The 57671-nt window shown below is 62.5% G+C and carries 41 protein-coding genes (1 of these 41 running past the window's edge); 31 read left to right on the forward strand and 10 right to left on the reverse strand.

Annotated elements, in window-relative coordinates; genetic code table 11:
* On the reverse strand, window positions 1-10191 hold a 10191-nt coding region (locus GQX66_RS03475), incomplete at its 3' end, for a retention module-containing protein (RefSeq protein WP_240866437.1).
* A 359-nt stretch (window positions 10192-10550) separates the two neighbouring features.
* On the opposite strand from GQX66_RS03475, the gene GQX66_RS03480 reads away from it, so the two are divergent.
* The 15 genes from GQX66_RS03480 (at window position 10551) to GQX66_RS03550 (ending at window position 29460) form a co-directional block, all read left to right on the forward strand.
* Window positions 10551-11903, forward strand: coding sequence for a TolC family outer membrane protein (locus GQX66_RS03480; RefSeq protein WP_102688570.1), 1353 nt, complete (start codon window positions 10551-10553; stop codon window positions 11901-11903).
* Between the two features lie 34 nt (window positions 11904-11937).
* Window positions 11938-14094: a type I secretion system permease/ATPase gene (locus GQX66_RS03485; protein ID WP_064382650.1), complete on the forward strand. Its 2157-nt coding sequence runs from the start codon at window positions 11938-11940 to the stop codon at window positions 14092-14094.
* Entirely contained in the window at window positions 14084-15451 is a 1368-nt protein-coding gene (locus GQX66_RS03490) for an HlyD family type I secretion periplasmic adaptor subunit (RefSeq protein ID WP_011331851.1), read from the forward strand. Before GQX66_RS03485 ends, GQX66_RS03490 begins: the two co-directional genes overlap by 11 nt.
* Window positions 15452-15836: 385 nt before the next feature.
* Entirely contained in the window at window positions 15837-16733 is an 897-nt protein-coding gene (locus tag GQX66_RS03495) for a TauD/TfdA family dioxygenase (RefSeq protein WP_085613330.1), read from the forward strand.
* 18 nt (window positions 16734-16751) lie between these two features.
* On the forward strand, window positions 16752-17777 hold the full coding sequence (locus GQX66_RS03500) for an ABC transporter substrate-binding protein (protein ID WP_074689341.1): 1026 nt from the start codon (window positions 16752-16754) through the stop codon (window positions 17775-17777).
* A 5-nt stretch (window positions 17778-17782) separates the two neighbouring features.
* Window positions 17783-18643 carry an ABC transporter ATP-binding protein gene (locus GQX66_RS03505; protein ID WP_085748531.1) on the forward strand — a complete coding sequence of 287 codons (861 nt, stop codon included), beginning with the start codon at window positions 17783-17785 and terminating at the stop codon, window positions 18641-18643.
* 20 nt (window positions 18644-18663) lie between these two features.
* On the forward strand, window positions 18664-19530 hold the full coding sequence (locus GQX66_RS03510) for an ABC transporter permease (protein ID WP_207867049.1): 867 nt from the start codon (window positions 18664-18666) through the stop codon (window positions 19528-19530).
* Window positions 19531-19588: 58 nt separating this feature from the next.
* Window positions 19589-20506 (forward strand): LysR family transcriptional regulator, encoded by a 918-nt coding sequence (locus tag GQX66_RS03515; protein ID WP_039773030.1) that lies wholly within the window; start codon window positions 19589-19591, stop codon window positions 20504-20506.
* Between the two features lie 102 nt (window positions 20507-20608).
* Window positions 20609-22144 carry an MFS transporter gene (locus GQX66_RS03520; protein WP_240866449.1) on the forward strand — a complete coding sequence of 512 codons (1536 nt, stop codon included), beginning with the start codon at window positions 20609-20611 and terminating at the stop codon, window positions 22142-22144.
* An 18-nt stretch (window positions 22145-22162) separates the two neighbouring features.
* Entirely contained in the window at window positions 22163-23233 is a 1071-nt protein-coding gene (locus GQX66_RS03525; RefSeq protein WP_240866452.1) for an HlyD family secretion protein, read from the forward strand.
* Window positions 23230-24681 (forward strand): efflux transporter outer membrane subunit, encoded by a 1452-nt coding sequence (locus GQX66_RS03530; protein WP_240866455.1) that lies wholly within the window; start codon window positions 23230-23232, stop codon window positions 24679-24681. The genes GQX66_RS03525 and GQX66_RS03530 overlap by 4 nt, the downstream gene beginning before the upstream one ends.
* 83 nt (window positions 24682-24764) lie before the next feature.
* Window positions 24765-25544, forward strand: a complete 780-nt coding sequence (locus tag GQX66_RS03535; protein ID WP_085748527.1) for an efflux RND transporter periplasmic adaptor subunit — start codon at window positions 24765-24767, stop codon at window positions 25542-25544.
* A complete protein-coding gene (locus GQX66_RS03540; protein ID WP_240866458.1) occupies window positions 25541-26860 on the forward strand; it encodes an HlyD family efflux transporter periplasmic adaptor subunit in 1320 nt (439 codons plus the stop codon). Before GQX66_RS03535 ends, GQX66_RS03540 begins: the two co-directional genes overlap by 4 nt.
* Window positions 26861-28957 (forward strand): biotin/lipoyl-binding protein, encoded by a 2097-nt coding sequence (locus GQX66_RS03545; RefSeq protein ID WP_240866461.1) that lies wholly within the window; start codon window positions 26861-26863, stop codon window positions 28955-28957. It abuts the gene before it with no gap.
* A gap of 5 nt (window positions 28958-28962) precedes the next feature.
* The gene (locus GQX66_RS03550; protein ID WP_134023755.1) at window positions 28963-29460 is read left to right on the forward strand and encodes a GNAT family N-acetyltransferase; all 498 of its coding nucleotides are present in this window, start codon (window positions 28963-28965) and stop codon (window positions 29458-29460) included.
* Window position 29461: 1 nt separating this feature from the next.
* Here GQX66_RS03550 and GQX66_RS03555 read toward each other — a convergent pair whose 3' ends face one another.
* From GQX66_RS03555 to GQX66_RS03585, 7 genes are all read right to left on the reverse strand, one after another.
* Window positions 29462-31648 carry a lipase family protein gene (locus GQX66_RS03555; RefSeq protein ID WP_240866464.1) on the reverse strand — a complete coding sequence of 729 codons (2187 nt, stop codon included), beginning with the start codon at window positions 31646-31648 and terminating at the stop codon, window positions 29462-29464.
* Between the two features lie 12 nt (window positions 31649-31660).
* Window positions 31661-32488 (reverse strand): hypothetical protein, encoded by an 828-nt coding sequence (locus GQX66_RS03560; RefSeq protein ID WP_240866466.1) that lies wholly within the window; start codon window positions 32486-32488, stop codon window positions 31661-31663.
* Window positions 32489-32500: 12 nt separating this feature from the next.
* Window positions 32501-33274, reverse strand: a complete 774-nt coding sequence (locus GQX66_RS03565; protein WP_240866469.1) for a hypothetical protein — start codon at window positions 33272-33274, stop codon at window positions 32501-32503.
* Window positions 33271-34119: a DUF4123 domain-containing protein gene (locus GQX66_RS03570; protein WP_102717892.1), complete on the reverse strand. Its 849-nt coding sequence runs from the start codon at window positions 34117-34119 to the stop codon at window positions 33271-33273. Before GQX66_RS03570 ends, GQX66_RS03565 begins: the two co-directional genes overlap by 4 nt.
* The gene (locus GQX66_RS03575; RefSeq protein WP_240866472.1) at window positions 34116-36185 is read right to left on the reverse strand and encodes a type VI secretion system tip protein VgrG; all 2070 of its coding nucleotides are present in this window, start codon (window positions 36183-36185) and stop codon (window positions 34116-34118) included. The genes GQX66_RS03570 and GQX66_RS03575 overlap by 4 nt, the downstream gene beginning before the upstream one ends.
* Before the next feature lie 160 nt (window positions 36186-36345).
* Entirely contained in the window at window positions 36346-36657 is a 312-nt protein-coding gene (locus GQX66_RS03580) for a hypothetical protein (RefSeq protein WP_240866474.1), read from the reverse strand.
* Between the two features lie 56 nt (window positions 36658-36713).
* The gene (locus GQX66_RS03585; protein ID WP_129973976.1) at window positions 36714-37301 is read right to left on the reverse strand and encodes a tail fiber protein; all 588 of its coding nucleotides are present in this window, start codon (window positions 37299-37301) and stop codon (window positions 36714-36716) included.
* Window positions 37302-37541: 240 nt separating this feature from the next.
* Between GQX66_RS03585 and GQX66_RS03590 the strand changes: the two genes are divergently transcribed.
* From GQX66_RS03590 to GQX66_RS03620, 7 genes are all read left to right on the forward strand, one after another.
* Entirely contained in the window at window positions 37542-39137 is a 1596-nt protein-coding gene (locus GQX66_RS03590) for a glycosyltransferase family 39 protein (RefSeq protein ID WP_240866486.1), read from the forward strand.
* Between the two features lie 137 nt (window positions 39138-39274).
* Window positions 39275-40120 carry a sulfotransferase gene (locus tag GQX66_RS03595; protein WP_011331872.1) on the forward strand — a complete coding sequence of 282 codons (846 nt, stop codon included), beginning with the start codon at window positions 39275-39277 and terminating at the stop codon, window positions 40118-40120.
* A gap of 54 nt (window positions 40121-40174) precedes the next feature.
* Window positions 40175-46561 (forward strand): Ig-like domain-containing protein, encoded by a 6387-nt coding sequence (locus GQX66_RS03600; RefSeq protein ID WP_240866497.1) that lies wholly within the window; start codon window positions 40175-40177, stop codon window positions 46559-46561.
* 48 nt (window positions 46562-46609) lie between these two features.
* Window positions 46610-48124, forward strand: coding sequence for a TolC family protein (locus GQX66_RS03605; protein WP_102717897.1), 1515 nt, complete (start codon window positions 46610-46612; stop codon window positions 48122-48124).
* Window positions 48108-48713 (forward strand): adenylyl-sulfate kinase, encoded by a 606-nt coding sequence (gene cysC, locus GQX66_RS03610; RefSeq protein WP_240866499.1) that lies wholly within the window; start codon window positions 48108-48110, stop codon window positions 48711-48713. The genes GQX66_RS03605 and cysC overlap by 17 nt, the downstream gene beginning before the upstream one ends.
* Window positions 48710-49495, forward strand: a complete 786-nt coding sequence (locus tag GQX66_RS03615; RefSeq protein WP_240866501.1) for an aspartyl/asparaginyl beta-hydroxylase domain-containing protein — start codon at window positions 48710-48712, stop codon at window positions 49493-49495. The genes cysC and GQX66_RS03615 overlap by 4 nt, the downstream gene beginning before the upstream one ends.
* Window positions 49483-50457, forward strand: a complete 975-nt coding sequence (locus GQX66_RS03620) for a sulfotransferase family protein (RefSeq protein ID WP_240866516.1) — start codon at window positions 49483-49485, stop codon at window positions 50455-50457. Before GQX66_RS03615 ends, GQX66_RS03620 begins: the two co-directional genes overlap by 13 nt.
* Here GQX66_RS03620 and GQX66_RS03625 read toward each other — a convergent pair.
* Both GQX66_RS03625 and GQX66_RS03630 read right to left on the reverse strand, forming a co-directional pair.
* Window positions 50423-51181: a slipin family protein gene (locus GQX66_RS03625; protein WP_007957673.1), complete on the reverse strand. Its 759-nt coding sequence runs from the start codon at window positions 51179-51181 to the stop codon at window positions 50423-50425. The genes GQX66_RS03620 and GQX66_RS03625 overlap by 35 nt on opposite strands.
* A gap of 2 nt (window positions 51182-51183) precedes the next feature.
* Window positions 51184-51711: an NfeD family protein gene (locus tag GQX66_RS03630; protein WP_240866519.1), complete on the reverse strand. Its 528-nt coding sequence runs from the start codon at window positions 51709-51711 to the stop codon at window positions 51184-51186.
* Between the two features lie 196 nt (window positions 51712-51907).
* Here GQX66_RS03630 and GQX66_RS03635 point away from each other — a divergent pair, with 196 nt between their 5' ends.
* From GQX66_RS03635 to GQX66_RS03675, 9 genes are all read left to right on the forward strand, one after another.
* Window positions 51908-52369, forward strand: coding sequence for a YbaK/EbsC family protein (locus GQX66_RS03635; protein WP_007957669.1), 462 nt, complete (start codon window positions 51908-51910; stop codon window positions 52367-52369).
* 126 nt (window positions 52370-52495) lie between these two features.
* Window positions 52496-52738 (forward strand): DUF2789 domain-containing protein, encoded by a 243-nt coding sequence (locus tag GQX66_RS03640; protein WP_039773016.1) that lies wholly within the window; start codon window positions 52496-52498, stop codon window positions 52736-52738.
* Window positions 52739-52833: 95 nt separating this feature from the next.
* Window positions 52834-53079: a type II toxin-antitoxin system Phd/YefM family antitoxin gene (locus GQX66_RS03645; protein ID WP_039773014.1), complete on the forward strand. Its 246-nt coding sequence runs from the start codon at window positions 52834-52836 to the stop codon at window positions 53077-53079.
* Window positions 53069-53350: a type II toxin-antitoxin system RelE/ParE family toxin gene (locus tag GQX66_RS03650; RefSeq protein ID WP_039773012.1), complete on the forward strand. Its 282-nt coding sequence runs from the start codon at window positions 53069-53071 to the stop codon at window positions 53348-53350. The genes GQX66_RS03645 and GQX66_RS03650 overlap by 11 nt, the downstream gene beginning before the upstream one ends.
* A gap of 124 nt (window positions 53351-53474) precedes the next feature.
* On the forward strand, window positions 53475-53903 hold the full coding sequence (locus GQX66_RS03655) for a MarR family transcriptional regulator (RefSeq protein WP_011331882.1): 429 nt from the start codon (window positions 53475-53477) through the stop codon (window positions 53901-53903).
* On the forward strand, window positions 53900-55963 hold the full coding sequence (locus GQX66_RS03660) for an FUSC family protein (protein WP_240866534.1): 2064 nt from the start codon (window positions 53900-53902) through the stop codon (window positions 55961-55963). The genes GQX66_RS03655 and GQX66_RS03660 overlap by 4 nt, the downstream gene beginning before the upstream one ends.
* Window positions 55960-56169, forward strand: coding sequence for a DUF1656 domain-containing protein (locus GQX66_RS03665; RefSeq protein WP_007957657.1), 210 nt, complete (start codon window positions 55960-55962; stop codon window positions 56167-56169). Before GQX66_RS03660 ends, GQX66_RS03665 begins: the two co-directional genes overlap by 4 nt.
* Entirely contained in the window at window positions 56166-57053 is an 888-nt protein-coding gene (locus tag GQX66_RS03670; RefSeq protein WP_085702796.1) for an HlyD family secretion protein, read from the forward strand. Before GQX66_RS03665 ends, GQX66_RS03670 begins: the two co-directional genes overlap by 4 nt.
* Window positions 57050-57671 carry the 5' portion of a TolC family protein gene (locus GQX66_RS03675; RefSeq protein WP_064382679.1) on the forward strand. It continues 821 nt past the right edge of the window, so the window shows 622 of its 1443 coding nt (coding positions 1-622); the start codon lies at window positions 57050-57052; the stop codon falls past the right edge of the window. Before GQX66_RS03670 ends, GQX66_RS03675 begins: the two co-directional genes overlap by 4 nt.

A 57671-nucleotide genomic window follows, 5' to 3' on the forward strand; every position in this document is an offset into this window, starting at 1 on the left:
CAGTGTGGCGGTGTAAGTGATCGAACCGCCCTCGGCAACCGAATTGGTGGCGCTGAGGGTCAGGTTGGTGGTGTCGACCGTGTCAGTGACGGTGGTCGAAACCGGTGTTTTGTCGGCTACGAGGTTCTCGTAGTTGCCGCCCGTCACGCCGGTGATCGCGTTGGTCAACGGCGCGTGGCCGGTCAGCGCATCGTTCGGTGCGGTGGTGGTGACGGTGCCGGTGGTCTTGCCCACCTCGATGGTGATCGACTGACCGTTGGTCAGGGTCACGGTGACTGGCGAGCCGGTCACAGGCGCGCCCACGGTGGCGGTGTAAGTGACAGTGCCGCCTTCAGCCGCCGACTCGGTCGCGGTCAGTTTGACCGTGGTGGTGTCGATGGTGTCGGTGACTTCGGTCACAGCCGGAACGGTGCTCGGCACCAGGTTTTCGAAGTTGCCACCGGTGGCGGTCGAAATGGTTGCTTCGACTTTGCCGGCATCTTTATAGACGTCGTCTTTCGGTGCGTCGACGGTCACGGTGCCGGTGGTTTTGCCGGCTTCGATGGTGATCACGGCGCCGTTGCTCAAGGTCACGGTCACCGGAGTGCCCGCAGCGTTGGTCAGTGTGGCGGTGTAAGTGATCGAACCGCCCTCGGCAACCGAATTGGTGGCGCTGAGGGTCAGATTGGTGGTGTCGACGGTGTCAGTGACGGTGGTCGACACCGGCGTTTTGTCGGCTACGAGGTTTTCGTAGTTGCCGCCAGTCACGCCGGTGATCGCGTTGGTCAGCGGCGTGTGGCCGTTGAGCGCATCGTTCGGCGCGGTGGTGGTGACAGTGCCAGTGGTTTTACCCACTTCGATGGTGATCGACTGACCATTGGCCAGGGTCACGGTCACAGGCGAGCCGGTCACTGGCGCGCCAACAGTCGCGGTGTAAGTGACGGTGCCACCTTCAGCGGCCGTTTCGGAAGCGGTCAGCTTCACGGTCGTCGTATCGACGGTGTCGGTGACTTCCGTTACGGCTGGAACGGTGCTCGGAACCAGGTTCTCGAAGTTGCCACCGGTTGCGTCCTTGATGGTCACTTCAACCTTGCCGGCGTCTTTGTAGACGTCATCGGCAGGCGCAGGAACGGTCACGGTGCCGGTAGTTTTACCGGCCTCGATGGTGATGACGGCGCCGTTCGACAGGGTCACGGTCAGCTGTGTGCCGGCCGGGTTGGTCAGGGTGGCGGTGTAAACGATCGAGCCACCTTCGGCCACGCTGTCGGTCGCGGTCAGCGACAGATTGGTGGTGTCGACGGTGTCGGTCACGGTGGTGCTGACCGGCGTCTTGTCGGCGACGAGGTTTTCGTAGTTGCCACCGCTCACGCCAGTGATCGCGTTGGTCAGCGGCGTGTGGCCGTTAAGCGCATCGTTTGGCGCAGTGGTGGTCACGGTGCCGGTGGTCTTGCCCACTTCGATGGTGATCGACTGACCGTTGGCCAGCGTCACGGTGACTGGCGAACCTGTCACAGGCGCGCCCACGGTGGCGGTGTAAGTGACAGCACCGCCTTCAGCGGCCGACTCGGTCGCGGTGAGTTCCACCGTGGTGGTGTCGATGGTGTCGGTGACTTCGGTCACGGCCGGAACGGTGCTCGGCACCAGGTTCTCGAAGTTGCCACCGGTGGCGGTCGAAATGGTTGCCTCGACTTTGCCAGCATCTTTGTAGACGTCGTCTTTCGGTGCATCGACGGTCACGGTGCCGGAGGTTTTGCCGGCCTCGATGGTGATGACAGCGCCGTTCGACAGGGTCACGGTCACCGGAGTGCCGGCCGGGTTGGTCAGGGTCGCGGTGTAGACGATCGAACCACCCTCGGCCACCGAGCCAGTTGCGCTCAGGGTCAGGTTGGTGGTGTCGACGGTGTCAGTCACGGTGGTGCTGACCGGGGTTTTGTCAGCCACGAGATTTTCGTAGTTGCCGCCAGTCACGCCAGTGATCGCGTTGGTCAGTGGCGCATGGCCGTTGAGCGCATCGTTCGGTGCGGTGGTGGTGACGGTGCCCGTGGTTTTGCCGACTTCGATAGTGATCGACTGTCCGTTGGACAGGGTCACGGTCACAGGCGAACCGGTGACAGGCGCGCCGACAGTCGCGGTGTAAGTAACGGTGCCGCCTTCAGCCGCCGACTCGGTGGCGGTGAGTTTCACCGTGGTGGTGTCGATGGTGTCGGTGACGTTGGTCACGGCCGGAACGGTGCTCGGCACCAGGTTCTCGAAACCACCGCCAGTAGCGGTCGAAATGGTTGCCTCGACTTTGCCGGCGTCTTTGTAGACGTCGTCTTTCGGCGCATCGACGGTCACGGTACCGGTGGTTTTACCGGCCTCGATGGTGATGACAGCGCCGTTCGACAGGGTCACGGTCACCGGCGTACCCGCCGGGTTGGTCAGGGTCGCGGTGTAAGTGATCGAACCACCCTCGGCAACCGAATCGGTGGCCGTCAGGTTCAGGTTGGTCGTGTCGACAGTGTCCGAAACCGAGGTATTTGCCGGTTTGCCGTCGACCGCCAGGTTTTCGTAATTGCCACCGGTGGCCTTGTCGATGGTCACGCTCAGCGAGCTGCCGCCCGCCAACGGGCTGTTCGGCGCGACGAAATTCACGGTGCCGGTGGTTTCGCCGACGGCGATGGTGATGGTCTGTCCGTTGGACAGGGTCACGACGAGCGGCGAACCGGTCACTGGCGCCGTCGCGGTCGCGGTGTAAACCACGGTTTCGCCTTCGGCGACGTTGGCGGTGGCGGTCAGCGACACGGTGGACGTGTCGATGGTGTCATTGACGGTGGTGACCGCCGGGGCGGTGCTGGTGACCAGGTTCTCGAAGTTGCCACCGGTGGTGGTCGAAATGGTCGTCTCGACTTTGCCGGCGTCCTTGTAGACGTCGTCCTTCGGTGCATCGACGGTCACGGTGCCGGAGGTTTTACCGGCCTCGATGGTGATCACTGCGCCGTTGCTCAAGGTCACGGTCACCGGGGTGCCGGCGGCGTTGGTCAGGGTCGCGGTGTAGGTAATCTGGCCACCTTCGTTGACTTCCGGCGTGGCGCTCAGGGTCAGGGTGGTGGTGTCGACGGTGTCGGTCACGGTGGTGCTGACTGGCGTTTTATCGGCCACGAGGTTTTCGTAGTTGCCGCCGCTCACGCCAGTGATCGAGTTGGTCAGCGGCGTATGGCCGTTGAGCGCATCGTTCGGTGCGGTGGTGGTGACGGTGCCGGTGGTCTTGCCGACTTCGATGGTGATCGACTGACCGTTGGCCAGGGTCACGGTCACAGGCGAGCCGGTCACTGGCGCGCCAACGGTGGCGGTGTAGGTAACAGTGCCGCCTTCAGCAGCCGACTCGGTCGCAGTCAGTTTGACGGTCGAGGTGTCGATGGTGTCGGTGACTTCGGTGACGGCTGGAGCGGTGCTTGGCACCAGGTTCTCGAAGTTGCCGCCAGTTGCATCCTTGATGGTCACCTCGACCTTGCCGGCATCCTTGTAGACGTCATCGGCAGGCGCAGGAACGGTCACGGTGCCGGTGGTTTTACCGGCCTCGATGGTGATGACGGCGCCGTTGCTCAACGTCACGGTCACCGGGGTGCCGGCCGGGTTGGTCAGGGTCGCGGTGTAAACGATCGAACCGCCCTCGGCCACCGAGTCAGTGGCGCTGAGGGTCAGGTTGGTGGTGTCGACGGTATCGGTGACGGTGGTCGAAACCGGGGTCTTGTCGGCTACGAGATTCTCGTAATTGCCGCCGGAAACGCCAGTGATCGCGTTGGTCAGCGGGGTGTGACCGTTCAACGCGTCGTTCGGTGCGGTGGTGCTGATGGTGCCGGTGGTCTTGCCGACTTCGATAGTGATCGACTGACCATTGGCCAGGGTTACGGTCACAGGCGAACCCGTCACCGGAGCGCCGACGGTCGCGGTGTAAGTAACGGTACCGCCTTCAGCCGCCGACTCGGTCGCGGTGAGTTTCACCGTGGTGGTGTCGATGGTATCGGTGACTTCGGTAACAGCCGGAACAGTGCTCGGCACCAGGTTCTCGAAGTTGCCGCCGGTTGCATCCTTGATGGTCACTTCGACTTTGCCGGCGTCCTTGTAGACGTCATCTTTCGGCGCATCGACGGTCACGGTGCCGGTGGTTTTACCGGCCTCGATGGTGATGACTGAGCCGTTGCTCAACGTCACGGTCACCGGAGTGCCGGCCGGATTGGTCAGGGTCGCGGTGTAGGTGATCGAGCCGCCCTCGGCCACGGAATCGGTGGCGCTCAGGGTCAGGTTGGTGGTGTCGACGGTGTCAGTGACGGTCGTCGAAACCGGAGTCTTGTCGGCGACCAGATTCTCGTAGTTGCCGCCGCTCACGCCGGTGATCGCGTTGGTCAGCGGAGTGTGACCGTTCAACGCGTCATTCGGCGCAGTGGTGGTCACGGTGCCAGTGGTCTTGCCGACTTCGATGGTGATCGACTGACCGTTGGCCAGGGTCACGGTCACCGGCGAGCCGGTTACCGGAGCGCCAACGGTGGCGGTGTAAGTGACAGTGCCACCTTCAGCCGCCGACTCGGTCGCAGTCAGTTTCACCGTGGTGGTGTCGATGGTGTCAGTGACTTCGGTAACGGCAGGAACAGTGCTCGGTACCAGATTCTCGAAGTTGCCACCGGTTGCATCCTTGATGGTCACTTCGACTTTGCCGGCGTCCTTGTAGACGTCGTCTTTCGGCGCATCGACGGTCACGGTGCCGGTGGTTTTGCCAGCCTCGATAGTGATGACGGAGCCGTTGCTCAACGTCACGGTCACCGGAGTACCGGCCGGGTTGGTCAGGGTCGCTGTGTAGGTGATCTGGCCACCTTCGGCCACGGTGCCGGTCGCGGTCAGCGTCAGATCGGTGGTGTCGACGGTATCGGTCACGGTAGTGCTGACCGGGGTTTTGTCGGCTACGAGGTTTTCGTAGTTGCCGCCGCTCACGCCAGTGATCGAGTTGCTCAGCGGGGTATGACCGTTGAGTGCATCGTTCGGCGCGGTGGTGGTGATGGTGCCGGTGGTCTTGCCGACTTCGATGGTGATGGTCTGACCGTTGGCCAGGGTCACGGTGACCGGCGAGCCAGTCACCGGAGCGCCAACAGTGGCGGTGTAGGTGACGGTGCCGCCCTCAGCCACCGACGTATCGGCGCTCAGCTTCACGGTCGACGTATCGATGGTGTCAGTCACTTCAGTGACGGCCGGAACGGTGCTCGGAACCAGATTCTCGAAGTTGCCGCCGGATGCATCCTTGATGGTCACTTCGACTTTGCCGGCGTCTTTGTAAACGTCATCGGCAGGCGCCGGAACGGTCACGGTGCCGGTGGTTTTACCCGCTTCGATGGTGATCACCGAGCCGTTGCTCAGGGTCACGGTCACTGGCGTGCCAGCCGGATTGGTCAGCGTGGCGGTGTAAACGATCGAACCGCCTTCGGCCACGGAACCTGTAGCGCTCAAGGTCAGGTTGGTGGTGTCGACGGTGTCGGTGACTGACGTCACGGCCGGAGTCTTGTCGGCGACCAGGTTTTCGTAATTGCCGCCGCTGGTGCCGTCGATCTTCACGCTCAGCGTGTTGCCGCCGGCCAGTGCATCGTTCGGTGCGGTGTAGTTGACGCTGGCGCTGCTGGCGCCGACCGGGATGGTGATGGTCTGGCCGTTGGACAGCGTCACGACCACTGGCGAGCCGGTCACCGGTGCGGTGACGGAGGCGGTGTAAACCACCACGCCGCCTTCAACTGTGCTGGCCGTAGCGCTCAGGGAAACGGTGCTGTTGTCGATGGTGTCGGTGACGTCGGTCACCGCCGGGGTCTTGTCGACCACCAGGTTTTCAAAGTTGCCGCCCGTGGTCTTGGTGATGCTGGCGTCGACTTTGCCGGCGTCCTTGTACACGTCGTCGCCCGGTGCGGCGACGGTGATGGTGCCGGTGCTCGCGCCTTTGGCGATGTTGATCACCGCGCCGTTGCTCAGGGTCACGGTCATGGCCGTGCCGGCCGGGTTGGTCAGGGTCGCGGTGTAGACGATCGAACCGCCCTCGGCGACCGAACCGGTGGCGCTCAGGCTGATGTTGGTGGTGTCGACGGTGTCGGTGACCTTGGTCACCACCGCCGAACGGTTGGCATCGACCTGTTCGAAGTTGCCGCCGCTGTGGCTGGCAATCGCGGTCTGCACCTTGCCGCCGTCGATGTAAGGCGTGTTGGCCGGCGCAGGGAAGTTCACCGAACCGCTGGTGGCACCGGCGGCGATGTTGATGACCGCGCCGTTGGCCAGGGTCACGGTCATGGCGGTGCCGGCCGGGTTGCTCAGGGTCGCGGTGTAGGTGATCTGGCCACCTTCGCTGACAGTATCGCTGGCGCTCAGGGTCAGCGTGGTCTTGTCGATGGTGTCGTTGACCGTGGTGCTGACCGGCGTCTTGCTGACGTCGAGCTTCTCGAAGTTGCCGCCGCTGGCATCGGTCATGGTCACGGTGAGCTTGCTGACATCCTTGTAGACGTCATCGCTCGGCGCCGGGATGGTCACCGAACCGCTGGTCTTGCCGGCCTCGATAACGATGGTCTGGCCGTTGCTCAGGTTGACGGTCACCGGCGTCTGCGCGGCGTTGGTCAAGGTCGCGGTGTAAGTGATCGACGTGCCTTCGAGCACATAGCTTTCGGCGCTGAGGGTCAGGTGCGTGGTGTTGATGGTGTCGGCGACGTTGGTCACCGCTGGCGTCGGGTTGGCCACCAGGTTTTCGAAATTGCCGCCGGAAGTGTCCTTGATGGTCACTTCGACTTTGCCGGCATCTTTGTAGACGTCATCGGCAGGAGCCGGAACGGTCACGGTGCCAGTGGTTTTGCCGGCTTCGATGGTGATGACGGAGCCGTTGCTCAACGTCACGGTCACCGGGGTGCCGGCCGGGTTGGTCAGGGTGGCGGTGTAGATGATCTGCCCGCCCTCGTTGACGTTGCCGGTGGCGGTCAGCGATACGGTGGTGGTGTCGACGGTGTCGGTGATGGTGGTGCTGACCGGCGTTTTGTCGGCCACGAGGTTTTCGTAGTTGCCGCCGCTGACGTTGGTGATCGAGTTGGTCAGCGGTGCATGGCCGGCCAGCACGTCATTCGGCGCGGTGGTGGTCACGGTGCCGGTGGTTTTGCCGACTTCGATGGTGATCGCCTGACCATTGGCCAGGGTCACAACCACAGGCGAGCCGGTTACCGGGGCGCCAACCGTCGCGGTATAAGTGACGGTACCGCCTTCAGCGGCCGATTCGGTCGCGGTCAGTTTGACGGTCGACGTGTCGATGGTATCGGTGACCTGGGTCACGGCCGGCACAGTGCTTGGCACCAGGTTTTCGAAGTTGCCGCCGGTTGCGCCGGTGATGGTCGCTTCGACTTTGCCGGCATCCTTGTAGACGTCATCGGCAGGCGCAGGAACAGTCACGGTGCCGGTGGTTTTGCCGGCTTCGATGGTGATGACGGAGCCGTTGCTCAACGTCACGGTCACCGGAGTGCCGGCTGGATTGGTCAGCGTCGCGGTGTAGATGATCGAGCCGCCCTCGGCCACGGAATCGGTGGCGCTGAGGGTCAGGTTGGTGGTGTCGACGGTGTCGGTCACGGTGGTGCTGACCGGCGTCTTGTCGGCGACCAGATTTTCGTAGTTGCCGCCGCTCACGCCGGTGATCGCGTTGGTCAGCGGCGCATTGCCGGCCAATGCGTCGTTCGGTGCGGTGGTGGTGACGGTGCCGGTAGTTTTGCCGACTTCGATGGTGATCGACTGACCGTTAGCCAGGGTCACGGTGACAGGCGAGCCGGTTACCGGGGCGCCAACTGTCGCGGTATAAGTAACGGTACCACCTTCAGCCGCCGACTCGGTCGCGGTCAGTTTGACGGTGGTCGTGTCGACGGTGTCGGTCACGTCGGTGACGGCCGGAACGGTGCTCGGCACCAGGTTCTCGAAATTGCCGCCGGTGGCGTCCTTGATGGTCACTTCGACTTTGCCGGCGTCTTTATAGACGTCATCGGCTGGCGCCGGAACGGTCACGGTGCCGGTGGTTTTGCCAGCTTCGATGGTAATGACGGAGCCGTTGCTCAACGTCACGGTCACCGGGGTACCGGCCGGATTGGTCAGGGTCGCGGTGTAAACAATCGAACCACCCTCGGCGACAGTGCCGGTGGCGCTAAGGGTCAGATTGGTGGTGTCGGCCACGTCTGTCACCGTGGTCGAAACCGGGGTTTTGTCGGCCACCAGATTTTCGTAGTTACCGCCGGAAACGCCGGTGATCGAGTTGGTCAGCGGTGCATTGCCGGTCAACGCATCGTTCGGCGCAGTGGTGGTCACGGTACCGGTGGTTTTGCCCACTTCGATGGTGATCGACTGACCATTGGCCAGCGTCACAGTGACCGGCGAACCGGTCACTGGTGCGCCGACAGTAGCGGTATAAGTGACAGTGCCACCTTCAGCCGCTGATTCGGTCGCTGTGAGTTTTACCGTGGTGGTGTCGATAGTGTCGGTGACTTCGGTAACGGCCGGAACGGTGCTTGGCACCAGGTTCTCGAAGTTGCCGCCGGTTGCGTCCTTGATAGTGACTTCGACTTTGCCGGCGTCTTTATAGACGTCATCGGCTGGCGCAGTGGTGGTCACGGTGCCGGTAGTTTTGCCAGCCTCGATGGTGATGACGGAGCCGTTGCTCAACGTCACGGTCACCGGGGTCCCGGCAGGATTGGTCAGGGTCGCGGTGTAGACGATCGAACCGCCTTCGGCCACGGAACCGGTGGCGCTCAGCGACAGGTTGGTGGTGTCGATGGAATCGGTGACGGTGGTGGTCGCTGGCGTCGTGTTTGGCACCAGATTCTCGAAATTGCCGCCGGTGGCACCGGTAATCGTGGTGCTGACGGTGCCGCCGTTGTTGTAAACGTCATTCGGCGCGGTCGGCACGTTGACGCTGCCGGTGGTCTGGCCGGCGCCGATGGTGATGGTCGAGCCGTTCGACAGGGTGACGGTCACCGGCGTCTGCGCCGGGTTGGTCAGGGTCGCGGTGTAGGTGATCTGGCCACCTTCGACCACGGTGCCGGTAGCGGTCAGGGTCAGGCCGGTGGTGTCTCGCGAATCGACGATCGTGGTAACGGCCGGTGTCGGGTTCGGCACCAGGTTTTCGAAGTTGCCGCCCGTGGCACCGGTGATGGTGGTGGTGACGGTGCTGCCGTTGTTATAGACGTCATTCGGTGCGGTCGGCACGTTGACGGTGCCGGTGGTCTGGCCGGCGCCGATAGTGATGGTCGAGCCGTTGGACAGGGTCACGGTCACCGGCGTCTGCGCCGGGTTGGTCAGGGTCGCGGTGTAGGTGATCTGACCGCCTTCGGTCACGCTCGGGCCCGCCGTCAGGGTGACGGTGGTGGTGTCGATGGTGTCGGTGACCTGGGTCGTGGCCGGGGTGGTCGGCGGGGTCACGGTGATGCCGTTGCCGCCGGTGGTGCCGGTGACGGTCACGTCGATCTGGGTCGGGTCGTTATAAACAGTGTCGTTCGGTGCCAGCGGCACGTTGACGGTGCCGGTGGTGGAACCGGCCGGAATCACGATCACCGCGCCGTTGGACAGGGTGATGGTCAGGTCGGTCAGCGGCGCCTGGGTCAGGGTCGCGGTGTACACCAGAACGCCGCCGGCTTCGGTAATGCTCGGCGTGGCGCTGAGGCTCAGGGTCGATTCGCGCAGGGCATTGGCGTTGGTGTCGGTGGTCTGGCCGCCGGTGATGTTCTGGGCGGCCTGGCCGGCAGCGTTGATGCCTGCGGTCGGGAAACCAATGGTCGGGTCGACACGGCCAGCGGTCGCATCGAGCATCACGAAGCTGTGACCGCCACCGGCGGCACCGCCAGTTCCTGCGGCGCTAGGGCCGGCGGCGGTGGATTCAAGGGCGGTAGTCGGGTCGACACCGGCGGCGATGGCTTGTTGCAGCTCTTCTACCGACGGCGCGGCTTCGGCGGTGGCTTCGGCCAGGTCGGTGCTGGAATCCGGGGCATCGGCGCTCCACTGAGTGTCGCGGCCCAGATCGATCGTGCGGCCATCGGCCAGTTCCAGGGACACGGCGCCGGAAACGCCGGTGTCGACCTGATCGCCGGCAAACAGCCGGTCGCCTTCAACGAGTACGCGACGGACGCCCTCTGGGGACACCACGAAAACCTGACCAACAATGCTTTTGACGATGGCAACAACACTGCTCATTGAAGACTCTCCGGGTGTCACGTTCAGTTGACTTCCATAGACCTGATGGCTGTCTGCGCCGATTCAGTCTGGACGTACTTTTAAAAAAAGATGAAACAAAGTTGACGCTGTTTTTCGTCAATATTTTGGCTAGATTCTTTCGCTATTAACTTTATGCCAAACTATTGACCTTCTGGGTGCCATCCTAAACAATCGCCCCAGTAATGTCACATTGATATTTATGCGGCGACCTGCCCTTCAGCGTGTGATCCAGTTCCGGTTTTAAACTTTCCGACATACGGTCATTCCGGTTGCCATCTTCCGACGCAGCTCGTCATTTTGCTGTGATTCAAGACAAGAAGTTCTGGGAAATCTTTACCATGCGTTCGCACCTGTTCAAGGCTCTACCCTTCGCTCTCGCCGCGTCTTTCGTACAAGCACAATCCTTACCAGAAGCCATGCAGCAGGCGCTGGATGTCCATCCGGAAATCCAGGCAGGGGTCAACAGCCGACTGGCCGCGGATTATCAATTAAAGGCTGCAAAAGGTGGATACCTGCCCAAGGTCGATCTGCTGGGCGGTTATGGCCGTGAAGGCACCGACAGCGTGACCACCCGTGCCGCCGGTGGTGGCAATCACTGGGAAACCCTGAACCGCAGCGAGTCAAGTTTGCGTCTGTCGCAAATGGTTTTTGACGGTTTTGCGACGTCCAGCGAAGTCGGGCGTCAACAAGCCACCGTCAACTCCCGCGCGTATTCCTTGCTCGGCACTTCCGAGCGCACTGCGCTGACCGTGGCCCAGGTTTACCTGGACGTGCTGACCCGTCGTGAGTTTGTGCGTCTGGCCGAGGAAAACCTCAAGAGCCACCAGCGCATCTACGACCAGATCCAGCTGCGCACCCAGCGCGGCGTCGGCAGCGGTGCCGACCTCGATCAGGCCGAAGCGCGGATGGCCCAGGCCCGCAACAACCTGATCACCGAGCAGACCAACCTCGCCGACTCGGAAACCAATTTCCTCAGCGCCGTCGGCCAGATGCCCGATCAGCTGGAGCGTCCGGCGCCGTTCATGGCGATGATGCCGGCCAACCTGAATGAAGCGCGCCAGCAGATGCTGGAAAACAGCCCGATCCTGCGTTCGGCCGAGTCCGATATCGCCGCGGCCGAGAAGCAATACGAGACTGCCAAGTCGACCTTCTACCCGCGTTTCGACGCCGAGCTGGGCCGCACCGCCGACAACGACCTCGACGGCCAGAACGGTCACAACAACGAATGGCAGGCCATGCTGCGCATGCGCTTCAACCTGTATTCGGGCGGCAGCAACAAGGCGGATCTGGAATCCAAGTCGTACCTGTCGAACCAGGCGCTGGATATCCGCAACAACGCCTTGCGCCAATTGAATGAAGAACTGGGCCTGGCCTGGAACGCCCTGAACAACGCCAACGCTCAGGTGCCGATCGCTCAGCAGTACGTTGATCACAGCACCTCGGTGCGCACCGCATATCAGCGTCAGTTCAGCCTCGGCGAACGTACCCTGCTGGATTTGCTCGACAGTGAAAACGAGCTGTTCACCGCTTCGCGGCGTCTGGCTGAAATCAAAAACATTCAGTTATTTACTCAGTATCGAATCAAGGCGACCATGGGCGAATTGCTCAAGAGCCAGGGAGTGGTCGCACCCTTGGCATCCGTTGTGCAGAACGACGTTAAGCCCAAGGTTCAGCTGCCTGGGATGAATTGAGTTGTCCCTTTTCAACTGCTAAAGAGTGTCGAGCGTGGAATCAGAAGTCAGTCGAGTTCATCTCAGTCATGATCCACGCGCGTTGCATGACGATCCGTTACTGGACGGTCTGCTCGCTCTTTGCATGCTCCACCAGAAACCCGCCAGCGCGGCGATGCTGACCACCGGCCTGCCGCTGCCCAAACAACGCCTGAGTGTCGAGCTGCTGCCCCGTGCGGCGGCGCGCGCCGGGCTGCAAGGACGGGTGCTGCAGCGCAAGCTGGAAGAGATTCCGGCGATTGCCATGCCGGCGCTGTTGCTGCTCAAGGATGGCCGCAGTGCCGTCCTGCTCGGCTGGCAGGGTGAGAACGACGCGCGGGTGCTGCTCAGCGAAAGCGACGGCGGTGAATCCCTGGTCAGCCGCGAGCTGCTGGCCGACGACTACACCGGCAAAGTGTTCTTCGCCCAGCCCCAGCACAAATTCGACGTCAACCACGGCACGCTGATCCCGCGTGCGCGCTCTTGGTTTCGCGACACCCTCAAGCGTTCGCGCTGGCTGTATGCCGACGCCATCGCCGCCAGTTTTCTGATCAACATCATCGCCATGGCCGCGCCGCTGTTCGTGATGAACGTCTACGACCGCGTGGTGCCGAACCAGGCCGAAGCGACCCTGTGGGTCCTCGCGCTGGGCATCACCGGCGCCTATCTGTTCGACCTGATCCTCAAGAGCCTGCGCAGCCTGTGCCTGGATCTGGCCGGCAAGAAAACCGACCTGATCATCTCCGCCACGCTGTTCGAACGCATCGTTGGCATGGCCATGAAGTACCGCCCGGCGCGGGTCGGCAGCTTTGCCCAGAACATCCATGAGTTCCAGAGCCTGCGTGACTTCCTCGCCTCGCTGACCCTGACCAGCCTGATCGACCTGCCGTTCACCATCCTGATCTTCATTGTCATCGCGATTCTCGGCGGGCATCTGGTGTGGATTCCGGTGCTGGCCTTCCCGATTGCGCTGCTGATCGGCTACGCCTTGCAGAAGCCGCTGGTGGCAACCATGGAACGCACCATGGCCCTCGGCGCCGAGCGTCAGTCGAGCCTGATCGAAACCCTCGCCGGCCTCGACGCGGTGAAGGTCAACAACGCCGAAAGCGAACGCCAATATCAGTGGGAGCAAACCATCGGCACCCTCAGCCGCCTCGAGCTGCGGGTGAAAATGCTCTCCGGTCTGGCGATGAACATCACCCTGCTGATCCAGCAATTGGCCGGGGTGATCATGATCGTCTTCGGCGTGTACCAGATCATCGCCGGCAACCTGAGCATGGGCGGCCTGATCGCCTGCTACATGCTCAGTGGCCGCGCCCTCAGCCCGCTGGCGTCGTTGTCCGGTCTGCTGACCCGCTACCAGCAGGCGCGGGTGACCATGACCTCGGTCGACCAGATGATGGAGTTGCCTCAGGAGCGCAATTTCGAAGAACGCCCACTGAGCCGCAAGGTTCTGCAAGGCGCGATCGAATGCCGCCAGCTCAGCTTCACTTACCCGGAGCAACAGAACCCGGCGCTGAAGAACATCAACCTGGTGATCCGTCCCGGCGAGAAGATCGGCATCATCGGCCGCAGCGGTTCCGGCAAAAGCTCACTGGCGAAACTGCTGGTCGGCCTCTATCAGCCGGACGATGGTGCGTTGCTGGTGGATGGCGTCGACATTCGACAGATCGACGTCAGCGAGCTGCGCTACAACATCGGCTACGTGCCGCAGGACATCCAGCTGCTGGCCGGCACCCTGCGCGACAACCTGATTTCCGGCGCTCGTTACGTCGAAGACGAACTTGTCCTGCAGGCCGCTGAACTGGCCGGCGTCCACGAATTCGCCCGACTGCACCCGCAGGGTTATGAACTGCAAGTCGGCGAGCGCGGGCAGAACCTGTCCGGCGGTCAGCGCCAGAACGTCGCCCTGGCCCGGGCGCTGTTGCTCAATCCGCCGATTCTCTTGCTCGACGAACCTACCAGCGCCATGGACAACACCGGCGAAGAACGCCTCAAGCAACGCCTCGCGGCGGTGGTGGAAAACAAGACCGTGGTGCTGGTGACGCACCGGGCATCGCTGCTGTCGCTGGTCGATCGCCTGCTGGTGGTCGACCGTGGACAGATCCTCGCCGACGGTCCGAAAGCGGCCGTCATGGAAGCGTTGAAGAAGGGGCAGATCAGTGTTGCTTAAGTCGGGTTTCAAGGATTCGATCCGCCGCTACTTCAAGGGCTCGGCATCGCTGCAGGGCCAGCCGCTGCCAGAGGTCAACAAGGCCTTGATCGAGGACGCGCCGCGCGTGGTGCGCCTGACGATCTGGGCAATCATCGGCTTCTTCGTGTTCCTGATGCTGTGGGCCAACTTCGCCGTCATCGACGAAGTGACCAAGGGCGACGGCAAGGCGATTCCCTCGTCGAAGATCCAGAAAATCCAGAACCTCGAGGGCGGGATCGTCTCCGAGCTGTTCGTCAAGGAAGGCCAGATCGTCGAGGCCGGCGCACCGCTGGTACGGCTGGATGACACGCGATTCGCCTCCAACGTCGGTGAAACCGAGGCTGATCGCCTGTCGATGCTGCTGCGGGTCGAGCGCCTGAGTGCCGAGGTCGATGACCGGCCGCTGAATTTCCCCGAGGACGTGCTCAAAGCCGTGCCGGGTCAGGCGAAAAGTGAAGAATCGTTGTACATCAGCCGTCGTCAGCAACTGCACGATGAAGTCGGTGGTTTGCAGGAACAGTTGATCCAGCGTCAGCAAGAGCTGCGTGAGTTCACCTCGAAGCAGGCGCAGTACCGCCAGCAACTCGGCCTGCAACGTCAGGAAATCAACATGTCTGAGCCGCTGGTGGCCCAGGGCGCGGTGTCGCCGGTGGAAGTGCTGCGACTCAAGCGTGCCGAAGTGGAAACCCGTGGTCAGCTCGATGCCACCACCCTGGCGATCCCGCGCGCCGAATCGGCGATCAAGGAAGTGCAGCGCAAGATTGACGAGACGCGCGGCAAGTTCCGCAGTGAAGCCCTGACCCAGCTCAACGAGGCGCGCACCGACCTGAACAAGGCCCAGGCCACCGGCAAGGCGCTGGAAGACCGGGTCAGCCGGACGCTCGTCACCTCGCCGGTGCGGGGCATCGTCAACAAGATGCTGGTCAACACCATCGGCGGCGTGATCCAGCCGGGCAGCGACCTGTTGGAAATCGTGCCGTTGGACGACACGCTGCTGGTCGAAGCGAAGATCCGTCCGCAGGACATTGCATTCCTGCATCCGGGTCAGGAAGCCACGGTGAAGTTCACCGCGTATGACTACACCATCTACGGTGGGCTCAAGGCCAAGCTGGAACAGATCGGCGCCGACACCATCACCGACGAAGACAAGAAAACCACCTACTACGTCATCAAGCTGCGCACCGAGCGCAGCCATCTCGGCACTGACGAGAAGCCGTTGCTGATCATCCCGGGGATGGTCGCGTCGGTGGACATCATCACCGGCAAGAAGACCGTGCTGAGCTATCTGCTCAAACCGATCATCCGGGCGCGCGCCGAGGCGTTGCACGAACGCTAGATCTTTATTGGCCTTTCGGGCCTCATCGCTGGCAAGTCGAATCGTCGCACCGCAGCTCCCACAGAGTTCTTTAATGAGCACACAATTGTGTTCTAACCGAGCTCCCTGTGGGAGCTGGCTTGCCAGCGATGGCGTCAGTTTGAACACCACATCCCTGTCAGTAAGTGACACAAATGGTCACTCACCATCCAGTCCATTCCAAAGCAATCGCCATATCGTTATTCGTTAACAGTATTTAAATTCCGCTTCTTATAGCTATAAAGTCAGCCTCCTGCGTACCTGCCGACCAATCGGCGCGCCGCACGACACGAACCAACACGCAATCCAGCGTGAGATTCTGATCGACGCGCGCGCCCTTAGCGTGCCGTGCGTGGGAGATTGATTGATGTCCGCAGCTACTGCTACCCCAAGCGCCGCGACTGTCGCGCCGCAAACCTTCGAGATCCGCCCGTTCAGCGGTGCCGTCGGCGCCGAAATCATCGGCCTCGACCTGACCCGTCCGGTCAACGACGAAGACTTCGCCCGCATCCACCGCGCGCACCTCGATCACCACGTCGTGGTGTTCCGCGACCAGCGCATCACCCCGCAACAGCAGATCGACTTCAGCCGCCGCTTCGGCGTGTTGCAGATCCACGTGCTCAAGCAGTTCCTGCTGGCCAATCACCCGGAAATCCTCATCGTTTCCAACATCGTCGAGAACGGCCAGAACATCGGCCTCGGTGATGCCGGCAAGTTCTGGCACTCGGACCTTTCCTATAAAGAGCTGCCGAGCCTCGGCTCGATGCTGCACGCCCAAGAGCTGCCGTCCGAAGGCGGCGACACCCTGTTCGCCGACATGCACAAAGCCTGGGACAGCCTGCCCGACGCACTGCGCAAAGCGGTCGAAGGCCGCTCGGCTGCGCATTCCTACACCGCGCGTTACAGCGAAACCAAATTCGAAGGCAACTGGCGCCCGACCCTGACCCCGGAGCAATTGGCCCAGGTCGCCGAGGTCGTGCACCCGGTGGTCCGCACCCATCCGGAAAACGGCCGCAAGGCCTTGTTCGTCAGCGAAGGCTTCACCACCCGCATCGTCGGCCTGCCGGAGGACGAGAGCAAACAACTGCTCGACGAGCTCTACGCCCACAGCGTGCTGCCGCAGAACATCTATCGCCATCAATGGCAGCCACACGACCTGGTGTTCTGGGACAACCGCTCGCTGATCCACCTTGCCGCCGGTTGCCCTGCGCACCTGCGCCGCAAGCTGTATCGCACCACCATTCAGGGCGACGCGCCTTTCTGATTCGCCGGAGATCCGATCATGTCCAAACGTCTTCCATTCGCGCCGCTGGCAGCGGCCATCGGCCTCGGTTTCAGCCTGATCGCCGGCAGCCTGGTGGCGCCGACCGCGGCCCACGCCGAAGGTGAAATCCGCATCGCCGAACAGTTCGGTATTGTCTATCTGTTGCTCAATGTGGTGCGCGATCAGGGTCTGATCGAGAAGTACGGCAAGCAGGAAGGCCTCGACATCAAGGTCGACTGGACCCAGTTGTCCGGCGGTGCGGCAGTCAACGATGCGCTGCTCTCCGGCTCCATTGACATTGCCGGCGCCGGCGTCGGGCCGCTGCTGACCATCTGGGATCGCACCCACGGCAAGCAGAACGTCAAAGCCGTGGCCTCGCTGGGGAACTTCCCGTACTACCTCGTCAGCAACAATCCCAAGGTCAAAACCATCGCCGACTTCACCGAGAAGGACCGCATTGCGGTGCCGGCAGTGGGCGTTTCCGTGCAGTCGCGCTTCCTGCAATACGCGGCGGCCAAGCAGTGGGGCGACAAGGAATTCAATCGCCTCGACAAGTACACCATCGCCGTTCCGCACCCGGACGCCACCGCTGCGCTGATTGCCGGCGGCACCGAGCTGACCGGGCACTTCTCCAACCCGCCGTTCCAGGATCAGGCGCTGGAAAATCCGAATGTGCACGTGGTGCTCAACTCCTATGACGTGCTCGGCCCGAACTCGCCGACCGTGCTGTTCGCCACCGAGAAATTCCGCAACGAGAACCCGAAAACCTACAAGGCGTTCGTCGAAGCGCTGACCGAAGCCGCGCAATTTGCGCAGAACGATAAAGGCGCGGCGGCGGACACCTACATCCGCGTGACCAAGGCCAAGATCGACCGCGCCGCGTTGCTGAAAATCATCGACAACCCGCAGTTCGAATTCAGCGTCACGCCGAAAAACACCTACCCGCTCGCCGAATTCCTCTACCGCGTCGGCGCGATCAAGAACAAACCCGAATCGTGGAAGGACTACTTCTTCCAGGACGCCAAACCGTTGCAGGGGAGCTGATCGACATGAACGCCCCTTTGCAAGGCCACGCGGCCAGCAACCCGATCGCCACCGCGCAAGCGCTGCTGGCGGTCGACCAGGTCAGCCTCGAATACCGCACGCCGCAGCGCGTCGTGCGGGCCACCCATCAGGTCAGTTTCGAAGTCGATCAACAGGATCGCTTCGTGCTGCTCGGTCCTTCCGGCTGCGGTAAATCCACCTTGCTCAAAGCCGTCGCCGGGTTCATAGCGCCGTGCGAGGGCGAGATCCGTCTGCAAGGCCAGCGCGTCGATGCGCCGGGGCCGGACCGGATCGTGGTGTTTCAGGAGTTCGATCAACTGCCACCGTGGAAAACCGTCAAACAGAACGTGATGTTTCCGCTGCTGGCTTCGCGCACGTTGAAGAAAAAGGAAGCCGAAGAGCGTGCGCTGCATTATCTGGAAAAAGTCGGTCTGGCGGCGTTCGCCGATGCCTATCCGCACACCTTGTCCGGGGGCATGAAAGCGCGGGTGGCGATTGCCCGGGCGCTGGCGATGCAGCCGAAAATCCTGCTGATGGACGAGCCGTTCGCCGCGCTGGATGCCCTGACCCGCCGCAAGATGCAGGAGGAATTGCTGCTGCTCTGGGAGGAGGTGCGGTTCACCTTGCTGTTCGTCACCCACTCGATTGAAGAAGCGCTGGTGGTCGGCAATCGCATCCTGCTGTTATCGCCGCACCCGGGCCGGGTGAGGGCGGAAGTGCACAGTCATCAATACGATTTGCACAGCCTTGGCGGCGTGGCGTTTCAAGAGTCGGCACGGCGCATTCACCGTTTGCTGTTCGATGAAGGGCAGTCGCCGGAAGCCGAGCGCGAACTGGATTTCACCGATATCCGCATCGCTTATTGAGCCGCCTGGAGGATTGCCCGATGAGCCATTCATCATCCGTACGTCAAGCATTCGAAAACGATCTGCAACCGCTGACCAGCGTCCCGGTGGAGCGCGAGCTGCCGCTGGGCCAGCGCCTGTGGCAACAGGGCTGGCTGCGCAAAAGCGTGATCCTGATTTTGCTCGCCGTGCTCTGGGAGGTGGTCGCCCGGGTGCAAAACAACGACCTGTTGCTGCCGAGCTTTTTGCAGACCAGTCATGCGCTGTACGACGGCCTGCTCAGCGGCGAGCTGCTGGGCAAGGTGTGGATCTCGCTGGTGGTGCTGATCAAGGGTTACCTGATCGGCATCGTCCTGGCCTTCGCTCTGACCACGCTGGCGGTTTCGACCCAGGTGGGTCGGGACTTGCTCAGCACCCTGACTTCGATGTTCAACCCGCTACCGGCGATTGCGCTGTTGCCGCTGGCGTTGCTGTGGTTCGGCCTGGGCCAGAACAGCCTGATTTTCGTGCTGGTGCATTCGGTGCTGTGGGCGCTGGCGTTGAACACTTACGCCGGGTTTCTCGGCGTCTCGGAAACCCTGCGCATGGCGGGCCGTAATTACGGCTTGAAGGGCATGCGCTTCGTGCTGTTCATCCTGATTCCGGCGGCGCTGCCATCGATCCTCGCCGGGCTGAAAATCGGCTGGGCTTTCGCCTGGCGTACCCTGATCGCCGCCGAACTGGTGTTCGGTGCCACCAGCGGCAAAGGTGGCCTGGGCTGGTACATCTTCCAGAACCGCAATGAGTTGTACACCGACAAGGTGTTTGCCGGTCTGGCGGTGGTGATCCTCATCGGTTTGCTGGTGGAGAACCTGGTGTTCGACACGCTGGAGCGGGTGACGGTGAAGCGCTGGGGAATGCAGCGCTGATTTTCTGATCTGCTAGCATTGCGTGCGAATCAATCCTGATCGGTCACGAGTGCTCAGCATGCAACTCCCGGACATGAACCTGTTGGTCGCCCTCGACGCTTTGCTCGACGAGGGCAGCGTGGTCGGCGCCGCGCGGCGGATGAACCTCAGCCCCGCGGCCATGAGCCGCACGCTGACGCGGATCCGCGAAGCCATTGGCGATCCGATTCTGGTGCGCGCCGGTCGCGGCCTGGTGCCGACGCCCAAGGCCCTGGAGCTGCGCGAGCAGGTGCGCGATGTGGTCGAGCAGGCGGCGCTGCTGTTTCGCTCGGCCGATGCGGTGGAACTGGGGACGTTGCGCCGGCGCTTCAGCATTCGCGCCAACGACTTCTTCGTCGGTGTGTACGGCGGCAAGCTGTTCGACACCCTCGATCAACTGGCGCCGCACTGTGAGTTGCGTTTCGTTCCCGAAGGTGATGGCGACGATGAAGCCCTGCGCGAAGGGCGGATCGACCTGAGTGTCAGCAACACCCGCCCGGTGACGCCGGAAGTCAAAGTGCAGAACCTGTTTTCCACCCACTTCGTCGGCTTGGTGCGCGAGGATCATCCGCTGCTGGATGGCGAGATCACGGCCGAACGTTACGCCGGTTTTTCCCACATCAGCATGTCCCGCCGGGGCATCGCCCGTGGGCCCATCGACACCGCTTTGAATGCCCTGGGGCTGGAGCGACGGGTGGCAGTGATTGCGCCGAGTTTCCACGCGGCGATGTTCGCCCTGCCGGACTCCGACCTGATTTTGCCGGTGCCCAAGGAAGCGCTGCTCAGCGTGCGGCGGCTGGGCTTGAAGCTGCGCTCGTTCAATCTGCCGGTCCCGTTGCCGACCCTGATGCTGACCCAGGCCTGGCACCCGCGTTTCGACAAGGATCCGGCCCACCGCTGGCTGCGTGAAACCCTCAAGACCTGCTGCGACGAAACCTGGCTGGCGGCACAGCCCTGACGATTGCGTCTGGCGCACTTATAAGCTGCCAATAAGTCAATTTTCGTCAGCACTAAGCCCTACTAACATGCTCCGGTATTTTTCCCTCCGGAGTTTGCTTGCATGACATCCCTGACGGTCACGGCACCGATTGCCGCTACCGCTCCGATGGCAGCCGCGCCACCGGTGTTCGGGGCGCGGATCATCATCGGTCTGGTCGGTGTGCTGCTGGCGGTGCTGGTGTCGGGTCTCAACGAGATGGTGACCAAGGTCGCCCTGGCCGACATTCGCGGCGCCCTGAGCATCGGTTACGACGAAGGCACCTGGCTGGTCGCCAGTTACATCGCGACCTCGGTGGCGGCCATGGCGTTCGCGCCGTGGTGCTCGGTGACCTTTTCCCTTCGTCGCTTCACCCTGTGCGCCATCGGCGTGTTCACCCTGCTCGGGGTGCTTTGCCCGTTCGCCCCGAACTACGAAAGCCTGCTGCTGATGCGCATCCTGCAAGGCTTGGCCGGCGGTGCGCTGCCGCCGATGCTGATGACCGTTGCCCTGCGTTTCCTACCGGCCAATATCAAACTGTATGGCCTCGCCGGTTATGCCCTGACCGCTACCTTCGGCCCTGGTCTCGGTACGCCGCTGGCCGGGCTGTGGACTGAGTACGTCGGCTGGCAGTGGACGTTCTGGCAAATCATCGTGCCGTGCCTGATCGCCATGGCCGCTGTTGCGTACGGCTTGCCGCAGGATCCGCTGCGTCTGGAGCGCCTCAAGTCATTCAACTGGAAAGGCCTGCTGCTGGGCTTTCCGGCGATCTGCATGCTGGTGATCGGCCTGTTGCAAGGCAATCGCCTTGACTGGTTCGAGTCGAACCTGATCTGCGCTTTGCTCGGCGCCGGTTCGCTGTTGCTGGTGGCATTTCTGATCAATGAATGGTCGCAGCCAATCCCGTTTTTCAAGTTGCAGATGCTCGGCATCCGCAACCTGTCGTTCGCGTTGATGACGTTGGCCGGCGTGCTGGTGGTGCTGCTGGCGGTGGTACTGATTCCGTCGAGTTACCTGGCTCAGGTGCAAGGTTATCGGCCGGTACAGACCGCGCCGATCATGCTGATCGCGGCGCTGCCGCAACTGCTCGCGCTGCCGCTGGTGGCGGCGTTGTGCAACCTGCGTTGGGTCGATTGCCGCTGGGTGCTCGGCGTCGGTTTGAGCATGTTGACGCTGTCGTGTCTGGGAGGCTCGCAGCTGACCTCGGAATGGATTCGCGACGATTTCTACGTGCTGCAATGGCTGCAGATTTTCGGCCAGCCGATGGCGGTGCTGCCGTTGCTGATGCTGTCGACCGGCAGCATCCAGCCGCAGGACGGGCCATTCGCCTCGGCCTGGTTCAACACCGTGAAAGGCTTGGCGGCGGTGGTCGCCACCGGCGTGATCGAGGCGCTGACCACTTCGCGCCTGCATTTTCACTCGACGATGCTGGTCGATCGCCTCGGCAACTCGCCGCTGGCCGCAAGCAACGACCCCGGCCTCGCCCATCGCCTGCATGAACAGGCGGTGGTGCTGACTTCTTCGGATCTTTATCTGTGCATGGCCGGCGTCGCGGTGGCGCTGATCCTGCTGATTTTCTGGCTGCCGACGCGGATCTTCCCGCCGCGCGCGCCGACCTGACTGAAATAGAAGGTTCTTATGACGACTCAAGCAAAGCAGAAACTCGCGGTGGCTGTGGCCGCTGCGCTGGCGGTCGGTGTGCTGGTGTATCTGGCGATGCCCGGCCTGTTCGGCAAGCGCACTCAGCAGAACACCAACGATGCGTTCGTTTCTGCCGATTTCACCCTGGTGGTGCCGCGTGTGGCGGGGTTCATCAAAGAGGTGCTGGTGGAAGACAACCAGCAGGTCAAGGCCGGGCAGTTGCTGGCGCTGATCGATGACCGCGACCTGCGCGCCGCCGCCGAGGCCGCCGATGCGCAAACCCTGGTCGCCCGCGCTCAATTGCAGAACGCCAAGGCCACGCTGGAGCGCCAGACCTCGGTGATCGCTCAGGCGCAGGCGTCGGTGGTTTCGGCCAAGGCTGAAATGGCCTTCGCCCAGCAGGAATTGAACCGCTATAACCACTTGGCCGGCGTCGGTGCCGGCACCGTGCAGAACGCGCAACAGGCGCGCACCCGGATCGATCAGGCCTCTGCGCGGCTGGACACGGCCACCGCGAAACTGGCAGCGGAACGTAAGCAGGTCGAGATTCTGACGGCGCAGCGCGATGCCGCTGAAGGCAGTTTGAAACACGCGCAGGCCGCGCTGGAAATCGCCAGTTTCGAGCTGTCTTACACGCGCATCACCGCGCCCCAGGACGGCATGATCGGCGAGCGCGCCGTGCGGGTCGGCGCCTATGTGACACCGGGCAGCAAACTGCTGGCGGTGGTGCCGCTGAAGCAGGCCTATGTGGTCGCCAACTTCCAGGAAACCCAGCTCACCGATGTGCAGCCGGGGCAGGACGTTATGGTGCGGGTCGACAGCCTCGGCGGCGAAGCCCTCACCGGCCGCGTCGAGAGCATTGCCCCGGCGACCGGCGTGACTTTCGCGGCGGTCAAACCGGACAACGCCACCGGCAACTTCACCAAAGTCGTGCAGCGGATTCCGGTGAAGGTCCTGCTGGATCCGGGCCAGCCGCTGGCCGAACGCTTGCGGGTGGGGATGTCGGTGGAGGCGAGCATCGACACCGAAAGCTCGGCGACGTCGGTGCGTGAGGTGACACAGCGATGAAGCGCTTTCAGTCCCTGACAGTGGTCCTGAGTCTGTCGGCGCTGGCGGCGTGCACCGTCGGCCCGGACTTCCAGAAACCCGAAGCCACGCAGATTGCCGAGTGGGCAAAACCGTCAAAAACTGCCGTCAGCCAGGCTGTCAGCGAACCTTTGAACGAGCGCTGGTGGGAAGTCTTTCACGACGCGCAACTCTCGGCCCTGACCCAGCGCGCCCTGCGCAGCAATCTCGATCTGCAACTGGCCAGCAGCCGTCTGCAACAAAGCCGCGCTGCCCGTCAGGTGATCAGCGCCGACCGCTATCCTACGACTGCCGCCACCGGTAGCTACGCACGCAAACGCAACAGCGGCGAGGGCCTGAACGACCCGTCCGGGCACAACGGCGATTCTGCCTTCAACCTGTGGGATGCCGGTTTCTCCGCCTCCTGGGAGCTGGACTTCTGGGGGCGCGTACGCAGGGAGACCGAAGCCGCCGACGCCAATCTCGAAGTCGCGGAAAACGACCGTCGCGGCGTGCTGTTGGCGGTACTCGCGGACACCGCGCAGAACTACATTCAGCTGCGCGGCGTGCAGAACACCCGCGCCGTCACCGAGCAGAACCTCGATGTCGCACGGCACAGCCTGAAGCTCTCGCAACTGCGCCTCAACGACGGCGTGGCCACCGATCTCGACGTCGCCGAAGCGGCCGCGCAAGTGGCGGCCATCGAATCGCGCCTGCCAGCGCTGGAGCAACGTCAGGCGCAACTGATCAACGCCATCAGCCTGTTGATGGGCGAACCGCCGCAAGCCTTGGCCAAAGAGTTATCCACAGATGCGCCGGTACCGCAGTCGCCGCTGACCGTCGCCATCGGCCTGCCGTCGCAACTCGCCGAACGCCGCCCGGACATTCGCCAGGCCGAAGCCCGTCTGCATGCCGCCACCGCCAACATCGGCGTGGCCAAGGGCGATTTCTATCCGCGCATCACCCTGTCCGGCAACCTCGGCTCGCAAGCCATGCAACTCAGCGATTTCGGTTCCTGGGGCTCTCGCGCATTCGGCATTGGCCCGCAGTTCAGCCTGCCGCTGTTCGACGGCGGCCGCTTGCGCGGCATGCTGCAACTGCGCGAAGCCCAGCAACAGGAAGCGGCGATCGGCTATCAACAGACCGTCCTGCGCGCCTGGCACGAAATCGACGACCAGCTGACCGCCTACAACGCCAGCCAGCGCCGCCGCGACAGCCTCGCCGAAGCCGTGCGCCAGAACCAGATCGCCCTGCGCACCGCACAACAGCAATACGTCGAAGGCGTGGTCGACTTCGTCAACGTCCTCACCGTGCAAGGCGCACTGCTCGCCACCCAGGAACAATGGGTGGAAAGCTCCACCGGCGTTTCACTGGCGATGGTCGGGTTGTACCGGGCGTTGGGTGGGGGATGGGAGTCGGTGTATCCGGTGGGGGAGATGGCGCAGCGTTGATTCTCCCACCCGAATGATGGCCTTTCGCTTGACGCTAATCCCCGCTGTCGTAGACTCCGAGCATCCGTCAGGGAGTAACGGTTATGCGGCGTTTTCGTGGTTGGGTTGTCGGATTGACCTTTGTAACGTGTGCAGTTCAGGCTCAAACGCCCGCGCCAGACGATCCGCTGCTGGATAACGGCGGGGCGGCGAATGCGTCGGCCAGCAGTGAAGCGCGCGGGGTGTTGCGGGCGCGGGATCAGGCGACGCTGGCCAGTGAGTTGTCGGGGCGGATTATCGAGTTGCCGTTCAGCGAGGGCGAGTCGTTCAAGAAGGGCGATACCCTGGCGCGGTTCGACTGTTCGGCCTATCAGGCCCAGTTGAACGCCGCGCAAGCCGCCAGCCGTGGCGCCGGTGAAGAGCTGGCGCACAACCGGCAACTGGCGGCGCTCAATTCCGTCGGGCGTTTCGAAGTGGCCCGGGCCGAAGCCAAGGTCAGCGAGACCCAGGCGCAATCTCAGGTTTATCAAGTCCAGGTCAAACGCTGCAGCGTGGTTGCGCCATTCGACGGGCAAGTGGTCGAGCGCAAGGTGCAGCGTTATGAAAGCGTGCCGGCCGGTGCGCCGCTGCTCGATGTGGTCGACAACCGCACCCTGGAAATCCATCTGCTGGTGCCGTCGCGCTGGATGGCCAGGCTCAAGCCCGGTCAGTCGTTCAGCTTCGTGCCCGATGAAACCGGTCAGGCCATCGACGCCACGGTCAAACGCCTCGGTGCGCGGATCGATGAGGGCAGTCAGACCCTGTTGCTGGTCGCAACACTCCCCGAAGCCAAAGGCTTGCTCGCCGGTATGAGCGGCACCGCGCGTTTTCCGGAGCTTAAGTGAACGCCCCGGTGAGCGGCGCCGCCGAGCAAGTGTTCGCGCGGTTTCTCGATCTCGAACGGCAGACCCGCGCGGCCCAAGACATTTCGCAACTGGCCTACAGCCTGGTCAATGACGGCCAGTCGCTGTTCGGTTTTCGCCATGCGGCGCTGTTGATTGCCGGCAAGGTGCAGGCGGTGACCGGGGTCAGCGCGGTGGAGCCGAATGCGCCGTTCGTGGCGTTCGTCGAGCAGGCTGTGGCGCAGTTGTTCAAGCAGGATGTGCTGAAACAGGCGCGGGTGATCACGCCGGAAATGGTCGGCGAATCGATTCAGGCCGATTGGCGCAGCCTGTCGGCCATGCAAGTGTTCTGGTTGCCGCTGATCGACCGTCAGGGTCAGGTGTTCGGCGGTTTGTGGCTGGCCCGTGATCTGCCGTGGAACCCTTCCGAGCAAGTGCTGCTGTCGCAACTGGGCGACACCTACAGCCATGCCTGGCTGGCGTTGCAACCGCGAAAACCTTGGCGGCTGCGCTGGACCCGTAAACGCCAGGTGGCGCTGGTCGCCTTGTTGTTGCTCGGGCTGTTGATCCCGGTGCGCCAGTCGGTGCTGGCGCCCGCCGAAGTGGTGCCTCAGGGCGGGCGCGTTGTCGCCGCACCGCTGGACGGGGTGATCGCCGAGTTTCTGGTCAAACCCAACCAGAGCGTGAAAACCGGCGACCTGTTGCTGCGTTTTGAAAGCACGACGCTGAAGGCTCAGGCCGATGTCGCCGAGCGTGCGCTCGGGGTTGCCGAAGCGGAACTCAAAGCCAATTCCCAGCGCTCGTTCGTTGATGCCGAATCCAGCTCCCGGGTCGACCTGCTGGCCGCCCGCGCCGAACAGAAACGCGCCGAACGCGACTACGCCCGCGAACTGCTCAACCGCAGCGAAGTGCGTGCCGAGCGCGACGGCATTGCGGTGTTCGCCGATGCCGAGCGCTGGACCGGCAAACCGGTGCAGACCGGCGAACGGCTGATGGAAATCGCCGACCCGAGCCAGGCCGAACTGCGTATCGAACTGGCCGTGGGCGATGCGATTTCGCTGGAGCCGGGCGCCGAAGTCGCGCTGTTTCTCGACAGCGACCCGTTGCAACGTCACCTCGCCACCCTCGAACGTTCGGCCTACGAGGCGCAGCCCACCGCCGGCGGCCAGTTGGCCTATCGGCTGGACGCCAATTTCGCCGACGCACCGCCGCGCATCGGCCTGCGCGGCACCGCAAAAATTTTCGGCGACCGGGCGCCGCTGGCCCTGTACCTGCTGCGGCGTCCGCTCGCCGGGCTGCGCCAGAGCGTAGGCCTTTAAATGACCCTGCCGAGCCTGCGTGCCGACCTGCAATTGTCGCCCGCGGCGCCGGCATTGGACGGTTCGCCGCGCTGGACGTTGGCCGACCCGGTGCGCGGGCGCTACTTCAAACTCGGCACGGCGGCCATGCGCCTGTTGCGCCACTGGTCGCTGGGCGATCCCGAACAAGTGCTGCGCGCCGCCAATCGTGAACCGGGTTTGCCCCTCGACGGCAACGAGTTGGCGCAACTGCTGGAGTTCCTGCGCGGTCACGATCTGATCAGTGCCCTCGACGAGCAACAGCGCGCCAGTTATCGGCTCAAGGCCCTCGTACAACGCCAGAGCCTGTGGAAAATCCTGCTGCATCAATACCTGTTCTTCCGCATTCCACTGTGGCGCCCGGACGCTTTTCTCAACCGTGCCTGGCCGTGGCTGGAGCGCTTCGGGCCAAGGGTTTTGCGCTACGGCCTGCCGGCGACGCTGGCGCTCGGGGTGTTTCTGGTGTCGCGGGACTGGCAGCGCTTCGTCGGCACCTTCCCGCACCTGTTCAGCCTCGGCGGGGCGATTTCATTTGGTGTGGCGCTGTTCTTCGCCAAGCTCTGTCACGAGTTCGGTCATGCGTTCATGGCCAAGCGCGCCGGGTGTCGGGTGCAAAGCATGGGTGTGGCGTTCATGGTCTTGCTGCCGATGTTCTACACCGATGTCAGCGATGCCTGGCGGGTCAATGATCGACGTGCGCGACTGCTGATCGGTGCCGGTGGGGTGCTGGCGGAATTACTGCTGGCGAGCATCGCGCTGCTGGTCTGGTCGTTCCTGCCGGACGGGCCCGGTCGCACGGCGGCGTTCATGCTCGCCAGCGCGACGTGGATCACCACACTGGTGGTCAATCTCAACCCCTTCATGCGCTTCGATGGCTACTTTCTGCTCAGCGACTTATGGGAAGTCGACAATTTGCAGGGCCGGGCCTTTGCCCTGTGTCGCTGGCGGCTGCGGGAGTTTCTGTTCGGCTATGGCGCTCCGGCGCCGGAGCCTTGGTCGCCGACGATGCAGCGGCGTTTGCTGATCTGGGGGTATGGCTCGTGGTTATGGCGTGCGGCGTTGTTTTTCGGGATCGCGCTGGCGGTCTATCACTTGTTCTTCAAGGTGTTGGGGATCTTCCTGATGCTGGTGGAGCTGGTGTGGTTCATCTTTCTGCCGATCATGAGTGAGTGGCGCCAGTGGTGGAGCCGCCGCGAACAGGCTCACGGCCCTCGGGTGTTGCTCAGCAGCCTGGCGGTACTCGGCTTGTTGCTGGTGCTGATCGTGCCGTGGCGCAGTTCGGTGGAATTGCCGACGATGCTCGAGGGCGGTCGCGCCAGTGCCTTGCACGCACCGACGGCGGCGCGGGTCAAAGCCGTGAAGGTCGAGGATGGTCAGACCGTGGCTCAGGGCGACGTGCTGATCGAGCTGGAATCGCCGGACCTCGATTCGCGGCAGGCCATCGTCCGCCGGGAAATCCGCATCCAGCAATTGCTGATGCGCCGTCAGGCTGGCCGCAGTGAAACCGCTGCCGACGCCGGCATCGTCGAGCAACGCCTTGCCGAAGCGGTGGCGGAATACCGTGGCCTGACTGCTCAACGTGAACGCCTGCTGTTGCGCGCACCTCATGCGGGCACCGTGCGTGATCTGCTGCCAAATCTGACGCCGGGTCGCTGGCTGTCGAGCAAGGATGCGCTGGCGCGGGTGGTCGAGGACGGCACGCGACTGCGTGGTTACCTGGCCGAAGCCGAACTGTGGCGGGTCAAGCCCGGTGCCACCGGGCGGTTTATCGCCGACGACCCGATGCATGCCGCCATCGCGGTGCAACTCAATGAAATCGACACCAACGGTGTGGCCTATGTCGATCAGGAGGCGCTGACCTCCGATCACCACGGGCCGATTGCCGTGCGCCGCGATCAGCAGCAACGAGCGGAACCGGTGCAGGCGCAATACGGCGTGCGTTTGACTACGCTGGATCAGGCACCGACCCCGGTGCAGCCGCTGCGCGGCGTGGTGGTGTTGCAGGGCAGCGGCGAATCGGTGCTCGGCGTGGCCTGGCGCCGGATGGCGGCGCTGGGGGTCAGGGAAAGCGGTTTCTAGGGAGCATTAAGATGACGGACAACCTGGCGGCGGGCGGATTGGTGGTGCGGCCTTCGCGGGCGTCGGACGGGCCATTTCTGCACAGCCTCTATCAATCGGCGCGGCCGGATCTGCAATGGATCGACGGCGAGCAGGAGCAAGTGCAGCAAATCGTCGCCCAGCAGTTTCAGGTGCAGGAGCAGGGCATGGGGGAAAACCATCCCAACGCCATGCACTACATCGTAGAAAAACTCGGCACGGCCATCGGCGCACTCAGCACCGATTTCGGCGTCAATGAAATCCGCGTGTTGTACCTCGCGTTCATTCCACAGGCCCGGGGCAAAGGTTACGGACGAACCGTGCTGCAAGGCGTGCAAAAAGCCGCGCAGCAAGTGCGCTGCCCGGTGGCGACGGTGGTCTGGGCCAACAACCCCCATGCGCGCCAGCACTACCTGGCGCTGGGTTTTGCGGTGGAGGAGCGCAACCCGGCGGCGGAGCGGCTGGTGTGGTATCCACAGGCTTGAGTCAGATGATCGAGTCAATGTCGAAAGTGTGGGGCGCGCCAATTCTGTGACCGTAGAGCGTTACCAGCAGCGGGTCATCCTCGGCGGCGTCAGGTGCCATGGCGAGCTGTTCTTCTGCCTGGTTTTCCCGGTGCAGCTGCCAGCGCGGCAGGCTTTCGGCCAGACGTTCCGGTTGTTCTGCCAGCGATCCATAAACATCCGTGGTCGTCAGGCGCCGGTGCCGCAGACTGGCCAGCCGTTCGCGGGTCGTGCGGATGTTCTCGATTTCATGATTGAGCGCTTCGACGATGTTTTTACGGCTGCGCACATAGCTGTCCGGCCGTCCCGGCAAATTGCTGCGCTGGCGGCGCAACTGATCGGTGATGCGCTGCAGCGCTGTCTCAACCAGCGCGAATTCTCGCTCGGTAACCAGCGTGCGGTTTGACTCCTGTGCCTCCTGCCAACGCCGCAACACCGCCCAGCACGCCGGGATGTAGGCCCCGGTCATCGAATGGTGCCCGGCGTCGAAGATCTGCTTGAGCAACGTCGGCCGATCCGGCAGGCCGTGCCGCTGCCGGATCGCCACGTCGCAGGCTGCGTGCTGGGTGATGGTGTCGCAGCCCGGCTCCCAGAGGATTGACGACACCTGCTGGCGGCCGAACTCCACCGGCATGGCGTGTCGCAAACGGCCGTGGTGGTCGTAGGCTTCCCCGGTCCAGTTGGTGATGCCCGCGACGAACACCGACAGACCGAGCGGGACATTCACGAAGGTCAGCGCTGCCCCGGTGCCGTAGATATCGGCCTTGGTGTTCATCCAGCTGCCGGGCACGCTGGGCACCGGGTCGTTGTGGTTGACCATGCGGTGATGCACGAGATCGGCTGCACCCTTAACGAAATCCGCGTCGCCGGCGCGGGGGGCGCCGTAGGTGTAGAGCTGGATTTTGTAGCCCTCAGGCCTACGGCGGAGCATTTCGGCCAGCAGCAGCGTGATTGCGCCACCGAGGCTGTGGCCGCAGATCAGGAGTGTTTGGCCGGTGTAGAACTTTTCGAGGTAATTGACGGCGAATGCGCCAGCTTTTTTGGCCGCTTCATAGAAACCTCGATGTACCTGGCCTTCGCCTTCCGCAAACGGCACCTGCAAGGCATCGGCATCGCGTAACCCATCGGCGACGATCTCGGCGGTGCCGCGAACGGCGATCAGGATCAGTTCGTCGTTGTGGGTGATGAAGGCTTGGGTGTCGGTAGCCTCATTTCCTTCGCTTCTGTCATCAAGGAAGTGAACCTTGGCTGGATGTTCTTGCGACTCGATCCTCTTCGGTTCATTCACTTCGTACAGATCCGAGTCGAATGGAACGATTTCCAGGCGTTTGGAATACGGCACGTCTTCGTACAGAGGGTAATAGGCTTTGATTTGATTCGAGTCGACTTTCCATAGTTCGTCGGACTTGGCCAAGGCGTCGCCAAACCAATTGCCTACGCTGGGTTGCAAAGGAAAGGTCACTCGATTTTCTTTGATGGGAGCACTTTCTGGCTTCTGACCGAAGGGGCAGTAGCTCAAGGTTGCCATCAATGAGAGCTGGTACAGATTGAGTGCACAGAATTGCGGAGCTGTGGATAACATCGGTCGCAACGCGCGTAACGGGCGCACTTCAAGAACAGTGTGACGTTGTGGCATCAGAGCGACACCCAGTTTGCCGTGTTCGCGCATGATGGCTGCACAGCCGGAGTCGAGAGGGTAATCGCGATACACCTCGGGTGGCAGATGCGAGGCATATCTGACCAGGTGACGGACTTCGACTTGAAAGTAGTCTGCACCGTCAGCAATCTCGGGTCGTTCCCGTGTGCGGGTGGCATTCCGGTTCAGATAACGAGTTTTTTCGGCGCGTACCTGAAGTTCGGTTATTTTTAGGGGGTAATGTCGCCTGCTTTGCAAACTTGAGTAGAGCTGTTCCTTTCCTTCATACGATTGATCAAATAGCAACGATATAGGCCCCGCAAAGTGATAGTCCACTCTGCCCTTGCCCGCTGCATCCAGACGTCCTATGTATTTATGGCCTTCCGAATCAGTGGCGACATAGGCCAATCCAGCATAGGGCTCACCCGAGTAAAACTCATCGATGAGTTGAAAACTTGTCCATTTGCCACCGGCAGGACATGTCAGCATGCGGCCGCCTAACGGCGACGGCAGATCCTTTTCAATTGATTCCATCGTGAAACCTCCTTACTCAGTGCAACTTGGATAAATGGTGCAGACTCGGCCATCCGGCATTGTGAAAGTGCTGAAGTCGGTGTAGTTGCCATAACAAAAGGCGTACTGATCCTCAAAGTTGTCGCCTAAGCATCGCTTCCAGCCATTTGGAAAATTTACCCAGGTGTCCCTGAAGTAAGGTTGTTCTTCCCTTGCTACTTTGATTTTCATCCTCACGGTTGTGCCTGGAAGTTGATCGTGGGTGTATGCCGCAAACGGGCGCCCCGGCTGTGGAGTGCCCTGAGCATCGGTTTCCTTGCAGTCGAGTATTTTTCGCAGGATCCTCGGCTTACCTGAGGTGCGAAAAAGCCACTGACATTGGCCGTAGAAAATGCTTAGACCTTTATGGTTAAAAGTGCCTTTGTAGCGATCGTCCAATTCCGACCGTATAACAACAGCTGCACTATCAGCGCTAATGTCGCTCCAGTCCTTCCCGTAGGCGGCTCTGATGTCCAGATCAATTCGACGTATTACCATCGGGCAACCATTGATGGTCTTGCGGATGGCGATTTCGGAAACCGGCTCGTACGTTTCTCGCCAATTCCTGTTGTATCTGTTGGCTGTTTTGCGGAGGTCTATGGCTCTGCAGTTTTCACTACTATTGATCGGCTCATACTCTGCGAGGGCTTCATAGGCGAACCCTGGCGGTAGCTCTGCCGTGAAAGTGAATGTATTTGCCGGTTGGGTTTTGCACCCAGCGATGAGGGCAAGGCAAACAACCAAAGTCGCACTGCGCAGCGCGAGTCCAATCGTCGGGGAGGTCAGTGTTGGAGATTGCAGCTCCTTTTGAATTAATGTCATGGCGAAACCTCCTTATTCCGTACAGCCCGGATAAATGGTGCAGACTCGGCCATCAGGCATTTTGAATGTGCTGAAGTCGGTGTAATTGCCGTTGCAATAGGCATGCGGATCGTCATATCCATCACCCAGGCATCGCTTCCAGCCATTCGGAACTTTCACCCACGTATCCCCCCATCCGGGCTTCTCTTCCTCTGCCAAAGTAATCTTCATCCTCACTGTTTTGCCCGGCAGTTGATCAGGGCTAAAAGCCCCGAAGGTCTTGCCATAAGCTCGTGATCCCAAGGCATCGACTGTTCTGCAATCCAGGATTTTTCTTAGAATTCGCGGTTTGCCCGAGGTGCGAAACCACCATTCACACTGACCGTGGAAGGTGCTTTCACCGGTCTCGTTGAATACGCCTTTGAACTGCTCCTCCAGATCATCACGGATGAAAACCATGGCTTCGTCACCACTGAAGTCGCCCCGTGTTTTGCCATAGCTCGAGTTGATCTCCAGCTCGATTCGCCTCACGACCAACGGACACCCCTTAACAATCTTGCGAATCGTGATCTCGGCATCCGGCTTGTAGTCCGTCCGCCACTTGCTGTTGAACACCGGGGCAAGGTTGTCGCGTCTGTCGAGGGTGCAGGTCTGACCTTTCTCGGGTACGTAATAAACCGCTGCGACGTAGGCAAACCCCGGTGGTAGATCGGCTGTGAATCTGAAGGTGTTGGGTGGTTTGCTTTGGCAGCCCCCCAGTGCCGCGAAGGCGCTGATCAGGACGATGCTCTTGAGCTGAATCTTCATGAAGGCATCTCCCCGCTCCAGCTCTTCGAAAGCAGGTAAACCCGATCAAAGTGCTCATCCGGCGTTTCGTCCGGTCGGGGTTGCCAATGAGGCGCGAGGGTCGGGGTTTGCAGGCTCTGGATCAGCAGAAATTCCAGCCGCTCCGGCGCCAGCCAGCCCCAGGCTTCGGCCTGTGCCAGTCGCTCGCGTAGCCAGATGTGCGGATCCTGCGAGCCCGCCAGCCCGGCGTAGGCCTGCACATGCTCGGCCAGCAGAAAACGGTGGGCATTGGCCAGACGAATCTCCATGGCGGGCTGATCGGGCATCGGCAGGTGCAGCCATGGCGGCGAGTCCGGCAGCGGATTGGTGCCGGGCGCTGGGTTGTCGGTGCTTTGCCAATGCGAGCCCTGCCAGTAACACACGCTGATCGCCGGCCCGAGATACGCCGGTAGCGCCTCGACCGGCAGATGTTCCAGCGCCCGGGCCAGCACCCGGTTGTCGTGGAAGCGGTACAGCGCCTGATGCGGACGGGTGCCGACGAGCAGCCGCTCCTGCCAGTGCCTGACCCATGCCTTCAGTTCGCCCTGACCCAGGCTGGCGAGCCAGCCCCAATGGCTGTCGGGCCTGTCGAGCAGGGCGTCGAGGCGACGGTCGTCGGGCTGGTCGAAGGTGAACAGGAACGGGCCGGTGTCCGCCAGTTCGGCGACCACGGTTTCACCGTAGACGCTGGCGTACTGCTCGTAACGGCTGCTCTTCAGCCAGCGCTGGCGCATGTCGCGTTCGTTCTGCGAGTCGAGTACCAGGCACAGGAGGCGATCCGCCCGGTGTTGCTCGATCAGCCAGTGCGGCACAAAGGATTGGCTCATGCGGCGGCTCCCTCGATCAGGCACGCTCCTCCTCGACAGGCCTCGCAGATCGGGCAGAAATCTGCACCCAGCGTTTTGCTGTCAGCCATCAAGGCGGTTTGCGAGGGAGCTACCAGTGGCGGCAGAGGCGTCGATGGCGCCAGGTCTTCAACGCTGTCGGGCAGCAGAATCGGCGCGCGTAGAAAGGCCGCCGGTGCGCCGCCGATCAGCAGGTCGCTGCTACCGAAAAGACCACCGTGATCAAGCACAAAATGCTCGCCACCGACCTTCAGGCTGATGCTTTTTCCGGCCTCCAGTACCAGATGCTCGCCAGCGCTCAAACACACCTGCCCGGCAGCTTCGACCGTCAGCGACTGACCGATCCGGGTGTGGCTGTTCTGACTGACGTGCAGGTAGTCGCTGGCCTTGAGATGGGTCTTGCGATCACCGGTAATGGTGCGTTGCTCTTCTGCGTGGAGCACGCTGACGCTGTTGCCCTTGATGGTTTCCCGGCGCTGGTTGCCGACCTCCAGGTGACTGTCGTGCTCGATCTTTTGCTGCAAATCGCGCTGGGCGCGCAGATAGATCAGTTCCTGACCGGCGCGGTCTTCGATCATCAGCTCATTGAAGCCATTGCTGTCGGGCGTGCTGCGGGACCGGAACACGCTGCGGGTCTTGTGCGCCGGCAATTCATAGGGCACCGGGTTGGCGCTGTTGGCCAGGCAACCGCTGATCACCGGATGGTCGGGATCACCGTTGAGAAACGTCACCAGCACCTCCATGCCCACGCGCGGAATGATCACGCTGCCATGGGCGTTGCCGGCCCAGTTCGTGGTGGTCCGCAACCAGCAACTGCTCTTGTCGTTGTGCCGGCCTTCGCGGTCCCAGAAAAACTGCACCTTGACCCGGCCGTAACTGTCGCAATGGATGTCTTCGCCTTCCGGCCCGGTGACCACGGCGGTCTGGGTACAGCCGATGGAAGGTTTGTCGTAGCGCAACGGCGGGCGATAGATCGCATCCCACGGTGTGGCTTCGAAATGGTTGCGGTAGCCCTGGACGAAGTCGCTTTTATCGCTCACGGCGATGTCGCTGCCGCTTTCTTCGAGCACCTGAGGCTGTTGGCCTTCGTGTTCGATTTCGGTGAGCAGCCAAAGGTCGTTCAATGCGGGGTCGGGGTGTTCTGACAACGACAGGAAATGCCCCGACACCAGCGCCGGTTCGTCGCTGTCACCCTGAGCCACGCGCTCATCGCTGCGATGACGTTCCAGGATTCGTCGGGCGAGCAGTTTGCCGTGCTCCCGGTCGAGGACTCGCCCCGGATAGGCGTAATCCTCCAGATCAGGCTGACAGTTCTCGTTCGGTATCCGCGCGTCGGACTCCAGCACGATGCGCGCCCTTTCGAAATCGTAGGCGCGCCGACTGGCGCGACTGGTGCGGGTATTGAGCCCGCAGTCTAAACGGTGGATCACCGGCCGGTCGGCCACCATCGCGTTGCGCGGTTTGAACGGGGTCGGTCGGGCCAGCCTGGGAAACACGGTCTGGTCGTCGCCGAACACCAGCAGGTGCCTGTCGAGGCTGTGGCGAAAGTGATAGTGCAGGCCGTCTTCCTGGCACAAGCGCTGGATGAAATGCAGATCGGACTCGTTGTATTGCACGCAATATTCGCGATCCGGCAGGGCCTGGCCGATCTGGAACAGGTAGCCATCCGCGTGAATGCCATGTTCCTGAAGAATCTGCCCGATGATTTGCGCAACGCTCAGGTGCTGAAAAACCCGCTGATTGAAACGATGGCCCAGATTCGTCAGACATGGCGCGAGGGTCAGGTGGTATTGCGTCAGCCGGTACCCGATATCATCCCTTCCGATGTGCTGGATCTGTCCATGAACGCCATGGCCGTGGTCATCGAAGGCCAGAAAAGCCTGCCGGTGCATGAGGCCGGGAAGATCGATGTCCGGTCTCGGGCTGACCAGTTTGACGTCGAAGGAGTAAGGCTGGCTGATGGATTCGGTGCCGGTGAAGGACAGCACCTGCAGGTCGTGTTTAAAGGCGTCGGTGATGAGGCGCAAACGAGCATTGGCATTGAACATCCGTTGTTCCTTGTCCTGTGACAGATTCGGAACAACGCTAACAAGATGAACCGCGAATTTATGTCGGACGTTTCCCAATTCATTCGGTTTAAAAGCCCGGATTACAAGGGCTTTAGCCGCATCCTACGGAATCGCCCTACAAGATTTTCAGAGTGGCGAATCAGTTGAACGAAATGCAGAAATACCCCAACTGCGGATTCCGTCCCAGCGCCGGCACCCGCGACACGAAGATGTCCTCTACCCGACCGAGTTCCGGCAAGTCCAGCGCGCATAAACCGTCGACAAACTCGGTCGGCACCAGGCTGTTGAATTCCAAGCAGAAGGGCATGCGTTCGCTGTAGCGGGTTTTCGCCGCGGGAACCTCATCAAGGTATTCGATCCGAATCGGCAAGGCCGTGCCATCGGGCAGGTAAAGCGTGCGTTGCTGCCCCAGCAACGGCTGGACATGTTGGATCTGCACCGCTTGCAGCATGGTTTGACTCCATTGAAAAAAGAACGGCCGGGGGCCATCAAGCCCCCGGCGTTTACTCAGTTGCGCGACGGGAACAGACCGTTCAGGGCAATGCTGAAGTTAAGGACCAGGGCCGGGTTCAAGACCTGCATTGGCTGACTGCCGCCAGTGGAGGAAATGTCTCCGGTAACGGTGGTGGTCACACCCTTGAGCGGTACCGGTGTGGCACCTTGGGCGTCGGAATAGATATTCGCCGAACCAGGGCCGCCGCCGGACGCGCCGATGTACGAATTGGTGGCGGTGGGCACAGTCGCCGGATTGCTGGCGGGTACTGCCAGCGAAAGGGCGGTGTTGGCCGTCAGGCCGGTCATGGCGTGGGTGTGATTGGGCATGTTGGCGATGGTGGCGGTGACGCTTTCTGTGCCGTACACCTCACCGATGACGCGCGGCGTCAGGCCCAGTCCGGTGCCTTGTGCGACGGGCACGCGACCTTGCAGGTTGGGCAGTTGAAAGTTGGTCGTGCCATTGCCGCCGTAGTAAGTGCCCAGCAAGGCGAACAGCGCCTGGTATTGCGAGATGCCCAGGATTTGCCCGTTGCACAAGGCCCAGCCACTCGGGGCGAAGTTGAAGGCGAACGGTTGAATCGTACCCATAAAGACTTCCATGGTTCCTCATCCTTCTGTTGTGTGGTCGGCGCGCCGCGCGGTCGCCCTTGTTGTCGGGCCGGTCGAAACGTTGTGCTGACTCCTTCCTTTTGCGCGGGCAGGTCACGCCACGCCGTAGCGTAGACCCGGATCGACGGACTTGCCGGACGTCGTCGTGGCCGCGCGTCGACTTCGGTGCTGGCCTACAGTGTTGGCAGTTGATGACGCAATTGTGTTCGCAAAAACGCTGAGGGGAGGTTGATGGAGGTCCTTCGCGAGACACCGCTGGGAGATACTCAAGATCCGTTCGCCGCACCGAATGCCGGTGTCCGGCGCCTGTTGCGCTGGGCGCGCGAGCACTGGTTGATACCGATCCTGCTGCTGGCCACCGTGGTGCGTTTTTATGACCTGACGGCTGCCGCGATCTGGGGCGATGAAGGTTCGAGCCTGCTGCTGGCGCGCTATTCGCCGGGCGGGATCTGGACGCATGCCGCGTTCGATGTGCATCCGCCGCTGTACTTCATGCTGCTGCACGGCTGGATCGGCGTGTTCGGCGACGGCCTCCTGGCCATTCGCAGCTTCAGCGCACTGGCCGGCATCGCCACGGTCGGACTCGGCGTGAGCCTGGTCGACCGGCTGGCCACTCGCCGCGCGGCGATCATCGCGGGGGTGTTGCTGGCGCTGCTGCCGACGGCGGTGCGCTACAGCCAGGAAGTGCGCATGTATGCGTTGCTGGGTTTGCTGCTGATCGGCGCGACGCTGGTGCTGGTCAACTGGATCAGGCGACCGCAGCGTCACCGCTATCTGCTGATCTATGCGCTGCTGATGACGGCGGCGTTGTACACCCACTATTTCGCCGTGCTGGCGGCGCTGAGCCATTGGCTGTATCTGGGGTTGATCCGCCTGTTGCCGGGTTATCGCCTGAAGCATCTCCAGCGCAAGGATTGGTGGCTGGCCAATCTCGCCATCGTCGTGCTCTACCTGCCGTGGCTACCGAACCTGATCGACCTGCTGCAACACATGGACGCGCTCAAGGCCGGCGGCGATGTGGGCTGGGAAGATCCGGTGACCCTGTCTTCGCTGCCGTCGATGATCTGGCTCTGGTTGATTCAGGACGAGGGCGAACATCTCCCGTTGCTGCTGTTCGGCGGAGTGCCCCTGGCTTTGCTGGTGCTGGCGGCTGTCGCCGTTGCCCGTGATCGCAGCGTGAACCATGGCAGCGTGCTGCTGGCGGTCTACACCGGCGTGCCGTTGTTGCTGGTGTTCGCGGTGTCTTTCATTACGCCGATGTTCATCGAGCGTTACCTGACTGCCTACGCGCTGGGGCTGCCGATGCTGGCGGCGCTGGCCATCGACCGGCTCTACAGCAGCGTGCGCGTGCTGGCGATGGCGGTGCTGCTGTCGCTGGTCGGGGTCGAGATGATCGGGGTGAACAACAACGCCACGGTCGACCGCAACGACCAGTTCAACGTCATGGTCGATTACGTCAACCGCCACTTCGCCAGCGGCGACCGGATCGTCACCAGCGACATGCTCTGGTACCTCAGTTACGTCTATTACAACCGCACTGAGGCTCAAGTCCGGCTGTTTACGCCGCCCACCGCCGAGGGACGCTCGACTCGCCCGAACCATTACGGTTTCGGCACGCTGGTGTCCGATGAGGTTTACCTTGATCGGTTGGGCGACCTGTCGAAGGACAGTGCCCGGGTCTGGTTGATCGGTGATCTGGACGTGGAAGTACCCGATCCATTTCTGCCCTTGCCTGCGACCTGGCAGCTGCGGGATCAGGTGCACGCGGGCGGGGCGAAAGCGCGACTTTTCTCGTTGCAGGCGCCCAATAGATCGGGAGAAAACTGACTTAAACGCTTCACCATTTTATTCGCGATAAAAGCTAAGTTTTTAAGTCCGTTTTGCTCTTTTCTGATATCAAAACACTACTAGTCGAATGGGTATTGTTGGATTACGCTCATCAGACAAAAGGACTTACAAATACGGTGAAGGGATTGCAGCAGTTCCACTTTATCTCCGGCTTGCCGCGCTCAGGTTCTACCCTCCTTTCTGCGATCCTCCTGCAGAACCCTCGCTTTCATGCCGGCATGACCAGTCCGGTCGGCGCGCTGTTCTCCGGTGTCCTTGAACAATGCAGTGCCGGCAGCGAATTCGGCGCGGTGATCGACACCGACATGCGCCGCCGCCTTTTGCGCGGTCTGTTCGATTCCTACTACGCCGACAAGGCCGACAAACCGGTGGTGTTCGACACCAACCGCCAGTGGTCTGCGCGACTGCCGGCCATCAACGACCTGTTCCCTCAAGCCAAGGTCATCGCCTGTGTGCGCAACGTCGCCTGGGTGATGGACAGCCTGGAGCGGCTGTACCGCGCCAATCCTTTCGAAAACACCAAGCTGTTCGGCGATGCGGTCGAGCGCAACACGGTCTACAGCCGCTGCGAAACCCTGGCCCAGCGCAATCGCCTGGTGGGTTTTGCCTGGGCGGCGCTCAAGGAAGCCTATTACGGCGAGCACGCCGATTCGCTGCTGATCGTCGATTACGACCTGCTGACCCAAGCCCCGGAGCGGGTGCTGCGGCTGGTCTACGACTTCATCGGCGAACCCTGGTTCGAGCACGATTTCGAGCACCTGGCCTATGACGCGCCAGAGTTCGACCAGGCCCTCGGTGTGGCTGGCCTGCACAAGGTCAAACCCAAGGTCGCCCTGCAGTCGCGGCGTACGATCCTGCCGCCGGATCTGTTCAAGCAATACGCCGATCTGTCCTTCTGGCTCGATGGCTCAGCCAGCGCTGCCAATGTCATTCGTATGAAGTCCGACGCCGCGATCAGTTGATCGCGGCGTTTTCATTGATGCGTCAACAACTGTGTTCGAGTCCGGGTGAGCAACATGTGGTGGAGCAAGCAGAAGTCGCGGGTTACCGAAGGCCAACGGACGCTGGCGGCGCCCATGATCATGTCGCTCGAACCGCGCATGCTGTTCGACGGCGCCGTCGCGGCCACCGTCGCTGACACCGCCGCCCAGGCTGACAGCCATGCCACCGCCGACGCCGCGAAAGCACCGGCCGCCGACCACCCGAGCGCCAGCAAGGACACCCATGGTCAGGCCGATGCCACGCCCGCCGCCAGCCCGGTAGCCGTGCCGGGGCAGAGCGTGGTGTTCGTCGATTCCCGGGTCAAGGATGCCGACAGCCTGCTCAAGGGCGTGGCCCCCGGCACGCAAGTGGTCAAGCTCGATGCCGGCAAGGACGGTTTGCAGCAGATCGCCGATTATCTCGACCAGCATCAGGGCGTGAGCTCGGTGCAGATCATTGCCCACGGCAATGCCGGTGACCTGTGGCTGGGCAACAGTTATCTGTCGGCCGACAACGTTGCCCAGCGCAGCGCGATCCTGGCGGAAATCGGCAAGGACATGAATGCTGGCGGCGACATCCTGATCTACGGCTGCTACACCGCCGAAGGGGATCGTGGCCTGAGCTTCGTCGACTCGCTGGCGCAGCTGACCGGCCGCGACGTGGCCGCCTCCAGCAACCGCACGGGCTTGGGCGGCGACTGGGATCTGGAGATCGCCACCGGCACCATCGAAAGTGCCAACGTGCTGTCGACCCAGGCGATGAGCGAATACCAGTGGGGCCTGGCCACCTGGACCGCCACCAACAACGGCAACACCGGGGTCGGCTCGCTGCGCGCAGCGCTGGCGTCGGCGCAGAACGGCGACATCGTGACCTTCAGCTCCGGGATGACGGTGCAGCTCACCTCAGAATTGCTGATCAACAAGAACATCACCGTCGATGGTGACCTGAACAACGACGGGGTTGCCGACGTCACGCTCGATGGCCAATACCGGACCCGAGTGGTGGAAATCACCTCCGGCAGCACAGTGACCCTGGATGGTCTGGTCATTACCCGTGGCCTGGTTTCGGGCAACGGCGGTAATGGCGGCTACGGCGCAACCGGTGCCATGGGCGGGGGGATTTTCAACGCCGGTATCCTCACTTTGAACAACGTTACGGTGACCAGCAACGCGGCAGCCGGTGGTGGTGGCGGCGGAGGGGTCACCAGTGCGTACTACGGCGGCGGTGGCGGCGGTGGCGGCGGGATTGGCGGTCAGGGTGGCGGTCATGGTGGCACGGCCGGACCGGGCACCGGCACCCTTGGCGGGCAGGCCGGCAGCGGCGGCGTCGGCGGTTACGGCGGTGGCTACGACGCGACGCACATGGGGGGGCGCGGGGGCAGCAGCACGGGCGGTGCCGGCGGGCTGGGGGTGTCCTACTACAGCAACGGCGGCAATGGCGGCACGGCCACCAACGGCACGATTTCCATTGGCGGCGGCGGTGGCGGCGCAGGCTGGGACAAGGTCGGCGGCGCCGGCGGCAATGCCGCCGGTGGCATTTACAATGCTTCGACCGGCACCCTGAAAATCGTCGGCACCTCGGTCATCAGCAACAACCTCGGTGCGGGGGGCGGCGGTGGTGGTGGCGGCGGATTGGGCAGCAATGCTTCCAACGGCGGCATCGCCGGGCGCGGCGTCGGCGCCATCTGGAACCAGGGCGGCACGGTGCTTATCACGGCGGCCAACTTCGCCGCCATCAGCGGCAACGCCGCAGGCAGCGGTGCCGGTGGTACGGCATCGGGTGGTGGCACAAACGGTACTTCACCGGCCGCTGTCTCGGCGATCTACAACAACGGCGGCACGCTCAACACCGCCTACGTGGAGCCGCCGACCGCGACTATCGTGATGGCCGACACGGCCCTGAAAATCGGCGAAACCTCGCTGGTGACCATCACCTTCAGCCGGGCGGTGACCGGGTTCACCAACGCCGACCTGACGATTGCCAACGGCACGCTGACATCAGTGAGCAGCAGCGACGGCGGCCTGACCTGGACGGCGACCTTCACGCCGACCAACAACATTACCGACAGCACCAACCTGATCACCCTCGACAACACCGGGGTGACCGCGATCAACGACGGCGTGGCGGGTGTCGGTACGACCAACTCCGTCAACTACGCCATCGACACCGCGCGGCCGACCGTGACCATCGTGATGTCCGATACGGCGTTGAAGATCGGCGATACGTCGCTGGTGACTTTCACCTTCAGTGAAGCGGTGACCGGTTTCACCAACGCCGATCTGTCTATCGCCAACGGCACGTTGAGCGCAGTAAGCAGCAGCGACGGCGGCATCACCTGGACCGGAACGTTCACCCCGAGCGCCAGCATCAGCGATACCACCAACCTGATTACCCTGGACAACACCGGTATCGCCGACCTTGCCGGTAACGCCGGCACCGGCACCACCGATTCGGTCAATTATGCGATCGATACCGTGCGGCCGACGGCAACCATTGTGGTGGCCGACACCAATCTGGCGGCCGGTGAAACCTCGCTGGTGACCATCACCTTCAGCGAAGCGGTCAGCGGCTTCACCACCGCCGACCTGACCGTGGCCAACGGGACCCTGAGCGGTTTGAGCAGCAGTGACGGCGGCATCACCTGGACCGCCACGCTGACGCCGACCACCAACATTACCGACACCACCAACCTGGTCACCCTGGATAACACCGGGGTTGTCGATCTCGCCGGCAACGCCGGCAGTGGCACCACCAATTCCAACAATTACGCGATCGACACCGCGCGTCCGACCGCGACCATTGTGGTCGCAGACACCGCGCTGAAAATCGGCGAAACCTCGCTGGTGACTATCACCTTCAGCGAAGCGGTGACCGGTTTCACCAACGCCGACCTGACCATTGCCAACGGCACGCTGACTGCCGTGAGCAGCAGCGACGGCGGCATTACCTGGACGGCGACATTCACGCCGACCGCCAGCATCACCGACGCGACCAACCTGATCACGCTGAACAACACCGGCATCGCTGATCTGAACGGCAACGCCGGCAGCGGCACCATCGACTCCAACAACTACGCCATCGATACCGTGCGCCCGACCGCGACCATCGTGGTGACCGACAACAACCTGCGGATCGGTGAAACCTCGCTGGTGACCATCACATTCAGTGAAGCGGTCAGCGGTTTCACCAATGCCGATCTGACGATTGCCAACGGCACCTTGAGCGCAGTCAGCAGCAGCGACGGCGGCATCACCTGGACGGCGACGTTCACCCCGAGCGCCAGCGTCACCGATACCACCAACCTGATTACCCTGGACAACACCGGCATCGTCGACCTGGCGGGCAACGCCGGTAGCGGCACCACCGATTCGAACAATTATGCGATCGATACGGTGCGGCCAACCGCGACCATCGTGGTGGCCGACAGCAACCTCACTGCCGGCGAAACCTCGCTGGTGACCATCACCTTCAGCGAAGCGGTCAGCGGTTTCACCAACGCCGACCTGACGATTGCCAACGGTACGCTGACCGCCGTGAGCAGCAGTGACGGCGGCATCACCTGGACTGCGACGTTCACGCCGAACGTGGGCGTCAATGACGCGACCAACCTGATCACCCTGGCCAATACCGGCATCGCCGACCTTTCGGGCAACACCGGCAGCGGCACGACCAACTCCAACAACTACACCATCGACACCGTGGTGCCGACCGCGACCATCATCGTGGCGGACTCCAGCCTGAAAATCGGCGAAACCTCGCTGGTGACCATCACCTTCAGTGAGGCCGTGACCGGTTTCACCAACGCCGACCTGACCATCGCCAACGGCACGCTCAGCGCGGTCAGCAGCAGCGACGGCGGCATTACCTGGACGGCGACCTTCACGCCGACCACCAACATCACCGACGCCACCAACCTGATCACGTTGGACAACACTGGCGTGCAGAACCTGTCGGGCAATGCCGGCAGCGGCACCACCGATTCGAACAACTATTCAATCGACACGGTGCGTCCGACCGCCACCATCGTGGTCGCCGACACGGCACTCGGCGTCGGCCAGACGAGCCTGGTGACCATCACCTTCAGCGAAGCCGTGACCGGTTTCACCAACGCTGACCTGACGATCGCCAACGGTACGCTGAGCGCGGTCAGCAGCAGCGACGGCGGCATTACCTGGACGGCGACGTTCACGCCGGCGGCGGGCATCACCGATACCACCAACCTGATCACCCTGGATAACACCGGCATCACCGACCTGGCAGGCAACGCCGGCAGCGGCACCACCGATTCCAACAACTATGCGGTCGACAGTCAGCGTCCGACGGCGACCATCGTCATGAGCGACATTGACCTGCGTCCCGGCGAAACCGCGCTGGTGACCATCACCTTCAGCGAGGCGGTGACCGGTTTCGACAACTCCGACCTGAGCGTCGCCAATGGCACGCTGAGCAATGTCTCGTCGAGTGACGGCGGCCTCACCTGGACGGCCACCTTCACGCCGAACATCGGTGTCAGCGACCTGACCAACCTGATTGTCCTGAACAACACCGGTACCACCGACCTGGCCGGCAACACCGGCACTGGCACCACCAACTCGGCCAATTACCAAGTGCAGACCCAGGTGCCGACTGCCACCATCGTGGTAGCCGACCCTGCGCTCAAGGCCGGGGAAACCTCGCTGGTGACCATCACTTTCAGCGAAGCGGTCAGCGGGTTCGACAACAGTGACCTGACCATCGCCAACGGCACGCTGAGCAACGTCAGCAGCAGTGACGGCGGCATCACCTGGACCTCGACGTTCACCCCGACTGCCAATGTCACTGACGCCACCAACCTGATCAGCCTGAACAATGCCGGAGTGACCAACGTCTCAGGCAACAGCGGTATCGGCACCACCGATTCCAACAACTTCGCCATCGACACCGCGCGGCCAACCGCCACCATTGTGGTTGCCGATAACCGCCTCGGTATCGGTGAAACCACCACCGTGACCTTCACCTTCAACGAAGCGGTGATCGGGTTCGATCTGGGGGACATCAGCGTCGCCAACGGTTCGTTGTCAAACCTGACCAGCAGCGACGGCGGCGTGACCTGGACCGCAACCTTCACGCCGACAGCCAACGTCAACGATCCGACCAACCTGATCCTGATCGACACCGGCGGCGTCCAGGACCTGGCCGGCAACCTCGGGGCGAGCATCGCCATCTCCAACAACTACATCCTCGACGCGACCCGGCCGACGGTGAACATCGTGGTCGCCAATCCGAATCTGGGCATCGGCCAGAGCACCACGGTGACCTTCACCTTCAGCGAGGCGGTGAGCAATTTCGACCTGTCCGACCTGAGCGTGACCAACGGTGACCTCAGCAACCTGACCAGCAGTGACGGCGGCAAGACCTGGACCGCGACTTTCACGCCGACCGCGAATGTCACCGACCCGAGCAACTTCATCGCGCTGGACACCAGCAACGTCACCGACCTTGCGGGCAACGCCGGCAGCACGGTGGCGGTGTCGAACAACTACGCCCTCGACAGCGAACGGCCGACCGCGACGGTGGTAATCGCCAATCCGAACCTGGGCGTCGGTCAGACTTCGCAGGTGACCATCACCTTCAACGAAGCGGTCAGCGGTTTCGACCTGTCGGACCTCAGCGTGGCCAACGGCACTCTGTCCAACCTGAGCAGCAGCGACGGTGGCAAGACCTGGACCGCGACCCTGACGCCGAACGCCAACGTCAACAGCGCCAGCAATGCGATCAGCATCAACACGGCCGGGGTCAGCGACCTGTCGGGCAACAGCGGCAGCAGCGTCAGCAGTTCCGGCAATTACGTGATCAACACGGTGCCTGTGCCTCCTGTGACACCGACTACTCCGTTGATCGTGGTGACACCGGATCCGGAGTTCCGCAGCAGCGATCCGGTCGCGCCGCCGCCACCGCCGAACGTTCCGCTGCAGCCGATCGTCTTCACCGCGCCCACTGGCGACCTCGGTTCACCGCTGACTTTCGCGCCGTTGTTCGAGCAACGGGTGATCGGCAACGGCATCCGTCCACTGGGGGATATTTTCATCAATCGCGGTGCGCTGAGCCCCAGCTTCATTGCCCAGGTGTTCAGCAGCAGCGACAACCAGGGTGACGGTTCCGGCCATGGCTTCCTCGGGTTTGGCGGTGGCGATGGCGGGGTGTTTGGCAGCAGCACGCTGTCGAGTCTGTTCAATCAGGACAGCAGCGCCGAGCGTGATTCGCTGAATGCCTTCGGCAGCCAGTCGATCAAGGGCGGCGATATTTCCCAGGGCCTGCGCGGTGTGTTCGGCGCGCCGACCCTTGGCCAGCAACTGCAACAGATCAAGGACAGCGAGCAGCACCGGGTCGACAACCTGGCCGCCGCACTGCAACAGGTCGGCATCAGCGAAATGCCAGCCTGACAACACACAACAACTCACATATGTGCGGGACCTAGGGGCGATCCAGGGATGAAGAAAAGTCAGAAGTTGTTCGGCGCCAGCCTGCTGGCGCTGGCGATCAGCGGATGTGCAGTGACCAGTGAACCGATCGAACGCAGCGTCAGCGAGCAACGGGCCCGGGCTGACCTGCAGAGCATGTACAAGGGCCAGGAACCGCTGAGCGGTCCGCTGACCCTGCACCAGGCGATGGCCCGCGCGGTGAAATACAACCTCGAAGGCCGCTTGAAAATCATGGAGGAAGCGCTGGCCAAGCGGCAGCTCGACCTCGCCAGTTTCGACATGCTGCCGCGCATGGCGCTGGACGCCGGTTACGTCGGACGCAACAACGTCAGCGCCTCCAGCAGCCAGAGTGTGCGTACCGGCACTCAGTCTCTGGAACCGTCGACCTCACAGGACCGCGACCGTGACGTCGCCGACCTGACCATGGTCTGGAACGTCCTCGATTTCGGTGTCAGCTACATCAGCGCCAAGCAGCAGGGCGACCAGCGCCTGATCGTTCAGGAGCGCCGGCGCAAGGTGATCAACACCATCGTTCAGGACGTGCGCTCGGCCTATTGGCGGGCGATGGCCGCCGAACGCCTGCTCAAGCAGATCGACAGCCTGATGGCGCGAGTCGACACCGCCCGCCGTAACAGCGAAAGCATGAGCGAACAGCGCATCGGTGATCCGGTGCAGTCGCTCGGTTATCAGCGTTCGCTGATCGAAGCGACCCGGCAACTGGAAGAACAACGCCGCGCGCTGTCGCTGGCGAAAACCGAACTGGCGACCCTGATCAACCTGCCGCTGGGCACCAACCTGACCCTGGCCACCGATGACGGTTACCGGATCCCCGAACTCAAGGTCGATCTGAGCAAACTCGAGCAGGAAGCCCTGACCAGCCGTCCGGAACTGCGCGAGCAGGATTACCAGACCCGGATCAGCGCCGCCGAAACCCGCAAGGCCATGCTGCGTCTGCTGCCGGGTCTGGAGTTCTCCGCCGGCGGGCATTACGACAGCAACTCGTTCCTGGTCGAGCAGGGCTGGGCCGACTACGGCGTCAAAGTCACCTGGAACCTGTTCAACGTGATCTCTGCCCCGGCGGCTATCGATGTGGCGAAGGCCGGTGAAGAAGTGGCTGCCGCGCGGCGTCAGGCGATGTCGATTGCAGTGCTGGCGCAGCTCTACGTGGCCAACGCCAACTATCAGGAGGCGCTGCGCCAGTTCAAGACCAACCAGCAACTGTCGGACATCGACGGGCAAATCGTCGGTCAGTTGCGCAACCGTCGTCAGGCCGACGGCATTGGTGAGCTGGACCTGATTCAGGGCGAACTCAACACCTTGCAGGCCGATCTGCGTCGCGACCTGTCATACGCCGATCTGCGCAATGCTTACGGGCAGATCTTCGCCAGCGCCGGCCTCGATCCGCTGCCGGATCAGGTGCAGTCGACCGAAGTGCAGTCGATCGCCACCGCGCTGGCCAACCGCGAAGCCGCGTGGGCCTCGGGGGATATTTCGCTGCCGGTGGCCCATGCCGCCGCGCAGTGACGTATTGGCGCCGACCGCCAGCATCAGCCGTGCCCAACGCGAGGCCCGCAACGGCCATCGCGGCACGGCGATGCTGCTGACCGGCTTGCCGGCGGCAGGCAAATCGACCCTTGCCCAGGTGTTGCATGCCGAGTTGTTCAGTCGTGGTCTGCAAAGTGTGGTGCTCGATGGCGATGGCCTGCGCGTCGGGCTCAACCGTGACCTGGGTTTTACCGATGCCGACCGCCTGGAAAACATCCGCCGCGCCAGTGAGCTGGCGGCGTTGCTGGTGGAGAACGGGCAGATCGTGATTCTGGCGATGATCGCGCCGTTGGCGGAACTGCGCGAAGTGTTTGCCCGCCGTTTGAGCGAGGACTATCGCGAAGTCTGGTGCAGCGCCGCGCTGGCGGTGTGCGAGCAGCGCGATCCGAAAGGGCATTACGCCCGGGCCCGGCGTGGCGAGCTGGCCGGGTTCACCGGCGTGTCGGCGCCTTACGAGGCACCGGCCCAGGCTTCGCTGGTGCTCGACACCGGCACGCTGACGGTCGAAGCCTGTCTCGACCGGTTGCTGACCTGGCTCGGCGAATCCGCGGTGTTGCCCAAGGCATGAGCCGGCCGGCGTTCTCACGGTTGCCAGTGACGGTGGACCTGCCGTTGCTGTTGCAGGCGCTGGCGGCGATTGAAGACGCTGCCTGGCGCGGTCATTTCAACACCGCTTATTTCGCCGGCGACTGGAGCGGTGTGGCGCTGATTTCTGCCGCCGATGCGCTGACCGAACTGTCCCCCGGCAGCGCCGAACCCGTAAAGCGCAATCCTTGGCTGAATGACCGTCGCTGGCAGCAGGCCCTTCGGGATCTGCCACTGGACATCGTCAGTGCGCGGCTGTTGCGACTGGGGCCGGGCGGGCAGATTCATGAACATCGCGACTACGACCTTGAGGGCGTGGACGCCGATTTGCGCCTGCACATTCCGCTGCTCAGTCCGCCTGCCGTGGACTTCTGGCTCGACGGCCAGCGGATGCCGATGGCGAAGGGAGAATGCTGGTTTCTCGATCTCGCCCGACCGCATCGGGTCGACAATCGCGACAGCACGGTTCGGGTTCATCTGGTGCTCGATTGCCGCCCCGCGCCCTGGCTGGAGCAGATGATTGTTGACGGTTTGCCGAGCACTCCGCGGCCCGATGGCGCGGAGACGGCGCTGCAGCGTTTTCAACGGTTGCTGGTCACGGATCCGTTGCTGTCCGCAACGTTGCAGGCACTGCACGACCCTGACGCATTCACCGCTCAGACGCTGGCGCTGGCCGCTGAACGCGGTCTGCACTTTTCCCGTGAAGAACTGCTGGCGGCGATGCGCAATGGTCGCCGGTCATGGAACGAACAATGGCGTCTGTGAATTTCGACGGCTGGCTGCCGATCCGCATCTGGAAAACCGCCGGGCAATGGCAGGTCGACTGGTGCTGGTTTGGCGACACACCGCTGCATCAGCCGTTCTTTCGTGAAGCCGTCGAAGACGCGTTGCGCCTGCCGTTCAATCAGGCGTTCCGCCGGCAAACGCCCTTGTCGGCACTCATGGATTGGCAGGCGCTCAGTCCGGGTCTGCCGCCGAGTGCCTTCATCCTGCACGCCTCTCGTTGCGGCTCGACGCTGATCAGCCAGATGCTCGCCCGGCTCGACGATCACATCGTGGTCTCGGAGCCGCCGTCCCTCGATGCCTTGCTGCGTAGCGATCTGCCGGGCGAAGAACGCCGCGCGGCCATCGCCGGATTGCTCTCGGCGTATGGTCAGCGGCGGCGCGGTACGGAGCAGCGGCTGGTGATCAAGCTCGACGCCTGGAACATCGGCGAATGGCCGTTGCTGCAGGAATGCTTTCCCGATACGCCTTGGCTGTTTGTCTATCGCGATCCGCTGGAAATCGCCGTCTCGCACCTGCGCCGCCCCGGCCTGCACATGGTGCCGGGTGCACTCGGCGATTGTGTGCTGGACGACGATTTGCCCTTCGAGGGGCGTGAGGACTTCATCGCGCGGCGCCTGGGGCGTCTGCTGGAGGCCGGGTGCGTGCATTGTCGTGAGTCTGCCGGGCTGGTGGTCAATTACAGCGAATTGCCCGACGCGATGAGCGGGCGGCTGGCGCGGTTTTTCGGGCTCAGCGCCACGCAGTGTGAACAGGCGCTGACAGCGACGGCGCAGCACGCGAAGCAGCCGTCACAACCCTTTGTCGTCGATGGCGAACACAAACGCCGGGAGGCATCGGCGCTGTTGCGGGCACGGATCGAAGATTGCGCCCGTGCGCCCTATGCCGCGCTGGAACGCTTGCGCGCGCTTACGATTTCGCCGACAGATCCGCCATCCCCTTGAGCAGTTCGATCGGCAACGGAAAGACGATGGTCGAGCTCTTGTCGCCGGCGATCGAACTCAAGGTCTGCATGTAGCGCAGTTGCATGGCGCCGGGCTGGCGACCAAGCATTTCGGCGGCCTGCATAAGTTTTTCCGAGGCCTGCAATTCGCCTTCGGCGTGGATCACCTTGGCTCGCCGTTCCCGTTCGGCTTCGGCCTGTTTGGCGATGGCGCGCACCATTGATTCGTTGAGATCGACGTGCTTGATTTCGACGTTGGCGACCTTGATCCCCCAGGCGTCGGTCTGGGCGTCGAGCACTTGCTGGATGTCGATGTTCAGGCGTTCGCGTTCGGCCAGCAGTTCGTCCAGCTCATGTTTGCCGAGCACCGCACGCAGGGTGGTCTGGGCCAGTTGGCTGGTGGCCATGAGGAAATCCTCGACCTGGATGATCGCTTTCTGTGGGTCGAGCACGCGGAAGTACAGCACCGCGTTGACCTTGACCGAAACGTTGTCGCGGGTGATCACGTCTTGTGGCGGCACGTCGAGGACGATGGTGCGCAGGTCGACCCGGACCATTTGCTGCACCACCGGGATCAGCAGGATCAGCCCCGGCCCTTTGACCTGCCAGAAGCGTCCGAGCTGGAACACCACCCCGCGTTCGTATTCGCGCAGGATGCGGAACGTCGAGCCGGCCAGGGCGATCAGCAACAGCAGCAGCGCGACAAAACCGATTTGCAGACCCATGATCACTCTCCGAGCGGTGCCGCGTCAGTCGCGGCCACTTGCAGCAACAGACCCTTGCGCCCGACCACGCGCACCGGTTGCCCGGTGTGCAGCGGCGTGGCGCTCAGCACCTGCCAGCGTTCTCCTTGTAATTGCACCCAGCCGTTGCGGCTGTCTTCCGGTTGCACCACCGTCACCGCCGTGACACTGCCGAGCAGGCCGGCATCGCCGCTGACCGGTTGGCGCGGTCGGGTTTTCAGGGCGCGGATCAGCAATGCGATCAGCAACAGGGCGCTCACCAACCCGAGGCCGATCATCATCGGCACCGGCAGTTCGGCGTTGCTCAGGATCAGCGCGCCGATCACGAACATGACGATACCGCCGAGGCCGATCAGCCCGTAGTTGGGCAGCGCGGCTTCGGCGATCAGAAATGTGATGCCCAAGGTAATCAGCCACAGGCCGACCGGACTGACGGCGGTAAACGGACCGTCCGCCGCAACCACCGATCCACTCAGCAGCAACAGGGCAAGCGCACAGCAACGGATGTCCACGTGACCCTCCGCGAGAGTCAGGACTTGTTCTTACAGTCTAGTTGAGGCTGCGGCTGGATGATTTTTAACCAGTTTGCCCGCCCCGCCAGTGGGCGGATTTCCCGGTGTTCGCGGCCCGCCGGACTAGACTTTCAAGGACAGCCACAGCGTTTCATTACCGTCCGCCGCGCAGCGTCGGCGGGCACCGAGGTGCATCATGCGTATGGCCAAGAAAGTGCAGAGCAGCCTCAACCGGGCGCAATGCGAATATGACATCGTCACCCACCCGCACTCGTCCAGCAGCCTGGAAACGGCGCGGGTCTCCGGGATTGCCGCAGAGCGGGTGGCCAAATCGGTGATTCTGGACGACCGCCACGGGCACTACCTGATGGCGGTGCTGCCCGCCAGCCGCCACCTGGACTTGAGCAAGGTGCGCAGCAGCGGCGAATGGCAAATCACCCGCGAAAGCAATCTGGCGCACATTTTCGACGACTGCGAACGCGGTGCCGTACCGCCACTGGGCGATTCCTACGGCCTGGACATGGTCATCGACCCGCTGCTGACCCGGCAGAAAGACATCTACCTGGAAGCCGGCAACCACAACAACCTGCTGCACATGAGCATGCCCGAATTCCTGAAAATGGTGCCGCATGCGCAGGTGCGGGAGTTGAGTCAGTAGGTTTGCGGCGCTTTTGACGACGCTAATCGCGAGCAGGCTCGCTCCCACAGGTCCTGCGCTGAGCCTGTGGGAGCGAGCCTGCTCGCGAAATTCTTGCATCCACTGAATCTTCAAAGGACCAGAACAATGGAAAACCCGACGCACAGCCTCCCATCCCTGTTCAAGCAACTCGGCCTGGACAACGACCCGGTCAGCATCGACCAGTTCATCGCCACCCATTCCCCGCTCAAACCGGAACTGCACCTGTGCGACGCGTTTTTCTGGAGCAAAAGCCAGGCGGATTTCCTGCGCGACGAGATTCTCGATGATGCGGATTGGGCGGAGGTGGTGGATCAGTTGGATGTGATGTTGAGGAAGGGGCGGGGGTAATTATCAGCTTGCCGTTCGTAAGCTGAATCGACTCATCCGGTTGCCAGTAATGCTTCCTTAGACCAGAATTACGACCTCAATTGAGGTCTTTTATTATGCAAAGTGTTCTGGCCGATATGGCTGTCAGTGTTTCTGAACTGAAAAAAAACCCCTCCGCAGTGCTAAACGGCGCGCACGGAGGAGCAGTCGCTGTCCTGAATCACAACCGGGTCATGGGCTACATGGTGCCGGCTGACGTTTACGAAGCCATGATGGAGCGGCTCGATGATCTCGAGTTGGCAGAAATCGTTCGTTCTCGCAGTCACGAGACTCCCATACCGGTAAGCCTGGATGACCTATAAGCTCGAATTTCTGCCTTCCGCTCACAAAGAGTGGAACAAACTGGGTCATACGCTGCGTGATCAATTTAAAAAGAAGCTGGCTGAGCGTCTTGAGCGTCCGCGTATTCCGGCTGACTCGCTCCACGGCATGCCTGATTGCTACAAGATCAAACTCAAAGCGTCCGGTTATCGACTGGTTTACCAAGTGATCGAAGAGCGGGTGGTTGTCTCGGTAGTCGCCGTGGGTAAGCGCGAGCGAAGCGACGTCTACGAAAACGCGAAAAGACGTTGAGTTGAAGCACGCAACCCAATTTGTTTCAAAACTTGACTGAATTTCCCCACCAATGCGATATTGATAGTTAGCAAACTAACAGTGTGTGCATTCCCTCGTGCCGAATAACCTCGACGCTCTCCAGATGAACATCAGCAGTGCCATGGTGGTGGCCGCCAGGCATTGGCGGAAGATCTGCCAGACCACGCTGGTCAATTATGGAATCTCCGAAGCCTGCGCCGTCCCGTTATTGATGATCGGGCGGCTGGGCGAGGGTGTGCGCCAGGTGCAGGTGGCGCAGGCGGCAGGGATGGAGTCGCCGTCGCTGGTACGCCTGCTCGATCAGTTGTGTCACGCCGGGTTTGTCTGCCGCACCGAAGATGCCCAGGACCGTCGCGCCAAATGCCTGAGCCTGACCGACACCGGCCGTGAGCTGGTGCAAGCGGTGGAGGCGCAACTGGTGCGTCTGCGTCATGAAGTGCTCGAAGGCATCGACCAGCGCGATCTGGAGGCTACGCTTCGGGTACTGAGAGCTTTTGAGGCGGCCACTCCGCCAACGGTGATCAATCCGTGAACGGGTTCTTTTCCGGCATGCCCCCCGCGCGGGACTGGTTCTACGGGATCCGCACGTTCGCGGCTTCGATGACCGCGCTGTACATCGCTTTGCTCATGCAGATGCCGCGTCCTTATTGGGCGATGGCCACGGTGTACATCGTTTCCAGTCCGTTCCTCGGGCCGACCAGTTCCAAGGCGCTGTATCGGGCGATCGGCACGTTTCTCGGTGCGGCGGCGGCGGTGCTGTTCGTGCCGATGTTCGTCCAGAGCCCGTACGTGCTGGTGGTGGTCATCGCCCTGTGGACGGGGATTTTGCTGTTCTTGTCCCTGCACCTGCGCACCGCCAACAACTACGCGCTGATGCTGGCCGGCTACACCTTGCCGTTGATCGCCCTGCCGGTGGTGGATAACCCGTTGGCGGTGTGGGACGTGGCCGAGTCGCGGACTGAAGAGATCTTTCTCGGCATCGCCGTGGCGGCGGTGGTCGGCGCGATGTTCTGGCCACGACGCCTGGCGCCGGTGTTCAACGACGCCGTGGGCAAGTGGTTCGCCGACGCCACAACTTACAGTCTGAAATTCCTCAGCCGCGACGTGCAGCCCGAAGAGGTCGCAGCCCTGCGCATGGCGATGGTCGGCAGTTTCAACAGCCTGGAGTTGATGATCGGCCAGTTGCCGCACGAAGGTGCGCGGCCGCAGACGGTGCGCAACACCAAGGAACTGCGCGGGCGGATGATCCATCTGCTGCCGGTGATCGACGCCCTTGAGGATTCGCTTTACGCCCTCGAACGGCGCACGCCCGAGCTGGTGGAAAAATTCGCCCCGCTACTCACCGCGACCCGCGAATGGCTTGGCCACAAAGACGCCGATCTGGAACGCTGGCAAGCGCTGCGGGATCAGCTCGAAGCGCTGCAACCGAGCGCCGAAGCCCTCGAAGATCGCAAGCAGTTGCTGTTTTCCAACGCGCTGTATCGCCTCGGCGAGTTCATCGATCTGTGGCAGGACTGCCGCAGCCTGCAGGACGCAATCCTGTGCGAGCGCCAGGACAGCTGGCGCGCGGTGTATCGTCACTGGCGCCTCGGTCGCCTGACGCCATTCATCGACCGCGGGCTGATGCTGTATTCGGTGGCCTCGACCATTCTGGCGATCATCGTCGCCTCGATGTTGTGGATCCTGCTCGGCTGGACCGACGGCGGCAGCGCGGTGATTCTGGCGGCGGTGTCGTGCAGCTTCTTCGCCTCGATGGACGACCCGGCGCCGCAGATCTACCGGTTCTTTTTCTGGACCGGGATGTCGGTGCTGTTTGCCAGTCTGTACCTGTTTCTGGTGCTGCCGAACCTGCATGACTTTCCGATGCTGGTGCTGGCGTTCGCGGTGCCGTTCATCTGTGTCGGCACCCTGACGGTGCAGCCACGCTTCTACCTCGGCATGCTGCTGACGCTGGTCAACACTTCTTCGTTCATCAGCATTTCCGGTGCTTACGACGCGGACTTCTTTGCCTTCGTCAATTCCAACCTGGCGGGCCCGATCGGGTTGTTGTTTGCGTTTATCTGGACGCTGATCGCCCGGCCGTTCGGCGCCGAACTGGCGGCCAAGCGCCTGACCCGTTTCAGCTGGAAAGATATCGTCAGCATGACCGAACCGGCCAACCTCGCCGAACACCGACAGCTTGGCGTGCAACTGCTCGACCGCCTGATGCAGCACCTGCCGCGTCTGGCGCTGACTGGCCAGGACACCGGTATCGCCATGCGCGAAGTGCGCGTGGGGCTGAACCTGCTCGACCTGCTCGCCTACACGCCGCGAGTGACGGGCGCACCGAACGCGCTGCTCAAGCAAGTGGTGGCAGAGGTCGGCGAATATTTCCGGGCCTGTCTCAAGGCCGGCGAACGCCTGCCGGCACCAAGCGCTTTGCTGATGACCATGGATCGCACCCGCCGCGCGCTCAATGGCCATGGCGATGAAGAAACCCGACTCAACCTGTTGCATGCCTTGAGCGGTTTGCGGCTGGCGCTGTTGCCCGGTGTGGAATTCGTTTCCAACGCAGAGCCCGAAGAACCGCTGCCCGAAGGAGCGCCCCTATGATCGGTGATCTGGACATCAGCGGCATTTTCCTGCCGACCCTGCTGGTGTTGATGGGCATCACTTATGTGCTGTTTGTTTTGGTACACGGCGTGCTCACACGCCTGCATTTCTACCGTCTGGTCTGGCACCGGGCATTGTTCAACGTGGCTCTCTACGCCGTGATGCTGTACGGCGTGGATTCACTCAGTCGATACCTGATGACATGAAAAAACCGTTTCTGACCCTCGGTCGCGTCGTTCTGACGCTGCTGATCGTGACTTTCGCCGTCGTCGTGGTCTGGCGCATGGTGATGTATTACATGTTCGCGCCCTGGACCCGCGACGGCCACATTCGCGCCGACATCGTGCAGATCGCCCCGGACGTGTCCGGGCTGATCCAACAGGTCGAAGTGAAGGACAACCAGTTGGTGAAACGCGGTCAGGTGCTGTTCAGCATCGACCAGGACCGTTTCAAACTGGCGTTGCGCCAGGCCAGGGCGGCTGTCGCTGATCGCGAAGAAACCCTCGCACAGGCGCAGCGTGAAGCTAAACGTAACCGTGGCTTGGGCAATCTGGTGCCGGCCGAACAGCTGGAAGAAAGCCAGTCGAAGGTGGCCCGCGCGCAATCGGCCCTGGCCGAAGCGCTGGTGGCGGTGGACAGCGCTCAGCTCAACCTCGATCGCTCGGTGATCCGCAGCCCGGTGGACGGCTACGTCAACGACCGTGCGCCGCGCTCGCAGGAATTCGTCACCGCCGGGCGTCCGGTGCTGTCGGTGGTCGACAGCAATTCGTTCCACATCGACGGCTATTTCGAAGAAACCAAACTCGACGGCATCCATATCGGCCAGTCGGTGGATATCCGCGTGATCGGCGACCGCGCTCGCCTGCGCGGGCACGTCGAAAGCATCGTCGCCGGTATCGAAGACCGTGACCGTTCGAGCGGCAGCAACCTGCTGCCCAACGTCAACCCGGCGTTCAGCTGGGTGCGTCTGGCGCAACGGATTCCGGTGCGCATTGCCTTCGACGACGTACCGGATGACTTCCGCATGATCGCCGGGCGTACCGCAACCGTGTCGATCATCGACGATCAACCGCAGGAGCCCGCAAAATGAGCAGGGCTCTGATGATCGCCGGACTGGGCATGATGCTGTCGGCCTGCTCGATGGTCGGGCCGGATTATCACGTGCCCGAAGACGCGGCGATCCAGCGCAAGGATTTCCAGGGCGACCTGGCGGTGGCCGGCAAACCGGTGGTGTCGGCCCCGGTGCCGGCGGACTGGTGGCGGCTGTATCAGGATCCGCGTCTTGATCAACTGGTGCAGCAGGCCATGGCGTCCAACACCGATCTGCGGGTGGCAGCGGCGAACCTGTCGCGGGCCCGTGCGCAGGTCGATGAAGCCGAGGCGGCCGGTGGCTGGAGCGGCGGCGTGAAGATGGGCGCGCAACGCTTGCAGGAATCCGGCGAGGCATTCCTGCTGCCGGAGAAAGTGCCGGTGGCCAACATCGGCGATATCGGCATCAGCGCGTCCTACCAGTTCGACCTGTGGGGCACCCTGCAACGCGGGATTGAAGCGGCGAAGGCCAACGCCGACGCGACCCAGGCCGCTGCCGATACCGCGCGCATCACTCTGGTCGCCGACGTGGTGCGGGCCTACACCCAGGTCTGCGCGGCGAACGAGGAGCGGGAAATCGCCCAGCATTCCCTCGACCTGCAATCCCAGAGCACCACCC

Origin of the sequence: Pseudomonas sp. B707 (assembly GCF_022496685.1) — a bacterium.
In the GTDB taxonomy this organism is placed as follows: Bacteria; Pseudomonadota; Gammaproteobacteria; order Pseudomonadales; family Pseudomonadaceae; genus Aquipseudomonas; species Aquipseudomonas paraglycinae.

Excerpts from the sequence above, each read along its gene's own strand:
- GQX66_RS03575 (WP_240866472.1), bottom strand. The coding sequence starts at position 36,185 with ATGTTCAATGCCAATGCTCGTTTGCGCCTCATCACCGACGCCTTTAAA.
- GQX66_RS03640 (WP_039773016.1), top strand. The coding sequence starts at position 52,496 with ATGGAAAACCCGACGCACAGCCTCCCATCCCTGTTCAAGCAACTCGGC.
- GQX66_RS03585 (WP_129973976.1), bottom strand. The coding sequence starts at position 37,301 with ATGGAAGTCTTTATGGGTACGATTCAACCGTTCGCCTTCAACTTCGCC.
- GQX66_RS03625 (WP_007957673.1), bottom strand. The coding sequence starts at position 51,181 with ATGGGTCTGCAAATCGGTTTTGTCGCGCTGCTGCTGTTGCTGATCGCC.
- GQX66_RS03655 (WP_011331882.1), top strand. The coding sequence starts at position 53,475 with ATGAACATCAGCAGTGCCATGGTGGTGGCCGCCAGGCATTGGCGGAAG.
- GQX66_RS03480 (WP_102688570.1), top strand. The coding sequence starts at position 10,551 with ATGCGTTCGCACCTGTTCAAGGCTCTACCCTTCGCTCTCGCCGCGTCT.
- cysC (WP_240866499.1), top strand. The coding sequence starts at position 48,108 with ATGCCGCCGCGCAGTGACGTATTGGCGCCGACCGCCAGCATCAGCCGT.
- GQX66_RS03670 (WP_085702796.1), top strand. The coding sequence starts at position 56,166 with ATGAAAAAACCGTTTCTGACCCTCGGTCGCGTCGTTCTGACGCTGCTG.
- GQX66_RS03560 (WP_240866466.1), bottom strand. The coding sequence starts at position 32,488 with ATGACATTAATTCAAAAGGAGCTGCAATCTCCAACACTGACCTCCCCG.
- GQX66_RS03565 (WP_240866469.1), bottom strand. The coding sequence starts at position 33,274 with ATGAAGATTCAGCTCAAGAGCATCGTCCTGATCAGCGCCTTCGCGGCA.
- GQX66_RS03505 (WP_085748531.1), top strand. The coding sequence starts at position 17,783 with ATGAACGCCCCTTTGCAAGGCCACGCGGCCAGCAACCCGATCGCCACC.
- GQX66_RS03510 (WP_207867049.1), top strand. The coding sequence starts at position 18,664 with ATGAGCCATTCATCATCCGTACGTCAAGCATTCGAAAACGATCTGCAA.
- GQX66_RS03600 (WP_240866497.1), top strand. The coding sequence starts at position 40,175 with ATGTGGTGGAGCAAGCAGAAGTCGCGGGTTACCGAAGGCCAACGGACG.
- GQX66_RS03525 (WP_240866452.1), top strand. The coding sequence starts at position 22,163 with ATGACGACTCAAGCAAAGCAGAAACTCGCGGTGGCTGTGGCCGCTGCG.
- GQX66_RS03570 (WP_102717892.1), bottom strand. The coding sequence starts at position 34,119 with ATGAGCCAATCCTTTGTGCCGCACTGGCTGATCGAGCAACACCGGGCG.
- GQX66_RS03555 (WP_240866464.1), bottom strand. The coding sequence starts at position 31,648 with ATGGAATCAATTGAAAAGGATCTGCCGTCGCCGTTAGGCGGCCGCATG.
- GQX66_RS03615 (WP_240866501.1), top strand. The coding sequence starts at position 48,710 with ATGAGCCGGCCGGCGTTCTCACGGTTGCCAGTGACGGTGGACCTGCCG.
- GQX66_RS03620 (WP_240866516.1), top strand. The coding sequence starts at position 49,483 with ATGGCGTCTGTGAATTTCGACGGCTGGCTGCCGATCCGCATCTGGAAA.
- GQX66_RS03495 (WP_085613330.1), top strand. The coding sequence starts at position 15,837 with ATGTCCGCAGCTACTGCTACCCCAAGCGCCGCGACTGTCGCGCCGCAA.
- GQX66_RS03515 (WP_039773030.1), top strand. The coding sequence starts at position 19,589 with ATGCAACTCCCGGACATGAACCTGTTGGTCGCCCTCGACGCTTTGCTC.
- GQX66_RS03530 (WP_240866455.1), top strand. The coding sequence starts at position 23,230 with ATGAAGCGCTTTCAGTCCCTGACAGTGGTCCTGAGTCTGTCGGCGCTG.
- GQX66_RS03545 (WP_240866461.1), top strand. The coding sequence starts at position 26,861 with ATGACCCTGCCGAGCCTGCGTGCCGACCTGCAATTGTCGCCCGCGGCG.
- GQX66_RS03535 (WP_085748527.1), top strand. The coding sequence starts at position 24,765 with ATGCGGCGTTTTCGTGGTTGGGTTGTCGGATTGACCTTTGTAACGTGT.
- GQX66_RS03605 (WP_102717897.1), top strand. The coding sequence starts at position 46,610 with ATGAAGAAAAGTCAGAAGTTGTTCGGCGCCAGCCTGCTGGCGCTGGCG.
- GQX66_RS03520 (WP_240866449.1), top strand. The coding sequence starts at position 20,609 with ATGACATCCCTGACGGTCACGGCACCGATTGCCGCTACCGCTCCGATG.
- GQX66_RS03590 (WP_240866486.1), top strand. The coding sequence starts at position 37,542 with ATGGAGGTCCTTCGCGAGACACCGCTGGGAGATACTCAAGATCCGTTC.
- GQX66_RS03645 (WP_039773014.1), top strand. The coding sequence starts at position 52,834 with ATGCAAAGTGTTCTGGCCGATATGGCTGTCAGTGTTTCTGAACTGAAA.
- GQX66_RS03650 (WP_039773012.1), top strand. The coding sequence starts at position 53,069 with ATGACCTATAAGCTCGAATTTCTGCCTTCCGCTCACAAAGAGTGGAAC.
- GQX66_RS03635 (WP_007957669.1), top strand. The coding sequence starts at position 51,908 with ATGCGTATGGCCAAGAAAGTGCAGAGCAGCCTCAACCGGGCGCAATGC.
- GQX66_RS03580 (WP_240866474.1), bottom strand. The coding sequence starts at position 36,657 with ATGCTGCAAGCGGTGCAGATCCAACATGTCCAGCCGTTGCTGGGGCAG.
- GQX66_RS03665 (WP_007957657.1), top strand. The coding sequence starts at position 55,960 with ATGATCGGTGATCTGGACATCAGCGGCATTTTCCTGCCGACCCTGCTG.
- GQX66_RS03500 (WP_074689341.1), top strand. The coding sequence starts at position 16,752 with ATGTCCAAACGTCTTCCATTCGCGCCGCTGGCAGCGGCCATCGGCCTC.